The organism is Diplocloster modestus (assembly GCF_019042245.1).
GTDB classification, from domain to species: domain Bacteria; phylum Bacillota; class Clostridia; order Lachnospirales; family Lachnospiraceae; genus Diplocloster; species Diplocloster modestus.
In genome coordinates this window covers 57,672-115,342 of record NZ_JAHQCX010000010.1, presented here as the reverse complement: position 1 = coordinate 115,342, position 57,671 = coordinate 57,672, and the positions used below count along the sequence as shown (strand labels likewise).

At 49.3% G+C, this 57,671-nt stretch carries 45 protein-coding genes, 1 tRNA gene and 1 riboswitch (2 of these 47 cut by a window edge); of the genes, 42 read left to right on the top strand and 4 right to left on the bottom strand.

Going from position 1 to position 57,671, the window contains the following annotated elements:
* A protein-coding gene (locus KTH90_RS15035; RefSeq protein WP_158354055.1) for a MerR family transcriptional regulator crosses the window boundary here: on the bottom strand, nt 1–793 show its 5' portion. 92 nt of this gene lie to the left of the window's left edge; the window shows 793 of its 885 coding nt (coding positions 1–793); it begins with the start codon at nt 791–793; the stop codon falls past the left edge of the window.
* A gap of 230 nt (nt 794–1,023) precedes the next feature.
* On the opposite strand from KTH90_RS15035, the gene KTH90_RS15030 reads away from it, so the two are divergent.
* The 12 genes from KTH90_RS15030 to KTH90_RS14975 all read left to right on the top strand — a co-directional run bounded on the left by KTH90_RS15030 (nt 1,024) and on the right by KTH90_RS14975 (nt 14,553).
* A tRNA-Asn gene (locus KTH90_RS15030) sits at nt 1,024–1,095 on the top strand.
* A gap of 85 nt (nt 1,096–1,180) precedes the next feature.
* Nucleotides 1,181–3,412, top strand: a complete 2,232-nt coding sequence (locus KTH90_RS15025; RefSeq protein ID WP_238727007.1) for an EAL domain-containing protein — start codon at nt 1,181–1,183, stop codon at nt 3,410–3,412.
* Nucleotides 3,413–3,703: 291 nt separating this feature from the next.
* Nucleotides 3,704–4,519, top strand: coding sequence for an ABC transporter ATP-binding protein (locus KTH90_RS15020; RefSeq protein ID WP_158354053.1), 816 nt, complete (start codon nt 3,704–3,706; stop codon nt 4,517–4,519).
* The gene (locus KTH90_RS15015; RefSeq protein WP_158354052.1) at nt 4,516–5,232 is read left to right on the top strand and encodes an ABC transporter permease; all 717 of its coding nucleotides are present in this window, start codon (nt 4,516–4,518) and stop codon (nt 5,230–5,232) included. The genes KTH90_RS15020 and KTH90_RS15015 overlap by 4 nt, the downstream gene beginning before the upstream one ends.
* Nucleotides 5,233–5,638: 406 nt before the next feature.
* Complete coding sequence (locus tag KTH90_RS15010) at nt 5,639–6,106, top strand: helix-turn-helix domain-containing protein (protein WP_158354051.1); 468 nt, start codon at nt 5,639–5,641, stop codon at nt 6,104–6,106.
* Nucleotides 6,103–6,678: a hypothetical protein gene (locus KTH90_RS15005; protein ID WP_238727006.1), complete on the top strand. Its 576-nt coding sequence runs from the start codon at nt 6,103–6,105 to the stop codon at nt 6,676–6,678. Before KTH90_RS15010 ends, KTH90_RS15005 begins: the two co-directional genes overlap by 4 nt.
* A gap of 20 nt (nt 6,679–6,698) precedes the next feature.
* The gene (locus KTH90_RS15000) at nt 6,699–7,424 is read left to right on the top strand and encodes a LytR/AlgR family response regulator transcription factor (RefSeq protein WP_238727005.1); all 726 of its coding nucleotides are present in this window, start codon (nt 6,699–6,701) and stop codon (nt 7,422–7,424) included.
* On the top strand, nt 7,421–8,716 hold the full coding sequence (locus KTH90_RS25125) for a GHKL domain-containing protein (RefSeq protein WP_238727004.1): 1,296 nt from the start codon (nt 7,421–7,423) through the stop codon (nt 8,714–8,716). Before KTH90_RS15000 ends, KTH90_RS25125 begins: the two co-directional genes overlap by 4 nt.
* Nucleotides 8,717–8,811: 95 nt before the next feature.
* Nucleotides 8,812–8,955, top strand: coding sequence for a hypothetical protein (locus KTH90_RS14990; RefSeq protein ID WP_238727003.1), 144 nt, complete (start codon nt 8,812–8,814; stop codon nt 8,953–8,955).
* A gap of 103 nt (nt 8,956–9,058) precedes the next feature.
* On the top strand, nt 9,059–12,229 hold the full coding sequence (locus KTH90_RS14985; RefSeq protein WP_158354047.1) for a type 2 lanthipeptide synthetase LanM family protein: 3,171 nt from the start codon (nt 9,059–9,061) through the stop codon (nt 12,227–12,229).
* Between the two features lie 96 nt (nt 12,230–12,325).
* Nucleotides 12,326–12,409, top strand: a riboswitch (ZMP/ZTP riboswitch).
* 124 nt (nt 12,410–12,533) lie between these two features.
* Nucleotides 12,534–13,247 (top strand): IMP cyclohydrolase, encoded by a 714-nt coding sequence (locus tag KTH90_RS14980; protein ID WP_158354046.1) that lies wholly within the window; start codon nt 12,534–12,536, stop codon nt 13,245–13,247.
* Between the two features lie 127 nt (nt 13,248–13,374).
* Nucleotides 13,375–14,553, top strand: coding sequence for a phosphoribosylaminoimidazolecarboxamide formyltransferase (locus KTH90_RS14975; protein ID WP_158354045.1), 1,179 nt, complete (start codon nt 13,375–13,377; stop codon nt 14,551–14,553).
* Nucleotides 14,554–14,655: 102 nt separating this feature from the next.
* Here KTH90_RS14975 and KTH90_RS14970 read toward each other — a convergent pair whose 3' ends face one another.
* Nucleotides 14,656–15,360 carry a DUF6320 domain-containing protein gene (locus tag KTH90_RS14970; protein ID WP_158354044.1) on the bottom strand — a complete coding sequence of 235 codons (705 nt, stop codon included), beginning with the start codon at nt 15,358–15,360 and terminating at the stop codon, nt 14,656–14,658.
* A 3-nt stretch (nt 15,361–15,363) separates the two neighbouring features.
* Nucleotides 15,364–16,659, bottom strand: coding sequence for a condensation domain-containing protein (locus KTH90_RS14965; RefSeq protein ID WP_158354043.1), 1,296 nt, complete (start codon nt 16,657–16,659; stop codon nt 15,364–15,366).
* Between the two features lie 314 nt (nt 16,660–16,973).
* Between KTH90_RS14965 and KTH90_RS14960 the strand changes: the two genes are divergently transcribed.
* The 29 genes from KTH90_RS14960 to KTH90_RS14820 all read left to right on the top strand — a co-directional run bounded on the left by KTH90_RS14960 (nt 16,974) and on the right by KTH90_RS14820 (nt 54,309).
* Nucleotides 16,974–17,870 carry an alpha/beta hydrolase gene (locus KTH90_RS14960; protein WP_158354042.1) on the top strand — a complete coding sequence of 299 codons (897 nt, stop codon included), beginning with the start codon at nt 16,974–16,976 and terminating at the stop codon, nt 17,868–17,870.
* Between the two features lie 47 nt (nt 17,871–17,917).
* Nucleotides 17,918–19,720 carry an adenine deaminase gene (gene ade / locus KTH90_RS14955; RefSeq protein ID WP_158354041.1) on the top strand — a complete coding sequence of 601 codons (1,803 nt, stop codon included), beginning with the start codon at nt 17,918–17,920 and terminating at the stop codon, nt 19,718–19,720.
* Between the two features lie 1,005 nt (nt 19,721–20,725).
* Nucleotides 20,726–21,733, top strand: coding sequence for a deoxyguanosinetriphosphate triphosphohydrolase (locus tag KTH90_RS14950; protein ID WP_158354040.1), 1,008 nt, complete (start codon nt 20,726–20,728; stop codon nt 21,731–21,733).
* On the top strand, nt 21,734–23,509 hold the full coding sequence (dnaG, locus tag KTH90_RS14945; RefSeq protein WP_158354039.1) for a DNA primase: 1,776 nt from the start codon (nt 21,734–21,736) through the stop codon (nt 23,507–23,509).
* Nucleotides 23,510–23,548: 39 nt separating this feature from the next.
* Entirely contained in the window at nt 23,549–24,646 is a 1,098-nt protein-coding gene (gene rpoD, locus KTH90_RS14940; RefSeq protein ID WP_158354038.1) for an RNA polymerase sigma factor RpoD, read from the top strand.
* 10 nt (nt 24,647–24,656) lie between these two features.
* Complete coding sequence (locus KTH90_RS14935) at nt 24,657–25,352, top strand: tRNA (adenine(22)-N(1))-methyltransferase (protein ID WP_158354037.1); 696 nt, start codon at nt 24,657–24,659, stop codon at nt 25,350–25,352.
* Between the two features lie 25 nt (nt 25,353–25,377).
* Nucleotides 25,378–26,172, top strand: a complete 795-nt coding sequence (locus KTH90_RS14930) for a Nif3-like dinuclear metal center hexameric protein (protein WP_158354036.1) — start codon at nt 25,378–25,380, stop codon at nt 26,170–26,172.
* A 42-nt stretch (nt 26,173–26,214) separates the two neighbouring features.
* Complete coding sequence (locus tag KTH90_RS14925; protein ID WP_158354035.1) at nt 26,215–27,882, top strand: nucleoside kinase; 1,668 nt, start codon at nt 26,215–26,217, stop codon at nt 27,880–27,882.
* Nucleotides 27,883–27,958: 76 nt separating this feature from the next.
* Complete coding sequence (gene nrdR, locus KTH90_RS14920; protein WP_158354034.1) at nt 27,959–28,408, top strand: transcriptional regulator NrdR; 450 nt, start codon at nt 27,959–27,961, stop codon at nt 28,406–28,408.
* A gap of 63 nt (nt 28,409–28,471) precedes the next feature.
* Nucleotides 28,472–32,068: a C1 family peptidase gene (locus KTH90_RS14915; protein WP_158354033.1), complete on the top strand. Its 3,597-nt coding sequence runs from the start codon at nt 28,472–28,474 to the stop codon at nt 32,066–32,068.
* 235 nt (nt 32,069–32,303) lie between these two features.
* Nucleotides 32,304–33,356: a substrate-binding domain-containing protein gene (locus KTH90_RS14910; protein WP_158354032.1), complete on the top strand. Its 1,053-nt coding sequence runs from the start codon at nt 32,304–32,306 to the stop codon at nt 33,354–33,356.
* Between the two features lie 128 nt (nt 33,357–33,484).
* On the top strand, nt 33,485–34,846 hold the full coding sequence (locus KTH90_RS14905) for a sugar ABC transporter substrate-binding protein (RefSeq protein WP_238727002.1): 1,362 nt from the start codon (nt 33,485–33,487) through the stop codon (nt 34,844–34,846).
* Nucleotides 34,847–35,041: 195 nt separating this feature from the next.
* The gene (locus tag KTH90_RS14900; protein ID WP_158354031.1) at nt 35,042–35,920 is read left to right on the top strand and encodes a carbohydrate ABC transporter permease; all 879 of its coding nucleotides are present in this window, start codon (nt 35,042–35,044) and stop codon (nt 35,918–35,920) included.
* Entirely contained in the window at nt 35,920–36,747 is an 828-nt protein-coding gene (locus KTH90_RS14895) for a carbohydrate ABC transporter permease (RefSeq protein ID WP_238727001.1), read from the top strand. The genes KTH90_RS14900 and KTH90_RS14895 overlap by 1 nt, the downstream gene beginning before the upstream one ends.
* 13 nt (nt 36,748–36,760) lie before the next feature.
* On the top strand, nt 36,761–37,831 hold the full coding sequence (locus KTH90_RS14890) for a zinc-dependent alcohol dehydrogenase (RefSeq protein ID WP_158354030.1): 1,071 nt from the start codon (nt 36,761–36,763) through the stop codon (nt 37,829–37,831).
* A gap of 54 nt (nt 37,832–37,885) precedes the next feature.
* Nucleotides 37,886–39,166 carry a nickel-dependent lactate racemase family protein gene (locus KTH90_RS14885; RefSeq protein ID WP_158354029.1) on the top strand — a complete coding sequence of 427 codons (1,281 nt, stop codon included), beginning with the start codon at nt 37,886–37,888 and terminating at the stop codon, nt 39,164–39,166.
* Between the two features lie 55 nt (nt 39,167–39,221).
* Nucleotides 39,222–40,292: a zinc-dependent alcohol dehydrogenase gene (locus KTH90_RS14880; protein ID WP_158354028.1), complete on the top strand. Its 1,071-nt coding sequence runs from the start codon at nt 39,222–39,224 to the stop codon at nt 40,290–40,292.
* A gap of 147 nt (nt 40,293–40,439) precedes the next feature.
* The gene (locus KTH90_RS14875) at nt 40,440–41,480 is read left to right on the top strand and encodes a zinc-dependent alcohol dehydrogenase (protein ID WP_158354027.1); all 1,041 of its coding nucleotides are present in this window, start codon (nt 40,440–40,442) and stop codon (nt 41,478–41,480) included.
* A 17-nt stretch (nt 41,481–41,497) separates the two neighbouring features.
* Nucleotides 41,498–42,535 carry a zinc-dependent alcohol dehydrogenase gene (locus KTH90_RS14870; protein ID WP_238727000.1) on the top strand — a complete coding sequence of 346 codons (1,038 nt, stop codon included), beginning with the start codon at nt 41,498–41,500 and terminating at the stop codon, nt 42,533–42,535.
* Nucleotides 42,536–42,554: 19 nt separating this feature from the next.
* Nucleotides 42,555–43,628 carry a PfkB family carbohydrate kinase gene (locus KTH90_RS14865; RefSeq protein WP_158354025.1) on the top strand — a complete coding sequence of 358 codons (1,074 nt, stop codon included), beginning with the start codon at nt 42,555–42,557 and terminating at the stop codon, nt 43,626–43,628.
* Between the two features lie 11 nt (nt 43,629–43,639).
* Nucleotides 43,640–45,088 carry a decarboxylating NADP(+)-dependent phosphogluconate dehydrogenase gene (gene gnd, locus KTH90_RS14860; protein WP_158354024.1) on the top strand — a complete coding sequence of 483 codons (1,449 nt, stop codon included), beginning with the start codon at nt 43,640–43,642 and terminating at the stop codon, nt 45,086–45,088.
* Between the two features lie 549 nt (nt 45,089–45,637).
* Entirely contained in the window at nt 45,638–47,212 is a 1,575-nt protein-coding gene (locus tag KTH90_RS14855; protein ID WP_158354023.1) for an ABC transporter substrate-binding protein, read from the top strand.
* 52 nt (nt 47,213–47,264) lie between these two features.
* Nucleotides 47,265–48,221: an ABC transporter permease gene (locus KTH90_RS14850; protein WP_158354022.1), complete on the top strand. Its 957-nt coding sequence runs from the start codon at nt 47,265–47,267 to the stop codon at nt 48,219–48,221.
* A complete protein-coding gene (locus tag KTH90_RS14845) occupies nt 48,218–49,015 on the top strand; it encodes an ABC transporter permease (RefSeq protein ID WP_158354021.1) in 798 nt (265 codons plus the stop codon). The genes KTH90_RS14850 and KTH90_RS14845 overlap by 4 nt, the downstream gene beginning before the upstream one ends.
* A gap of 4 nt (nt 49,016–49,019) precedes the next feature.
* Nucleotides 49,020–49,829: an ABC transporter ATP-binding protein gene (locus KTH90_RS14840; RefSeq protein ID WP_158354020.1), complete on the top strand. Its 810-nt coding sequence runs from the start codon at nt 49,020–49,022 to the stop codon at nt 49,827–49,829.
* Complete coding sequence (locus KTH90_RS14835) at nt 49,822–50,529, top strand: ABC transporter ATP-binding protein (protein WP_158354019.1); 708 nt, start codon at nt 49,822–49,824, stop codon at nt 50,527–50,529. Before KTH90_RS14840 ends, KTH90_RS14835 begins: the two co-directional genes overlap by 8 nt.
* 339 nt (nt 50,530–50,868) lie before the next feature.
* The gene (gene truA / locus KTH90_RS14830; protein ID WP_158354018.1) at nt 50,869–51,603 is read left to right on the top strand and encodes a tRNA pseudouridine(38-40) synthase TruA; all 735 of its coding nucleotides are present in this window, start codon (nt 50,869–50,871) and stop codon (nt 51,601–51,603) included.
* An 86-nt stretch (nt 51,604–51,689) separates the two neighbouring features.
* Nucleotides 51,690–53,300 (top strand): CvpA family protein, encoded by a 1,611-nt coding sequence (locus KTH90_RS14825; RefSeq protein WP_158354017.1) that lies wholly within the window; start codon nt 51,690–51,692, stop codon nt 53,298–53,300.
* Nucleotides 53,301–53,490: 190 nt separating this feature from the next.
* A complete protein-coding gene (locus tag KTH90_RS14820) occupies nt 53,491–54,309 on the top strand; it encodes an Ig-like domain-containing protein (protein WP_158354016.1) in 819 nt (272 codons plus the stop codon).
* Here the strand turns inward: KTH90_RS14820 and KTH90_RS14815 are convergent, their stop codons facing one another.
* The gene (locus tag KTH90_RS14815) at nt 54,310–55,503 is read right to left on the bottom strand and encodes an AfsR/SARP family transcriptional regulator (protein ID WP_158354015.1); all 1,194 of its coding nucleotides are present in this window, start codon (nt 55,501–55,503) and stop codon (nt 54,310–54,312) included.
* A 229-nt stretch (nt 55,504–55,732) separates the two neighbouring features.
* Here KTH90_RS14815 and KTH90_RS14810 point away from each other — a divergent pair, with 229 nt between their 5' ends.
* A protein-coding gene (locus tag KTH90_RS14810) for a SpaA isopeptide-forming pilin-related protein (protein WP_238726999.1) crosses the window boundary here: on the top strand, nt 55,733–57,671 show its beginning. 10,913 nt of this gene lie beyond the right edge of the window; only the first 1,939 of its 12,852 coding nucleotides appear in the window; it begins with the start codon at nt 55,733–55,735; its stop codon lies beyond the right edge, outside the window.

Genomic DNA, 57,671 nt, shown 5'->3' with positions numbered 1-57,671 from the left:
AGGAATGGCTTAACTGTTTTAAGGCGGGAATAAACACGTCGTAATATCCGGTGGTGCTGTAGAATTCCTTCATCAGCTTCATGAGTTTGTTAGCAGGCGAATTTTTGTACTCGTCACTTTTTTTGTACGCCAGATACTGTTCTAAAAATTCCTTGTTATCGGACAGAAATTCATCCGGGTTTTCGATGGATTTTTTTGTGTTTTCCAGCATACCTGTGATTTGTTCTGTGCTTATGTGACTGGTACCTTCCATTAAGTATTCCTGCAGATCTTGAGGCAGTTCCAGAGAAGGCGTACTATCCAAAAAGGTCAGGATCGTATCAAAAGCGTTCTGCTGACTTTCTGTCTCAATGGGCTCATTTAAAAATGGGGCAAAATGCATACAGATAAATCTGCCATAATAGCCCGGGAAGGCATCCAGGAATTTTTCAGTGATTGTCTTACTGTTCTCTAATGTCTGCAGCCTTGCACTGATATCCGAATAGGGTACGCCTCGGCTTAATTCATCGAGAATTTCTTTTTTTCTGGATTCTCTCTGAAGATTCAATTCTTTGCGGACGGAAATGTCTTGTAAAGTACTGTTTGAATGATCCGCCAGCACAGTTTTAATTTCTTCCGTACTTATGCCAAGTTTTCTGAGAACAGAGATTTTATTTAACTGCTCAATATCATTTTCACTGTAATCCCGGTAGCCGTTATTCAGTACAGCTGGCGCAATCAGCCCCTGCAGTGTATAATATTCGATTGCTTTTTTGGTTAATCCTGTGAGTTTGCTTACCTGTTTTATTAACATATGAATCACCTCTATGCAATCATAAGCTAACCCCTAAGGGGATAGTCAAGTGTTTTTTGTAAAATAATCTATAAAAACCTGCAGGTGATTATAGCTGGTATATGTATGGAAGCCAAGTTGAGAGGGTTGCTGTATGGAAAAAAGTACAGGAAAGAATTTCAAAAAATGGAATAAAAATCTTGACATCACGGTACACTGTTATTATAATTAACATTGTTGTTAGATTATAGTCCTCGATAGCTCAATGGTAGAGCATTCGGCTGTTAACCGAAGGGTTGTTGGTTCGAGCCCAACTCGGGGAGTTTAACTATTCCTGTAAACGTTACTGTTTGCAGGTTTTTTTAGCTTAAGCCGTGCTCAAAAGCGAAGAAAGTGAGAGAAAGCTATATGTTAGAATACAATGCCTTATCCCACCAGTTATTGGAAATGAACAGGGCTCTGAAAGAAAAAGAGGAGCTGATTGCAAAGCTGACCACTTTGGACAATCTGACCGGGCTGCCCAATTGGTCAACCACAAATACATATATGGAAAGGTGTCTGACACAGCGGCTGCATCCGATTGGCCTGCTTTGCATCGATTTTGATAATTTTAAAGTTTTTAACCATACATATGGATATCTTCTGGGAGATCTTCTGCTGGCGCAGTTTGGAAAAAAGGCGGTGGAATGCCTGCAGTTGGACTGCGGAATCATGGGCCGGTTGAACGGGGAGGCGTTTTTGGGGGTGATCCCAAATGCCACGCCGGAAAGTATGCAAAAGTTCAGCGATACCTTATTCGCGATAACGGAAGGGTTAACGGTGAACCTCCCTGACACGCCGAAGGTAGAGGCGGGTCTGACCATCAGTATCGGCGGCGTTTTGTGGAACGGGGAAGGAGAGATGACCTCCTACGCGCTGTTAAGACAGGCCGATCTGATGATGCGCCAGGCTAAAAAGGCAGGCCGTAACCAATATGTGTTTCATCAGATTTTCCAGCTCCCGAATACAGGTCAGAATAGTAAACAGGAGGATCTGTTCTTCTATTTGGCGTCACAGATCCGGGGTGCGTTGGAAAATGGCGAATTCGAACCCTTTTATCAGCCTCTTTACAGTGTGCAGGATAATATTCCGGTGTCGGCGGAGGCACTGGTGCGCTGGCGCCATCCCGTGTACGGAATCCTGGAGCCGGGCCAGTTCCTGCCCCTGTTTGAATCAAGCGGGCTAATTGTCAAGCTGGATCTGTATATGTTTGAATGCAGCTGCAGGAACATCAGGCGCTGGCTGGATGCCGGCTTATCCGTCGTTCCGGTATATTGTAACTTCTCGCGCCTTCATTTCCTGAAAGACGGGTTTGCACGGCGGCTGCACGAGATAACTGAGAAATATCATGTATCATCCAGAAACCTGGGGATCGAGATTACGGAAAATATGCTGGTGGAGGACGCGCAGCCCATCATTGATCAGCTGAGGGAACTGCGGGGGCTTGGTTATTCCGTAGCGATGGATGATTTCGGATCAGGCTATTCATCGTTCGGTATGCTTCAGGAGCTGCCGGTCAACGTCATCAAGCTGGACCGGGTCTTTTTTAACCGGGATCTGCAGGATTTTAGAAATACTTCCATCATCTGCGCGATCGTCTCTATTATCAAGGCTCTGGGAATGGCCATCGTCTGTGAGGGGATTGAGAATGAACAGCAGATCGCTTTTCTGAGGGGGATTGGCTGCGATGTGGTCCAGGGCTTCTACTATGCCCGCCCGATGGAACGGTCCCGGTTCGAAGAACTGCTGCAGGGCGGGTGCGGCGGCAGTTCCGTCGTGGAACGGCGGCATACCGATGCCGTCCGTGCCTTTGTGGAGCAGGTCTTCACAGATTACTTTGTACAACAGGATTTCGATCGGTTTTCAGCCTGTGTGGACACAGAGGTGGAGTGGCATGACCTATTCTGTGAGCAGCCGATGCAGGGCCAGGGTGAGATTTTTCCCCATTTCGAGAGTAATATCAGAGGGAAAAAATTCTCCGTGATTTACAGAAGCATCACGCCACATCACGCGGATAACTTTATCCCGGTCAGCGGAGAGGCGATATTGGTAGATGAGGGTACCCAGCCTCCTTTCTGCAGAAACTTCTATTTCTCGTTCAACTGCATACAAAGCGGTAAAAAATTAACTCTTATGAAATCTAATATGCATCTCATCCGGGCGGACAGTTATGTCAATCTGTTCCGCGCGCAGAGAGAAATCAGGATTAACCAGGACAGGCACCTGGATGAGAGAGCGCAGATGGATCCCTATTATTCCATGCTGCCTCTGGGTGTTGTCCGCTATGAACTGACGGCAGATATGGTCATCACCTATATGAATGATGTTATGTTCGACATCATAGGTTACACCCCGGAGCAGTTCTGGGGGGAAATGGGCGGGAACCTGCGCCAGATCGTCCACCCGGACGATTTGAATCTCATTTACCAAAATAGTTTGAAAATGATCGAGGGCGAAAAGGTGGAGCCCTTTGTCTATCGGTTTACCCGCCATGACGGCAGTATTTCCAGAGTATTATACTACCAGTGCACGGTGGTGGCTGCTGATCATCGGCCTTTGATTCAGAGTATGTACATCTGGATGGACAGGCTGCCGCATTAAAAAGTAAGACTTAGACTCGGAAAATCAGCGTTAGAAGGCGCCGCGATCGTATCCAGATCGCGGCGCTCTTTATCGTCCGCCCGGCGGCCAACGTCATAGGCTGCTTTTGTACCTAATGGATGAATAAACTTTAAGTGCTCTATAAATAAATATACAAATAATCCTTGCATGTTACGTAAGGTCATGAATTATATTATATACAAGGTGATGAAAAAGACAAACAACAGAGTAATACCACAGGGAATTATGACAGTAGGAATTGGGCTATGATCCATTTGAAGGGAGAATAAAATGAGTTATGCCATCCAGGTTGACGGACTAAAGAAAAGTTATGGCGAACATATGGTGCTGAATGGTTTAAATTTTCATGTGGAACAAGGTGAAATTTTCGCCTTGCTGGGCGTGAACGGCGCGGGGAAAACCACAGCCCTTGAAATTATTGAGAACTTACGAAAGTATGACGAAGGCAGGATCGCGGTAAACGGCAGGGTGGGAATACAGCTGCAGTCGGCATCACTCCCGGACCATATCAAACCGATGGAGGCCGTGCGGTTATTTGCGAAATGGAACCGGGCGCAGATCGATCCTTCCATGCTGGCCGCTCTGGGGATCAATGAGCTGGCGAAAAAACAGTACACAGAACTGTCTACAGGACAAAAGCGGCGGCTGCATCTGGCCCTGTCCCTGATCAGCGATCCGGATATCGTATTTCTCGACGAGCCGACGGCCGGGCTGGATGTGGAAGGCAGAGTATCACTTCACGACCAGATACGCAAACTGAAGGCCCAGGGAAAGACCATCGTCCTGGCCAGCCACGATATGGCCGAAGTGGAAAATCTGTGTGACCGTATCGCGATTCTCAATGACGGCGCTATCGTTTTTATGGGCACGGTAATGGAATTAACCGCCAGAGTCGGCAGGCACTATAAGCTTCACATTGAGACGGAACAGGGGGAAGCGTGTTTTGAGGCGGATAATATCGGGGATACAATGCTGACGCTGTTGGAAGAATATAAGCGGAAAGGCGTTGAAGTGTTGGATATTAAGATAGACCGCGGCACCCTGGAACAGCATTTTATCGATATAGCAAGGAGGAACGGCGAATGAATGCGTTTTTATACGGAGTGGGATTACAATGGAGACTGGATATACGGAGCAAATCACTGCTGGTTACCTGTTATGTGGTGCCGCTATTGTTCTTCGCGGTAATGGGCGGTATCTTCACCTCTGTAAACCCGGCGGCCAAAGATACGCTGATCCAGTCTATGACCGTGATGGGAGTGTCCATGGGCGCGCTGATCGGCCTGCCTCCTTCCCTTGTGGAGATATACGGAAGTGATATCAAGAAAGCATATAAGGCCAATGGGGTGCCGTTATATCTTGGCCTGGTTTCGATGTATTTGTCTGCGTTTATCCACCTGATGATCATGAGCGCGATCATATATGTGATCGCCCCCATCGCGTTTGACGCGGCACTTCCGGAAAATCTGCCGTTTTATTTCGGTATGCTTGCTGTTTTTATAGCAGTATCCCTGGGAATAGGCAGTGTTCTGGGTCTGGCGATGAAAAGCCAGGCGAAACTTACGATGATATCACAGCTGATATTCCTGCCGTCCATTATGCTGTCGGGGATTATGTTCCCGGTTGAGATGCTCCCCGGGTTTTTTAGGGCTCTTGGGAAAATCGTGCCGGCGACCTGGGGGTATCTGCTGATGTCGGACAACAGCCTTGTGCTTGGAAATCTGTGGCCTTTGGCTGGGATTCTGGCTGTTACGGTTTTTTTGTGCGGGTTATTGTTAAAGAGACTAAAAGTGGATTAAGAGCTCTGCTATTGTTCTGCGATGATTCAATGGAAGCCATCACGGTGATTATATCGCGGTGGCTTTTCTGATAAAAAACCGATCAAAGTGTTAAAAAATAAACAAATTAATGCGAAAGGGTTTTGACAATATTCGACAAAGTATTGTATAGTGTATGAGAAGAAGGAGCATGCGTGATTTTTGCATTTGAAAAGGAAGGGAGAAATAAAATTTTAAATTGGGCAATTCCAAAATTTGAGCTGGCATAATATGCTCAATTTTTTTTGTGATCAGATCAGGTTGATTCTCAAAAAAATGCATTTGAAGGACAAAATGTGTTAAATAAAGGACATAATTACCAAATCTGACATTATTTGACATATGATGAACGGGAAATAAAAATAGGATTTTAAAGGAAGATATACAAATGAATGGGCATACAAAATATGTAGTTTCTCTGACAGAAGAGGAAAGGAATAAACTATCCGTGCTGTGCACAGACCAGAGCCTTTCCAACCGTTTAACGAAAAGAATTTCCATCTTGCTCACGATAGACGAGCAGAATATTACCAGGTTAAATTATTGTCAGATAGCAGAGAATCTTCATGTAGCGAAAACCACAGTAGTTCGTGTTGCAAAAGATTATGCTCAGGGTGGACTGGAGTATGCGATTTCATCCCATTACAATCCAACATCAGCCAGAATGCCCAAAGTAAACAAGGAAATTGAAAAATATACGATCGCGCTGGCCTGTTCCGCACCGCCTTCCGGGCGTAACAGATGGTCTCTGGAATTGTTGAAGGAAGAAGTCAATAAAAAAGAACTAGGGCCGCCGATCAGCAGAGAGACAGTTCGTCTTTTGCTGAAAAAGGCCAATATTAATATAAGAAAATGAAAAAGTTGATATCGTTGAGTGAAATAGATACTTGCAGGGAAAGTGTTGAAGCTGTTAAACTTACTGCAAATGCATTGGAGTATACGGGTATATCTATAAAGCACACATTGTCAGAAAGTATTTATCAGCTAGACCAATGGTATGAGCAGCGAAAAGACGGCACTTATTTAGAGGCAGCGCTAATTCAGATACGCGCCTATATGGAATTGGGATTTGATTATAAGGACAATAAGAAACTTTTTGATTCCATTTTGGATAAACTCGGAACCTGTCGTGAAATGGTTTTTCCAAAAAAATTTTACAATGCGAAGAAAATAAACTTGAATCCTAACAGCGTTCGGAGTATGATCAGAACATGGTCCTGTTCCCCTTATCACACGATGCCGATCAAAGAGGTTGTGGATGATATAATCGAAAAAGTAAAAGTGCATAAAAACGGGATATACACCTATTGCCGGAACAATCGGCCGGGGGTGGGCGATAACAATGATATGTACTTGCTTGTTATTAATGATCGGGAATGTTATTTCCATGATGTCAAAAAGAATAAATTCTATGAGTTCAATATATAAAGGTTATGGGGTCAGAACAAATGATAAATATGGCTATCGTAGATGACGACAGCAGTTTTTTAGAAGAGTTGAAAGAAATATCGGAAAAATATTTTATATCGCACTTTGTAGAGTATAAATTAAGTACATTTTCCAAAGGTTGTAATTTAGTTTATGAGTTACAAGAGGGAAAGAAGTTTCATATCTATCTGCTGGATATCGAATTATCAGATGGAGAAATGAACGGGTTAGAACTGGCGAAGATCATTCAGGCACAGAAAAATGCGAATTCTTATGTGATATTTATCACCAACCATCTGGAATTTGCGCTGAACGGTTATGAACTGGATATTTTCCGTTATATCCTGAAGGAACAAGCAGCGGAAAAACTTCCGCAGGCCCTGGAAGAGATCGGGAAACGGATGAATATTCAAAGCGGTGAATTCTATACCATCGATAAAGCCGGTTTTCGTGAGAAATTGTTTTACAGCGATATTCTGTATATTTATAAAGAGCAGAAAAACGCCGTGTTTGTTACTGAAAATGGAGCAAGTACGATTAGAAATAGTCTGAGCCGTGTCATGACCGAGTTGAATAATGATGGTTTTGTATACATAAACAAAGGTGTTATCATAAATATTTCCCGGATCCAGAAAATCAATGGAGTGGAGATTATATTGGATAATGGAGAACGGTTGTATGCAAGCAGAACTCATATTCAGGATGTGAAGATGCTGGTTTCGAAATTTTGGAGGAAATATATGTGATTGGCTTTTATATATCTAACTTTATTTATTCTTTTGTTAAAATATTGAGTGGTTATTTGATTCTTAATGATTTATTTATTTCAAAATATGATAAAAAGAAATCATTTAAATATATATTATTATTGGCAACGCCTATTTCAATATTTTCAGGTCTTAATATGCAATGGTATTATTATTCAAATTTTGTATTAATAATAGAGTGTATCTATGTAGCATTGACAGCGTCTGTTTTACTAATAGGGAAAAGGCGTGTTATATTTGTAGTAAATATGTTTTATCAAGTAAGCTACGTTATGATTAATTTATTTATAATGTATCTATATTGTGTAATTACAGGTGATAGAGAAGTTTACAAGTTTATAAATGTTGCAAGTAAACAAAGATATTATTTTATCATAATTGACATTTGTATATTGATTATTATATTTTGTTTAATACATAGATTTTTTAAAGGTAATTTCGTAAAACTTGAAAACTATTACATAGTATTAGCCGGTGCATCTGTTGCTATATATTTTATTTCAGCTTACTATCAAGAAATTTATTTAAATAGTATTACTAACATATTATTTTATCAATGGTTATTATGGTTTTTTGCACTTATAATAATAGTTACTGCATTTCTTTGTTACGTTAAATATCGAATACTAAGTGAAAATGCAAACTTAGCAATGATGCGTAATGATTTGTTAGAAACTAGCTATAATGAAATGCATAGTATTTTTCAAGATAATGCTATTTTGTGTCATGATATTAATAAGCATTTTCTTATATTAACTAAATTATTGGAGAAAGGTGATGCAGAAGAGGCTAGCGATTACTTAAGAAATTTACATATATCAGCAACAAAAACAGCAAATTTTATTTGGACTGATAATGAGTTTATTGATATGGTATTAAATAGTAAATTATTAGAAGCACAAAAGTTAGGTATAGTTATTAAAATTAATTCTGATAAATTTAATTTTTCTGATAATAATTACGACTTGTGCTTAATACTTGGTAATTTATTAGATAATGCTATTGAAGCCAGTTCTTTTGCAGAAATCAAGTGGATACATATAAATATCTTAAAAAACAAGAATATAATTAATATAAATATATCAAATAGTTTAAAAAATAAACCAGTAGAGAAAAATGGAAAATTATGTACAACTAAAGGAGATAATAGAGCACATGGAATCGGTTTATTAAGTGTTCGTCAATTAGTCGAAAAAAATGAAGGTATATTCAATTATAAATATGATAAATACCATTTTGAGGCAAACGTAACTTTATTCAATTTATCTTAATACTTTATTTAAAGAGTGATTTCCTAAAATAGTATATTTAGGTTTATTTATAATTATATTATTATAAAAATAATACTGGAAAGGAGGATACATAAATGAATATTACAAAAGATTATCCGGCAGGAAATATTATTGAAGAGTTAAATTCTCAGAATGCAGTTTTTGAGAATACAGTACAAGCTCCTGATTTCACGTTTACTGTTGGATGCAGCACTGTTATGACAATTATTTGCTGCTAATTCACAAAAGTTATTTAAGCCACTGGATGAATAATCTAAGTGGCTTAAATTCTTTCTATAATAAAATAAACTACTAGATCCATAAATCGGGAGGAGTATCTCTATGAATATAGAAAAGAATGCTTCATATCTGACTCAAAGGAAATACCAACTGCCCAGAAAAAACTTGAAAGATAACAGTGAAAAGATCCATTTTTGGAACAAACTTTTAGGCAAAGACGTACTAGAATTCCTTTACCAAAATAATCCATCCGTTATATCATTTTTACAAGATATCCCGTATGATATAAATAATTCCAGCTACAATATCCACCTTACATTGAACCAGTCAACCACAGAAACGGGAACTAAAGATCCCCAACAACCCTTCCCCGCATTCTACACCCCCTGGATCAGCGCCGCAGAATCGATCCTAAAATCCCGCCACACAGGCCAGCAGAGCAACGTCCTCCAAAACAACTTCGCGGAACTACTCCTGCCAAAGCTCCAAGGAATCAGCCTGCGCTGTCTGATTATGGAAATGCACCAGTGCAGGCAAAACAACAGGCTAAAAGGTAACACCACCGCAGAAGAGTATCAATACTACAACGATAAAATCCTGCCCACCAGAGAGTTTACGGATTATCTTTACACAAAATATCCGGTCATGGTAAGAGAAATGCAGGATACTGTTGAATCCGAGGTCTGTTTCTGGACAGAAGTGCTGGATCATTGGCAGCAGGAGAAGGCGATAATCCGGACGCGCATGCAGAAAGGGCCGGAATTTGAAGAGATCGTAAAGATAGAAGGTAATCTGGCGGATACCCACAACAATGGCAGATGTGTCCTTCAGCTGTCTCTGGGAGATGGCAGCAAACTGTTCTATAAACCCCGGAGTACCGAAAATGAACAGATTTATCAGGACCTCCTTAAGTGGTTGTATACCTCGGCAGGATTGGATACCTATGACTATGAAAGAATTGATATGGGCTCCCATAGCTGGGTAGAGCAAGTCCCATACCGTTCTTGTAAAAACAGGGAGGAGCTGCAGCGGTATTATCAACGAATCGGCATACAGCTCTTCCTGTGTTATCTGTTAAATATAAGGGATCTCCACTGTGAAAACATCATCGCGTGCGGTGAGTATCCGGTGTTTATAGATTTGGAGACCGGGGTAGGAATGCGGGCCGGACAGGAGCAGCTTAACACGGCAAAAGAAAAATGCCAGCTGATCCTGCAGGAATCCGTACTGTATCTGGGGATATTACCTATTATGATATGGAACGCTTCCGGAAATGGGATCAATGTGGGCGCTATCGGCGGCAGGGATAATCAGCAGGTACCCATGAAGACACCGCGCATAGCGGAAGCAGGGACATCTGATATGCACGTGGAATACATTTATCCGAAAACTAAGAGCTATAAAAACCAGGCTATGCTCAATGATCAATATATAGATGCCGGACTGTTTCTGGGCGATATCATGAAAGGATTTACCGAAGCTTATGAAATGGCGCTAAGAGGCAAACAAGAGCTAGCGGAACGGATTACCCCCTATTCCATAGGAAAAAGCCGCTATGTGGTAAGGCAGACCCAGCGTTATACGATGCTGTTACAAAGCTCTTATCATCCGGATGTTATGACGGACGGTGGAAACCGGAATATGCTCTTTTATAATCTGTACCAGGAAGCACAGATGCGAAACGGTCGGATGCGTCCGGTGGTGGAGAACGAGGTGAAATCGCTTCTTAAAGGGGATATCCCCTATTTTTACTATCGTAATTCAGAAAGATCACTGTTTTCTTCTGACGGAAGCGAGTTCAGAGATTTCTTCGAACGGACGGCCATGGAAGGACTGCGTCAGAAAATAAATGATCTGGACAATAGCGATCTGATTAGGCAGGTACAATACATAAAATTTGCGATCCTGTCCCTTGACAATCAGGTGTTCCTAAACTCTTACGGCAAAGAGTTGCTGATCTCCAGAAAGACTTCGATCCTGGATGAGACGATGATCCTGCAGGCTGTCGGACAGATCGGCAGAAGATTCGCCGATACCGTGGTTTTCCATAAGGATCACACCCAGGCGGGCTGGATCAGCCTGATGCCGGATCAAAGAGGCAAGAATGGATGGGAACTGCAGCCTGTGGACCGCTATCTGTACAACGGACTGGCTGGCATCAACCTGTTTATTCACGCCGTGCTGACAGTTATCCCGGAAGAAACCGTGTTGGCGGAAGAACGTAATTTTCCGGAAGCATACTCGAAAACCTATTCAGAACTGAAATCCCTGGCAGAAATATTGGACCAGATGTTCTTTACATACACACAGTCTGCAGAACAGAATGTCAAATCCATAGACACGCCTAATACAGGCGCATTTTTCGGAGAAGGCTCTGTTGCCTATATGTATCAGGTCCTGTATCGGATTACAGGGCAGGAGTCCTATTTACAGTATGCAAAACGCCATTGTGATCTGCTGCCGCAGTTCTTCGGGCAGGATAAGAGTTTTGATCTGCTTTCTGGAAATGCAGGGGCGGTTCTGGTATTGGCCAATATGTTCCGGCTGACGAAAGAGGACAAGTACTTGGCGGATGCGGTGAAAGCAGCGGAACTGCTGCTGGCGCAGGCGGTGCCGACGGAGGAGGGAATGGGCTGGTGTTCCGCGAATTTAAAGCAGCCCATCGGTGGTATGGCCCATGGAAACAGCGGTTTCCTCACAGCTTTTGCCCGCCTGTTCCGGTATACAGGACAGGTAAACTATCTGGATGCGGTTGGAAAAATTCTGTGTTATGAAAACAGCCTGTACGACGAAGCGGCAAATAACTGGAAAGATTTAAGGGAAGAAGCAGTTCTAACAGAAGAGTTGGATGCGAAAGTGACGGAATCCGTAGCCTGGTGCCACGGCGCCGCGGGAGTATTGCTCGGCAGAGCCAACGCGGCAGAGTATATTCCGGATGGTGAAATTCAGGATATATTGCAGAAAGACATCGCGCGAGGGGTAGAAAAGCTTAAGCAGACGCCCAGGCGCAGAGGATATTGCCTGTGTCATGGTAATTCCGGGAATATCAGTATTTTGATGGACTATGCCCGGAAGAGCGGGGATCAGGATATCATGATGGGATGCGCTTATTATGTGAATGATCTGGCAGCCGGAATCCATAATGGAAGCCTGGAGCTGATGCTGCAGGAAGACCAGAATGTGGGATTCATGACCGGGCTGGCTGGAATCGGATACTTTATGCTGCGGATGCTTCAGCCGGAGCTGCCTGACATCATGGCGGTGGAGATTTGATTATTAGTAACTATGATAGCACAGACATATGGAAGGCACATATGGAAGGTATATGGAAAAATGGCTTGCTATTTTTTGTCGGATCCTGTATAGTAAAAATGTACGTGCGACTGGCGGATCAGTGGAGTTAACCACAGGGAGCACGTTACCGAAGAAGAGCCGACCGCCTGGGTACTGTACGAAGTAACCAGGCGGTTTTTTGCGTTCCCATATACGAAAACAAGGTGGACATGAAACAGCAGAACGCCGGACTCTGGTGAACCGAAGCCTATTCATCTACATTTCTAATTGGAGGAAAAGTCAAATGAACAAGTTATCACTGGAAGAAGAATTAGCAAACAACGCGTATCCCGGCAGAGGGATCGTGATTGGCAAAAGTGCCGACGGCACGAAAGCGGTGACTGCCTACTTCATCATGGGCAGAAGTGTCAACAGCCGCAACCGCGTTTTTGTGGAAGAAGCGCAGGGCATCCGCACGGAGGCCTTTGACCCTTCCAAATTATCGGACCCCAGCCTGATTATATATGCGCCGGTCCGCGTATTGGGCAACAAGACCATTGTCACCAACGGCGACCAGACCGATACCATATACGAAGGAATGGACAGACAGATGACCTTCGAGCAATCCCTAAGAACCCGTGAGTTCGAGCCGGATTCCCCCAACTACACCCCCAGAATATCCGGTATCCTGCACGTGGAGAAAGGCAGCTACAATTACGCACTCTCCATCCTGAAAAGCAGCAACGGAAATCCGGATTCCTGCCAACGCTATACCTTTGCTTATGAAAATCCAGCAGCAGGAGAGGGACATTTCATTCACACCTACATGCATGACGGCGATCCGCTGCCCAGCTTCGAGGGTGAGCCGAAGCGAATCACCATCGATGGTGATATCGACAGCTTTACCGATAAAATCTGGAACAGCCTTAACGGGGACAACAAGGTTTCCCTCTTTGTCCGTTACATAGACATCCAAAGCGGCAGCTACGAGACCAGAATCGTAAACAAGAACCGCTGATCAAAAGGGGACATGTCCATTTCAGTTTGGGACATGTCCAAAATGGCAAAAAGACGAAATGGACATGTCCCAAACTGAAATGGACATGTCCCCAAATGGGAATGAAAAAAGAAACGGAGAGAAGAGTATGAACGAAATACAATTAAAATACGGATGTAACCCGAACCAGAAGCCGTCCCGCATCTACATGGAGGACGGAAGCGAACTTCCGGTAACCGTCTTAAACGGCAAACCCGGCTACATCAACTTCCTGGACGCCATGAACGGCTGGCAGCTGGTAAAAGAATTAAAAGAAGCCACCGGCCTTCCGGCGGCGGCTTCCTTCAAACACGTATCACCGGCCGGAGCAGCAGTCGGCCTTCCTCTGACGGACACCCTGGCAAAGATTTATTGGGTAGATGATCTGGGAGAGCTTTCCGCGCTGGCCTGCGCTTATGCCCGGGCGAGGGGGGCGGACAGAATGTCCTCCTTTGGTGACTTTATTTCACTTTCCGATATCTGTGACGCGGATACCGCGAGATTAATCAAAAGAGAAGTATCCGACGGAGTGATCGCCCCCGGATATACCGATGAAGCACTGGAAATCCTGAAACAGAAGAAAAAGGGCGGCTATAATATTATTCAGATCGCCCCCTCCTACATACCCGCTCCGATCGAGCATAAGGAAGTATATGGAGTAACCTTCGAGCAGGGCCGCAATGAATTAAAGGCAGATGACGAACTGCTATCCAATGTGGTAACGGTAAATAAAAACATCCCGGAATCCGCCATGATCGATATGAAAATCGCGCTGATCACTCTGAAATATACCCAGTCCAATTCCGTATGTTACGTTAAGAACGGGCAGGCGGTCGGTATCGGTGCAGGCCAGCAGTCCAGAATCCACTGTACGCGTCTGGCCGGTTCCAAGGCAGATAACTGGTTCCTCCGCCAGTCCCCCCAGGTGCTGAGCCTTCAGTTCATCGATAAACTGGGCCGGGCCGACAGGGACAATGCCATCGATGTCTATATAAGCGACGAGTGCATGGACGTATTGGCGGATGGCGCATGGGAAAAGATCTTTAAAGTGAAGCCGGCAGAATTCACCAGGGAAGAAAAAAGAGAATGGCTAAATCAGCTCCAGAACGTAACCCTTGGTTCCGACGCCTTCTTCCCATTCTCCGATAATATCGAACGTGCGCACAAGAGCGGTGTAAAATACATCGTTCAGCCCGGCGGTTCCGTAAGAGATGACGCAGTGATCGAATGCTGTGACAAATACGGTATGGCAATGGCATTCACCGGAATCCGTTTGTTCCATCATTGATTTTTCATAATAAAAACAGGAGCGGTCCGACACAAAGGGCTGCTCCTTTCTTCCTTTCATACCGAATAATTTTCAGATGACCCCCAAAATCCCCAGAACAACTCAAATATGCATCCTCCGTCGTACCTCCTCCCGGAGTCTGCTCCGCCGGATTATCGTGATAAGCGCCACATCCATGATGATACAGCAGGTCATTACCACAGCCGACCAGGACAAAGACAGCCCTTCCCCCTCAAAATTCCGGATCAGCAGCTCAATGCAGACGGCCAGTACGCCGATTTCCCCTATAATAACAGCTGCCGTGGACAGGATAGAAGTGTGCAGGTGCCGGATACAAAATGCAAATATGACGATCAAAGCGGTAGTGACCAGAATGATTGGGACGGCGATGGAAAAATACCAGCCGTTGCCCGGATGCATATACGAGATGATTCCAAAGTACATGGCGATACTCAGCCCGTCCAGCAGCAGGCTGATATATGGATGAACTGTCCGGGAAAAGAATAGGGGAAGAAAAAACACCCATAATACGATACAGCCCCCGATCACATAGAGGGACCACATACTGGTGGTAAAAAAGAAAAGATTCAAAAGGCCGCAGACCACAGCTGTGGTGGCCAGAATTACCGTCATCAGAATGGTAACATCACTTCGCCTTACCGGGCCGGCAACGCCCTTAACGGAAGGAAAAGGTTTTGGGGAAGCCAGGTCCACAGCACTGTTCGGATTGACTACCCTGGTATTGCACAGCGGACAGACTTCACAGGTTTTATGAAGCTCCACGCCGCAATTTACACAATAGGACATTGATCATCCCTCCACTTTCCGATTGCTCTCTATTTTAACAGGAATACCGTCCTGCACCAGCTTTCTGAAGAACAGGCGTTCCACATCTGCTTCCACGATACTGCTGGCAAAGCTGATGCTTAAAATATTTCCATAACTCATAATGGCGCAGTTGGTTCTTGCCGAGAATGGTTGTCCCATCAGCACATCAAACCGCTCGATATACTCCCGCATCTCCTCCGGCGTATCCACGACACCCAGATTAGTAAGGCCGGCTGTGGACTGACGGTCCTGTACACGTATATAGAACTGCTTCACGATCAGGTCTTTTAAAAACAGCGGAATAATCCGGATCAACAGATTTTGTTGTGTCGAAGCATTGGTTGTGATATCCGCATTCAAAAATTTATCGTTGATATAATAGCGCATATAATGATGTACCTGGGTCAGAACCTCTTCAAAACTATAATCCCCCATCCGCGGATCCACGGACGGATAAACCATTGAAATAAAATTGCGGAGCGTTCCCGATGGGAAAAAACGGCGCAGGTTGACCGGCATGGCCAGCTTAATCGGTTTTTCCACAAATACATGGGATGTTTTCTGCTTTTCCAGAAGCGCGAAGATCAGGACGGCATTCAGATATTCCGTCACGGATACCCGGTAATTCCTGGAGACCTGGAGAATACGGTCTACCGGCAGGATTCCGTTTATGATATTCAGCGTATAAAACGGTTCTTTTGTCCCGCGAATCAGATACGCCCGCTCCTGGCTTCGGGGAGGCTTGACTTTGGAAGAGGCATAGCGCAGATAAGCGTCCTCCATCTCCTCCGGATCCGGATCTTCCTCGATATCAAGCACCCCGCTGCCATTGGGAATATGATATCCTTTCAGTCTCAGATACACCGCGGTGATCGTTCGCAGCAGGTAGAGCGCCCCGTTGCCATCGGACAGGGAATGGAACATTTCCAGTGAGATCTTCCGGTGATAATAATAAATCCGGATCAGATACCGGTTGTTAGCCTTGAAAGTCATGGGCATACACGGATTGACGATATCCGGTTGCACAAAAGGCCCGGGCCTGTTATTAGGCTCCAGATAACGCCAGAACACACCCTTGCGGAGGGCCGCTTTAAAGGCCGGAAACCGCGGGAGAGTAAGGTCCACCGCTCTTTGCAGCAGATCAGGATCTACTTCCTCTTTCAACAGCACGCTGATGCGATAGACACTGGAAAAGTTTTTCCTCTGCAGCGTGGGGTAGACATTGGCGGAGAGATCCAGTTTATACCATGTTTTTCGGTTTTTGTTTATTTTTTCCATAATATAATTATAAAAGCACTTTCCCAATTGCGCAATGAAAACATAGCAGAACCGTCTTATAAATATAGCGGAACAGTCAGAGAATTCATTGGACGATGCATGTATGGTATGATAAAATAATATATCCCGATTGAATCGTACCATACACTAAGTACTCATAGCTATAAAAAATAGTAGCGCTCGAAAAAACCTCGCTGACTATTTTTCATGCATCGCACGTAAGCGGCTAAAGAACAGCCGCTAAGTGCTCATAGCTATAAAAAAAGTAATAATTTCCGGGCAAAGTTCGAGTGAGCAGCTTAGCAGGAGGAACCATGGAGAAGACGACAAAGAGAAACCAAAATTTAATGAAAGCGATTAGACGGATGCATACCCTGGTTGAGAGTGACGATATAGAAAAACAGCGGGCATCCCAGGAAAATCTCAGCGGCCTTTTTACAAAAAGCAAGGAAATGAAATATGAAACCTTTGAAATCGACCATATTCCCGCCGAGTGGGTCAGTGTCGACCGGCGCCATATTAAGAAATATGTAATTCTATACTGTCATGGCGGCGGCTACAACACCGGAAGCTTCCGATATGCCCGCAGCATCACGAACAAACTGGCCTGCACCACGTCCATGGATGTCTTAAGCTTTGATTACCGGCTGGCGCCGGAATCCCCGTTTCCATGCGCTCTGCAGGACGCCATAAAAGCCTGGGACTATCTGATGCACTTCGGATATGGAGCCCGGGACGTCATCGTCGCCGGGGACTCAGCCGGAGGAAACCTGGCGCTGACCCTGGTGCTGAAATTAAAGGAACAGGGCCGTATCCTGCCGAGGGGCCTGATCCTGTTCTCCCCATGGACGGATCTGACCAAAAGCGGAAAATCCCATCAAAGTAAGGTGGAGATCGACCCCATACTCTCCGAAGAATATCTGGACAAGGCGATCCTTGATTACGCCGTGGACCAGGAGCTGACGAATCCGTTTATCTCTCCGTTATTCGCGGACTTCGAAGGCTTTCCTCCCACCTATATCCAGGTGGGAAACAATGAGATCCTGCTGTCCGATTCCGTGAATCTGCAAAGGCAGATGCAGAAATATCATGTACAGGTAAGGCTGGATCTCTATAAAGGCATGTGGCATGTTTTCCAGATGGCGCCCTTTAAGGCCGCCTACGATGCCATTGACCAGATGTCGGAATTCATTTTCGATATCTGCAGATAAAGACGGGAAAATAATAACAAATATCAACAAAGGAAAGGAGTCACACTATGCAGAATCATTTTTGTAAAACTCCCCTCTGGGAGGCTGGCCAGACCCTGGCGGCAGTGGCGGGAGGAAGCCTTCCGGCCGAGATTGTCATCATCAACGCGAAACTGGTAAATGTATGCACTGCAGAAATTCAGGAAAATATCAGCGTCGCCATCGCAAAAGGCCGCATTGCCTTAGTGGGGGATGCGGAGCATTGTATCGGGCCCCAGACGGAGGTGATTGACGCCGAAGGCCAGTACATAGCCCCTGGATTTTTGGACGGCCATATTCATATCGAATCCTCGATGCTGAGTGTCGGAGAATACGCGCGCGCGGTCGTTCCCCATGGGACTACGGGCATCTATCCGGACCCTCACGAGATCTGTAATGTCTTGGGGCTGCCGGGTGTTGAATGCATGATCGAAGATTCCAAGCGCACGCCGCTGAAAACCATGTTTGTAACACCGTCCTGCGTACCGGCGGTTCCCGGCTTTGAGGACACCGGCAGCTTCGTAGGTCCCTCAGATGTAGCTAAGACGATGGAGTGGGATCACATCGTAGGATTGGGAGAAATGATGAACTTCCCGGGTATCCTCTCCGGAACCGATCACGCCCACGGCATCGTGGGGGAAACCCTCAAAGCAGGAAAAACAGTGACCGGACACTACTCCATGCCGGAAACCGGTCCGGGACTGAACGCCTACATAGCCAGCGGAATCCGTTGCTGCCACGAGTCCACCCGTGCCGAAGATGCCCTGGCTAAGATGCGGCTGGGCATGTACGCCCAATTAAGAGAGGGAAGCGCCTGGCACGATCTCCACGAAGTGTCCAAAGCCATCACACAGCACAAAGTGGACACCCGCTTTGTCTGCCTGATCTCCGACGACACACATCCCCATACCCTGACCTCACAGGGACATCTGGACTACCTGCTGCGCCGTGCCCTGGAAGAAGGCATTGACCCCATCACCGCGATACAGATGGTGACGATCAATACAGCCCAGTGCTACCAGATGGATCATGAGCTGGGCAGCATCACTCCTGGAAAATGTGCCGATATCGTATTCTTAAAAGACCTGGAGCACATGGAAGTAACCCGTGTGTTAATCGACGGCAGCGTGGCAGCACAAAACGGCCAGATGTGCGTGCCGATCCCGCCCTACACCTATCCCGACTGGGCACAGCATTCCATGCATGTCCGGGACGAAATCACCCCGGAAAGCTTCCGGATTCAGGCTGACACAGATCAGGACAGCGTCACCGTCCGCGTGATCGAAGTCATCCCGGCCAGAGTAGGAGATTACGAGCGCCATGTAAAACTGCCGGTGACAGATGGAAAGCTGGAAAGTGATACCACACAGGATATCCTGAAGACCTTCGTATTCGAACGCCACCACGAGACCGGTAAATTCGGAGCCGGGTTCGTCAAAGGCTTTGGCATCCAATGCGGAGCCATGGCCAGCACGGTAGCCCACGATGCCCATAACCTGTTAGTGGTCGGCACCAACGACGAAGACATGGCCCTGGCCGCCAACACACTGATCCGGTGCGGAGGAGGCATGACCGCCGTACAGAACGGAAAAGTCCTGGGCTGCACCCCGCTTCCGATCGCCGGGCTGATGAACGACAAACCGGTGGAAGAGGTGGCAGCGCTTGTAGCCGAACTGGAAGAAGCCTGGAAAACAATCGGCTGCCAGATGCCTTCCCCCTTTATGACGATGGCGTTAATCCCGCTTGCCTGCCTGCCGGAACTGAGGCTGACGAACAGGGGATTAGTGGACTGTACGACGTTCCAGTTTGCTCCGCTGATTGTGAAAGAATAGGGGGGCCGGGGGCCGGGGGAGAGAGAAGGCGCGGAACCTGCGCGGGCGGGGCGGCAAACAGCGGGGAGCCAAATCGCTTCGGCCGGACCTAAGAACGGATAACTCCGAAGAGGACGAAACCTCTGATTCGCAGGAGCCGGGGCAAACTCGCCATAAAACGGCTCAAACAGTGCCCCGGCTCCTGCGAGGTTTCGTCCTCTTCTGCGTAACCCGTTCTAAGGTCCGGCCTCAAGCGATTTGGCTCCCCGCTGTTTGCCGCCCCGTCCGCGCAGGCTCCGCACCTCCTCTCTCCCCCTGCTTTGGTAAGGGCCGGCTGCCATGTTCAGTGGGATGAGCTTGTAGATGGATTTTTTCCTTGCATAGAATTTGTTTGATAAATTATAGCAATCATTGAGTTTGTCTGATTTTCTGACAAGGATAAAGGAATCTAAATAAGTTAGTTATCTGGACTTTTTTCCGGATGTAAAATTAGAGGTTTTTTAGGAACTGTATCGGCGGATGGAAGATAGAACGCCGTCTGAAACAGCCTAAACAGTATCTTTTACCCAGAAGAATCCAGCCTAATTCTGGACCGTCGCCGTTATTCTCTGTCAATCACCAAACAGGAGCGTGCCGGGGCGGGGACTGGATGGGGGCGGGGGACTTTCGTTACGGGCGTCAGATCGCTTGAGGCCAGGTCTTAGAACGGGTTGCGCAGATGCTGGGAGAACCTCGCAGGGCCTGGAACACTGTCCGAGCCGTTATTTGGCGAGTTTGTTCCAGACCCTGCCAATAAGAGGTTCTCCCAACATCGGAGCTACCCGTTCTTAGGCCTGGCCGAAGCGATCTGACGCCCGTAACGAAAGCCCCCCGCCCCCATCCAGTCCCCGTCCCGGCACGCTCCGTCCCTTTCCAAAATTAAATCCAAAATTTTTACAAACAAAAAAAGGATTTTGAAGATTTTTGCAGAATATATCTATTAGGGAATAGTTTATCGGTGCGGAAATCCAAAGGATGGTGTTACGCTTGACGATACGTGAGAAAATGGAACAATGGGAAACGGAGTTTTTGAGCCCCTATGCCTCTTTGAGCAGGAATTCCAAAGGGCGGGACAGGGAAGAACCTCCCTGTGACATAAGGCCCGTATATCAGCGGGACCGGGACCGGATTCTGCATTGCAAATCATTTCGGAGGCTGAAGCATAAAACCCAGGTCTTTCTGACTCCCCAGGGAGATCACTACCGGACGCGCCTGACCCATACGCTGGAGGTGTCGCAGATCGCCAGAACCATCGCCAAGGCGCTGCGCCTGAATGAGGATCTGACGGAAGCGGTGGCGCTGGGACATGATCTGGGGCATACGCCCTTCGGCCATGTGGGGGAATCGGTGCTGGACCGGCTGTGCAGCAGCGGCTTTACCCATTTTGAACAGAGCGTGAGGATCGTGGAAGTGCTGGAGAAGCAGGGAGTTGGCCTGAATCTGACTGTGGAGGTCAGGGACGGGATATTGAACCACCGCACGGCCGGCAGTCCCCATACGCTGGAAGGAAAAGTAGTGAGACTCTCGGATAAGATCGCCTATATTAATCATGATATTGACGATGCCATCCGGGGCGGGATACTTACCGAGGAGGATATTCCCCTGGAATATCGGAAGACCCTGGGATTTACGACCAGGGAGCGTCTGAATACGCTGATTCACGATATGATTATAAACAGCGAAGATATCCCGGATATCCGCATGTCGCCCGAAGTGGAAAAGGCGATGAAGGAGCTTCGCCAGTTTATGTTTACCCACGTGTATACAAACCCGCGGGCCAAAGGAGAAGAAAAGAAGGCCGTCAATATGTTAGAGGGCCTGTTTATGTATTATATGGAACACCCGGATTTGCTGCCGGAGCAGTTCACGAAGATGTTGAGCGCACAGTGCGGGCTGGATCGGGTGGTGTGTGACTATATTGCTGGGATGACAGATCAGTTCGCGATCGCGAAGTTTACCGAATTTTATATTCCCAGTTCCTGGCAGGTGTATTAGATGTATTTTTCAGATGAATTGATCGAAGAGGTGCGGATGAAAAATGATATCGTGGATGTCATTTCCGGATATGTGAAATTGCAGCGAAGAGGCAGCACCTATTTCGGGCTGTGTCCTTTTCACAACGAGAAGTCACCTTCCTTTTCCGTGACCCCGTCCAAACAGATGTATTACTGTTTTGGCTGTGGAGCGGGAGGAAATGTATTTACTTTTTTAATGGAATATGAAAATTATACGTTCCCGGAAGCGCTGCGGGTGCTGGCGCAGCGGGCAGGAGTGGATCTGCCTCAGGAGGAATACTCCCCCGAGGCGAAGAAACAGAATGATTTGAGGACCGCCCTCCTGGAGATCAACAAAGAGGCAGCCAGGTATTATTATTACCAGCTGTCCCAAAAAGGCGGACAGGCCGCTCACGACTATCTGACCGGGCGGGCGCTTACGGAGGAGACCATCCGCAGATTCGGCCTGGGATATTCCACCATGTACCGGGATGATCTGTACCGCTATCTGAAAAAGAAGGGGTACAGCGACGGACAGCTGAAAGAATCCGGACTGGTGACCTACGATGAGAAGCAGGGGCCCCACGATAAGTTCTGGAACCGGGTCATGTTTCCGATCATGGATGTCAACCATCGGGTCATCGGTTTCGGCGGCCGGGTTATGGGGGACGCGAAGCCCAAGTACCTGAATTCGCCGGAGACCAGAATTTTTGATAAGAGCCGGAATCTCTACGGACTGGATATCGCCAAGTCCAGCAGAAAGCCAAGTCTGCTGATCTGCGAGGGATATATGGATGTGATCGCCATGCACCAGGCGGGGTTTACCAATGCGGTGGCTTCCCTGGGAACCGCGCTGACCACACAGCATGCCAGCCTTTTGAAGCGCTATACGCAGCAAGTGCTGCTGGTCTATGACAGTGACGGCGCGGGAGTCAAAGCTGCCATGCGGGCGATCCCGATGTTAAAGGAAGCGGGACTGACAGCTAAGGTCCTGAATTTGAGGCCCTACAAAGACCCGGATGAATTTATGAAGAATCTGGGGCCGGAAGCTTTTCAGGAGCGGATAGACCAGGCGCAGAACAGCTTTATGTTCGAGCTTTCTGTCATGGAGAATGAGTATGATATGGACAGCCCGGAGGGAAAGACCGCATTTTACCGGGCGGCAGCTGAGAAGCTGCTGGAATTTTCAGAAGAAATCGAAAGAAATAACTATATAGAAGCGGTGGCAAAAAAATATCCTGTCGGCTACGAGAACCTGCGCAGGCTGGTGAACCAGATGGGATTAAGCAAATCGGCGGTAAAGCCCAGGGAACGCCCCAGGCAGACGGCGGATAGAGCGAAGGGTAAGGAAAGCGGCATGTCCACCTCGGAGAAACTGCTTCTGACCTGGCTGATCGAGGATCCCGGGCTGTTTGGGACGGTGAAAGACTACGTCGGCGCAGAGGATTTCACCTATTCCCTGCACCGGACGGTGGCGCAGCTTTTGTTTGCCCAGTTTGAGAGCGGGGAACTAAAGCCCGCCCAGATCATCAACCGGTTTGAAGATCCCGAGGAACAGCGGGAAGTGGCCGCCCTGTTTAATGCCACGCTAAAAGATGTGGAGACAAAAGAAGAAAAAGAAAAAGCGCTGAAAGAAACCCTGTGCCGGATTAAGCGTAACAGCATCGAAAACCGTTCCGATCACATGGATCTGACGGATATCGCGGGTCTTCAGAGGATCATTGAGGATAAGCGGATGCTGGAACGCATGGAGAAACTGCATATTTCCTGGGATTAAGGATAAAATACTAACAAGCTATGGAAGGATGGAACTAAAATGGAAGAAAATATGGCGAAGTTCTCAGAACGCCTGCAGGAACTGCTGGCGATTGCCAAAAAGAAAAAGAATGTGCTGGAATATCAGGAGATCAATGATTTTTTCCGGGATTTGGAACTGGATGCGGATCAGTTCGATAAGATCCTGGATTTCCTGGAGGCCAACAACATTGATGTACTGCGCATCACAGAGGACGATGACGATATCATTCTGGATGAAGAGGACGAGGTGGAAGTAGAAGACATCGACCTGACCGTTCCCGACGGCGTCAGCATTGAGGACCCGGTGCGTATGTATTTAAAAGAGATCGGTAAGGTTCCCCTTTTAAGCGCGGAAGAAGAGATTGAACTGGCGAAGAAGATGGAGATTGGGGATGAGGACGCGAAGAAGCGCCTGGCCGAAGCCAACTTACGTCTGGTGGTCAGTATAGCGAAGCGCTATGTGGGCCGCGGGATGCTGTTCCTGGACCTGATCCAGGAAGGAAACTTAGGTCTGATTAAGGCTGTGGAAAAATTCGATTACCGGAAAGGGTACAAGTTCAGCACCTACGCGACCTGGTGGATCCGCCAGGCCATCACAAGAGCCATCGCGGACCAGGCCAGAACCATTCGTATCCCGGTGCATATGGTAGAGACGATCAACAAACTGATCCGGGTCTCCAGACAGCTTTTGCAGGAACTGGGACGGGAACCTACCCCGGAAGAGATCGCCGAAGAGATGAACATGCCGGTGGAGCGTGTGCGTGAGATCTTAAAGATTTCCCAGGAACCGGTATCCCTGGAAACACCCATCGGAGAGGAAGAGGACAGCCATCTGGGCGATTTTATCCAGGATGATAATGTACCGGTACCGGCGGATGCCGCGGCGTTTACGCTGCTGAAAGAGCAGCTGGTAGAGGTGCTGGGAACCCTTACGGAGAGAGAGCAGAAGGTGTTAAGGCTTCGTTTCGGTCTGGACGACGGACGGGCCAGAACGTTAGAGGAAGTGGGCAAGGAGTTCAATGTGACCAGGGAGCGTATCCGGCAGATCGAAGCCAAAGCGCTCAGGAAACTGCGTCATCCCAGCCGCAGCCGTAAGCTGAAAGATTATCTGGACTAGGAGCGGACTCATGCAGTTGTCAAAACGATTATCGGCGGTTGCCGCTCTGGTAACGCCCGGAACCGTACTGGCGGATGTCGGTACGGATCATGGATACATCCCCATCGAACTGGTGGAGCGGGGAGTGATTCCACGGGCGATTGCGCTGGACGTGAACGCCGGGCCGCTTCGACGGGCAGACGAGCATATCCGGATGCATCAGCTTACGGATTACATAAAAACCCGTTTGTCAGATGGATTAAAAGAGATAAAAGAGGGGGAGGCGGATGCGTGTGTCATCGCAGGCATGGGCGGCCCCCTTACGATACGTATACTCACCCAGAGCCGAACAGTGGCCCAGGCCATGGGGGAATGGATTCTGCAGCCCCAGTCGGAGATCGAAGCGGTGCGCAGATTTGTGTACAGCGAGGGATTTCACATTGTGCAGGAAGATATGGTTCTGGAGGATGGCAAATATTATCCCATGATGAAAGCAGTCAGAGGAAATATAGACCAGGCGGACGGCATATACTGTACGGCAGGGTTTCAATACGGCCCCTGCCTGCTGCGCGACAGGCATCCGGTCCTGCACGCTTATCTTCTGAAAGAACAAAAGATGTATGAGGAGCTGAGCCTGAAGCTTAAGCGGCAGGGAATAGAGAGACGGCTTCAGGAAGTGGAGCAGGAGCTCTCTTTGGTGCGGGAAGCACTGGCTGTATTTGGATAGAAATATGAGGTAAGAGGAAAACCCTATGAAATGTAAAGAAATCTGTGAACGGATTGAAGCCAGATATCCGGTTGCGTATGCCTGTGAATGGGATAACCCTGGGCTTCTGGTCGGAAGTTACGAGAAAGAGGCGGATAGGATCTATCTCGGCCTGGACGCCACGGAGTCTGTTATAGACGCGGCAGTGGCTGCAAAGGCAGATCTGCTGATCACCCATCATCCCATGATATTTTCCCCCATACGAAAGGTGAATACGGAGGATTTTATCGGACGGCGGATTATCCGCATGATCCAGGCGGACCTGTCTTATTACGCGATGCACACGAATTATGATGTATGCGGTATGGCAGAGCTTGCCGCGGCATATCTGAAGCTGACCGGGTGCAGGGTCCTGGAACCGGTATTCTGTGAGATCAACCGCGCGTCCAGGGAGAGCCAGGGCTTTGGCCGGATCGGCACTCTTCCGCGGAAAATGACGGTGCGGGAATGCTGCGCATATGTTAAAGAAGTGTTCAGACTGCCCAATGTCAGAGTATTCGGGGACCTCAACCGGGAAGTGGCCTGTGCGGCCGTGGCTCCGGGATCCGGAAAGAGTATGATCAAGGCTGCGTTAAATGAGCAGGTTGAGGTATTGATTACCGGAGATATTGATCATCACGAGGGGATCGACGCGGTTTCCCAGGGAATGACAGTGATCGATGCCGGGCATTACGGGATTGAACATATTTTCATAGAGGACATGGAACGGTTCCTGCGGGAACAGATGCCGGCAGTTGAGATCGTAAAAGCGCCGGTCTGCCAGCCGTTTCAAGTGGTTTAGGCTTAGTGCTGAATATAGGAAAGGATCTGGAAGGTGAGACTTATGGAACAGGAACTGATTAAAATTACCATAAACGGAGAAGAAAGGGAATATCCCCAGCAAACTTCATTTCTGGATATTGCCAGGGAATATCAGCCTCAATTCGAGGATGACATTCTGCTTGTTATGGCGGATAACCGGTTGAGGGAACTGCACAAGCAGCTGAAAGAGCCCTGTGAACTGTCATTTATTACGGCCAGGGATTCCAGCGGTATGAAGACTTACCAGAGAAGCGTACTGCTGCTGATGATCAAAGCGGTGTATGATGTCTGCGGCCATGATCAGGTGCGCAATGTCCGGGTGAATTTTTCTCTGGGGGCGGGGCTTTACTGTACCCTGGAGTCCGATACCAGGCTGACACAGGAATTGCTGGACCGGGTGAAAGCGCGGATGCAAGAACTGGTGGAGCGCAAGATTCCCATCATGAAACGCTCGGTCAATACGGATGACGCGATCCGCCTGTTTGGCATGCATGGGATGTATGACAAGGAACGGCTGTTCCGGTACCGTATGGTTTCCAAGGTGAATATCTATAGTATCAATGAATTCGAGGACTATTATTACGGATATATGGTAAATGATACCGGCTATCTGAAATATTTCGATCTGTATCAGTATGATGAGGGCTTCGTCCTTCAGCTTCCGACCAGGCATGCGCCGAAGCAGGTGCCGTCCGCCACTCCTCACGGGAAGCTTTTCCATGTACTCAAAGAGTCGGAAAAATGGGGAGAGATGTTAAAGATCGGAACGGTAGGAAGTTTAAACGACCGGATCACCAAAGGGGAAATCAATGATCTGATTCTCGTGCAGGAAGCCCTGCAGGAGCACAAGATGTCCGAGATCGGGAAAGAGATCTGTGCCCGGCCGGAGAAGAAGTTCGTGATGATCGCCGGTCCGTCCTCCTCCGGGAAAACGACCTTTGCCCATCGGCTGTCCATACAGCTGACTGCCCAGGGCCTGACTCCGCATCCGATTTCCATCGACGACTATTTCCTGAACCGTGATAAGACACCACTGGATTCGGATGGCAAACCGAACTATGAATGCCTGGAAGCGCTGGATGTCCGCCAGTTTAACCAGGACATGAACGATCTGCTGGAAGGCAGGCAGATAGAGCTTCCGGCTTTTAATTTTAAGACCGGGAAGCGGGAATACCGCGGCCGGACGCTGCAGCTTGGCGCAGAGGATGTTCTGGTCATCGAGGGAATCCACGGCTTGAATGATTTGCTGTCGCCTACACTTCCAAGAGACAGCAAATACAAAATCTATATCAGTGCGCTAACCCAGTTAAACATCGATGAACACAACCGGATACCCAGCACGGATGGCCGTCTGATCCGCCGTTTGGTCAGAGATTACAGGACCAGAGGAACCTCTGCGGATGCCACCATCAATATGTGGGCCTCAGTACGAAGAGGGGAAGAAGAGAATATTTTTCCTTATCAGGAGGAAGCGGATGTCATGTTTAACTCGGCTCTCATCTATGAGCTTGCCGTATTAAAACAATATGCCCAGCCGATCCTGTTCGGGATACCCAGGGAAAACGAAGAATATGTGGAAGCAAAACGCCTGCTTAAGTTCCTGGACTATTTTATCGGAGTGGGGACGGAACATATACCGAAGAATTCGATCTTAAGAGAATTTGTCGGCGGCAGCTGTTTTTATGTATAAAAGCCTGCAGGAGATCGGAAGCTCCGGCCAGGAGAGTCCTGCGGTTAAGTGATAGTATACTTGAGGAGGAGAGCGAATGAAGTGTCCATTTTGTAATCAGGAGAATACAAGGGTGATCGATTCAAGACCCGCAGACGACAACAGTGCAATCCGCAGAAGAAGGCAGTGTGACGAATGCGGGAAGAGATTTACCACTTATGAAAAGGTGGAGACGATTCCGCTGATCGTAATCAAGAAAGATAACAACAGGGAGCAGTATGACCGGAAAAAGATTGAAGCCGGCGTACTGCGGGCCTGCCACAAACGGCCGATATCCGCCAAGCAGATCAGCGATCTGGTGGATGAGGTGGAAAACGATATCTTCAACCAGGAAGTCAGAGAGATCGACAGCAGCCTGATTGGTGAGATCGTGATGGACAAGTTAAAAGACCTGGATACCGTGGCCTATGTCAGATTTGCATCCGTTTACCGTGAATTCAAAGATGTGAACACTTTTATGGACGAGATTAAGAAAATTCTAAACTGAGAATGGCAGCGCAGCGAACGCGGTTCTTAATTTAGAATTGGACAGTAAGAGGTGAAGGTGAACATGGGGATAAGACAAAACTATAAAAAAATAGGCACATTGGGTTTGACGTTTTTATTGGCAATAACAATGGCGCGGCCGGCTTTGGGGGAGCCGTCCGTCCAGTATAAGATCAGCAGTGAACCGGTGATACAGGGCAGACTTACGGCCATGGAGAGCGGTTCTATCCGTATGCAGCTGACAGATGAGAGTATCCTAAGTCCGATGCCTCAGCTGCAGGAGACAAAGGAGGCAGTGCAGATCCCGGCCGTATTTGATTTGAGAGATGATCAGGGGCAAAGTGACGTGACATCGGTAAAGGATCAAAAGGACGCCTCCACCGGCTGGACATTTGCTGCGGTCGCCTCCCTGGAATCCAACCTGATGAAAAAGGCGGATGCGGCCTCTGAAGTGGATCTGTCGGAGCGGCATCTGGCATGGTCCGCCTATCATGGGGAAAACGATGCGGAAGATAAGAGCGCCTATGCGGGCGGTGATACTTTTACGATTCCGGCGGATGCCGCAGATGCTTTTACGGCTGGAGGCAGCAGGCAGCAGGCGGCGGTAACGCTGGCACGCTGGTATGGAGCGGCCGCGGAGAAAGACGCTCCCTATGAAGAACCGCTGGCTGCGGTGTCAGACCCCACGGTTTCCCGCATTCATATGGCTAACGCCTATTACCTGCCGGAGACGGCAGTGTGGTCCGGAACGTCCTACTCCTGTGATATGGCTGCGGCTGCGGAAATTAAGAAGAGTATTATGAAAAACGGTGCCGTAGCGGCCTCCTATTATGAGGATCAAAAGGCGAGGGCGGATTCCGGATATTATAATTTACAGACCTGTTCCTATTTCTACCCGGGCGATGAGCAGGCAAATCAGGGGATTACCATCGTCGGCTGGGATGACAGCTATAAACAGACAAATTTTACCGGAAAAAGTCTTCCGGAAGGGCCTGGAGCCTGGATTGTCAAAAACAGCCGCGGCCAGGAATCGGATCAGAACGGGTATTTTTATCTGTCTTATTATGACAGAAGCCTGTGTGATTATACGCTGTTCGAGGCAGTCCCTGAAAATGCTTCCAGCCCCAAAGAAGAAGTGTATCAGAATATTTATCAATACGACGGTGTCGGAACAGGTGAGCTGATGTTAACCGATGCGGCGGAACTGAAATTCGCCAATCAGTTTACTGCCCGCGGTAATGAGATGATCAAAGCGGTAGGTCTATATACGCTGGAGGCGGATACGATGGTGGATGTCTCCGTTTATCGGACGGCGTTAGATGGAGTACCGGAAAGCGGACAGGAGGTATATCATCAGTCTATGATGATTCCCTATGCCGGTTTCCATACAATTCCGATGGAGAACGGCGGATTCACCGTGAAAGCAGGAGAGAGTTTTACTGTAGTCGCGTCTGCGGAAAGCGGCGGTAAATATCAGTATCTTCAGGAAGCTGCTGTGGATGGATCGAATCTGGTGCGGCTGGATTATCAGGAAGGGCAGAGCTATTACTGGTCGGCAGAGAATGATAAGTGGCAGGACGCGGTACGGCAGACGACGGTGGAGGATGTTCCGGTGCAGCTGGGAAACGCCTGCATCAAGGTGTACAGTGATACGGTACCGGACTTGGGAATCTTAAGGCTTAACATAACTGAGAAAGACGCGGAGGGAAAACGGCTGTCCGGGCAGTCAGTCAGTGACCCGGATCTGTCAGACACGAACAAGGTGGAACTTAGTTCCTATACTTCCTCTATCGCGCTTACGATGGAATGCCGTACGGGTAACCCAAAGAAGATCGTGATCCTGTCAGCGGACGGGACACAGTACCAGTCCGGCCAGGACATTCCCAGGAAAGCATTTGAGCGGGGACTGTTGATTCATCTGGACTATGCAGACGGGTCTAAGAGTATGGAGTATCAGCTGGAATTTTCCATATCGGATACCGTGCTGACCACCCCGGAGCAGGTGAAAGTGACCGATGATCTGGGGGCCGTTCCGCAGGATATGGTTTTAACCTCTGCAGTACTTAGTGAGGGGAGCATATATGAAGCGGCTTATAAGGCATTGGAGCCCGAGGTACAGGGCGGTCCCTTTGTTCTCTATCAGCTCAGTGCGCAGCGGAACGCAGAAAAGTATATTCCAGGTGTTGCGGTAAAACTCGAATTTCCATATTATGATACGACAGATGAAAAAAATATCCGGCTGTATTCCATATCTACTGCAGACGGTACATCCGCGGCCGTGGATTTGACAGGTGTAAAAGACGGACACTTAACGATAGAGACGGATATGTTAAACGGGCTGTATGCGGTAGCAGTCCGTACGAACATACCTACCGTTCCGAAGATGCCCAAGACAGTCTTTGATCCGGAGCAGAGGCTTTCGGATATTCCGCTGCCGGCGGTGAAAGGCGGGGCGTGGAGCTGGGTCAATGAAAATACAGTGCCCAGTGTTTCCCAATCCTCCTATGCGGCGCAGTTTACGCCCGCTCCCGGAAGCAGATATGAAGCCTGCACGATGCAGATACCTCTGAAGGTGCAAAAAGCGGCGCCCACGATAGCCAGTGCGGGCGGTTCCACGCTGGTGTACGGCCAGAAGCTGGGCGAGTCGGATCTGACCGCATCCGCGGTATGTAAGGGAAAGCATGTCCCGGGCAGCTTCCAGTGGAAAGATCCCATGACACTTCCAAGTGTAAACAACGAGGGTTACGGGATTGTCTTTGTTCCGGAAGACAGGGTGAATTATGAGGAAGCATATTCCACAGCCCCTGTCGGAGTTCTGAAAAAGCAGATTGAGATCACGGTGGCAGATCAGATCCGTTCTTTTGGAAAAGAGAATCAAACGTTTGAATTCAATGTCTATGAAAATGCACTGGTTGGTGACGATACCAAAGCTGATATATATGTGACCTATCAGTGCGCGGCCGATCAGGAGACCGTGGCAGGTACCTATCCGATTATGGCGGAGGCAAGTGCTGAAAATTATAACGTCTCGGTAAAACCCGGTGTGCTGAAAATAACCAGAAACATGGTAAAGCCTCTGGGGGATGGCGAAGTCCGGGTCTGCATTGTCGGAAATTTTAAGGTGCAGGATACGAGACTTCTCTGCACAGATTTACCAATGGAGAGTGACGAATACCAGATGTTCAAGGAGAGAGCCGAGGACGGTATGGATCTGGTAAGCTGCCAGGAGGTTATGCTGGATACGGAAGAATATCTGGGGAAATTAATGATCACTTTCCGGGTTGATCCGAAATACGAGGGACGAAAAGCTTATGTTCTTCATTATGCGGATCAAAAAATGGAAGCGTACGAGACTGTGGTAACAAACGCACGGGTGTCAGCAGAGGTGGTTTCCCTTTCGCCGTTTGCTGTTCTGGTATCGGATGAGTCTGTAGTACAGGCTGCAGCGGACGCAGGGGCAGGTACGGATGTGACGGATGGCAGAAAGCAGGGCAGCATGGAAGAATCTAAAGATTCTGTAGTAACTGTGAAACCGGTTGAGATGAATAAGAAGCTTCCGGTCTGGGTCTTTGTTGGAATACCTGCGGCTGTTCTGGTTATCCTCCTGATTGTAGTAAGTATCGTACTGCTAAAAAGAAACCGCAGAAAGAAAAATTCATAGAAACGATGATAGAGAAAGCCGGAAATTCACTGACTTACAGGAAACACGATCTGTATGGTCAGTGGTTTCTGGCTTTGCTAAGGGAAAATCGAACATAAAAGTGTTAAAAAATAAACGATACTTGACAGAATATACAATTGTGGATATACTCTTAGTTAGAAAGTACATATAAGTTATTTGCGGATCGTTACGAGACACGAGACTCGTAAATAATGGATGCAAGGTGGAATTAACCATGACGTTAAAAGAGCTTGCATTGGAGATCGGGTGCTCCCGGGCTACACTGGACCGAGTGATTAACAACCGGGAAGGCGTAGGCGAGGAGAGAAGAAAAGAGATACTGAAGCAGATCGAGGAACGCGGGTACAGACCGAATGTAGTGGGGAAGATGCTGGCGATTCAGCACAGGACTGTGATTGGAGTTATTTTATGTGCAGATATTACTCCGGTTGAGAATCCTTTATTTCATGAGATCTACGCGGGAATGCTGAGGGCCGTTGGGATATTGGAGAAAACAGGCGTTTCCTTTATGTTCCGACATATTAAGAGTGGGAAGGCATCTGAGCAGATCGCGGTGATCAACGAGCTGGTTGAGGAACACCGGGTGTCCGGCATCGCCATCTCCCTGGAAGAAAAATCAGAGGATCTGTTTGAGACGATCCGCGTTCATATGAATAATGGAATAAAATTCATTTCTTATTTTAATATAAACGGTGCTCAGAATACAGAGTTTCAATTCCCATACGAAATCGGTATTAATCAGAAAAGAGAAGGTAACGTGGCTGCCGGTCTGATGGGAAAATTCTTAAGAGGAAAAGGAAAGGTAGCATTGCTCAGCGGCCTGGAGAAGAATATGGTCCACCAGATCAGAATCGACTCGGCGAAAGAGCATCTGGAAAAAGCATATCCCGGTATTCAGGTGGTGGAAGTGGGACGTAATACTTATCCGGAAGACATCGCGATGGCCAAAGTGGAGCGGCTGCTGGAGGAGTATCCGGATCTGGACGGTATTATCGTGAGCTGTGGTTCCGCTGGGTATATCGTGGAGATGGTACAGAAGCTGCAGAAGAAAGATCAGCTTTCTATTATTGCATTTGATTTTACCAGACAGATGGAAAAGGATCTGCGGCTGGGTTATTTTGATGCGCTGATCGGCGTGAATTTGGAACGGCTGGGTTACACGACTATTTACGCGATTTACGATTATGTTTTCCAGAATGAGATAACGGACGATACATTATACGTGGCTTTACAAATAAAATTAAAAGAGACGGTCACGCCTTTGTAACAGGGATTGGTGACACTTCAGGGGTGTTTTTTTTGGGACTTACGAGGCACGTACCTCGTAATATTTTCGATATCATTTACGAGGCACGTGACTCGTATAAGATAAATAAAAAAAAGAGAGGGTATGTTATGAGAAAGCATGTAGCAATGGTATTGGGTTTGATTCTTTTGGCATCCACGTTGTACGGCTGTGGTCAAAAAACGGAGGAATCCGCGCCGGCTTCCGATACCGGTAAAGCCGAGGCCCCCGCACAGACAGAGGAAAAGGGGACGGATGACAGCGCAGGAGCGGTGGATAAGCCCTATGAGGGAACCGAGATCAGAGTAATCTTTGCCAACCACAACTGGACAGATGCAGTGACTGCGCATTTGGACGAATTTACCGAGAAAACCGGAATTGTCGTCAAAGCTGAGAACTACGCGGAAGATCAGTTAAGTGAAAAACTGGCGATCGAATTGACCTCCGGATCTTCGGGACTGGATGTCATGATGACAAGGCCCTTACAGGAAATTAAAATGTTTATCCAGAATGGCTGGGTTTATGACTTAAGCGCGCTGAAAGACGACCCGGAGGTAGATGCGGCTGATTTCATCCCGTCCGCGCTTGCGTCCTATGAGGATACATCCGGTGCCTGTTACGGATTACCGCTGGTAACCGAGCGGCAGATTCTGTACTACCGGACAGATTTATTCGAAAAAGCAGGACTTGAGGTCCCGAAGACGATGGATGAGCTGATGGCTGCTGCTGAGAAGTTAAACGATCCCGACAACGAAGTCTATGGAATCGTGTCCCGTGGCCTGACAGCGGCGGCTGTCACCCAGTTTTCCGGTTATCTGTACGGCTGCGGCGGCAACTGGGTGGACAAAGACGGCAATGCCGCGTTAAATACGCCGGAAGCGGTGAAGGCCTTTACATTCTATGGCGATATGCTGAGGAAATACGGCCCTCCCGGAGTCCTGAACATGCACTGGCAGCAGGCAGCAGCCCTGTATTCCCAGGGCAACGCGGCGATGTACACGGATGCAGATTCCCTGTATAATTCCGCATGCGGTCCGGACAGCACGGTATCGGATGTGACTGGATACGCGGTGATGCCTACGGGCGCTGTCTACAATATCTGTTCCTGGGGAATGTCGATTGCGGCAAACACGAAGAATCCGGAGGCATCCATGGAATTCGTGAAGTGGGCTACCAGCAAAGAAGTATCTACCCTGACTCAGAGTGCCGGTAATTCCGGAGCCCGTACATCCGTGTGGGATGATCCGGAGGCCAATAAGAACTTCCCGCCGGAACTGGTTAAAGTGATCCTGGCGTCCGGTGATATCGGTGTGGAGACTGACAGGCCGCAGGTGATCTCTGTAGGACGCGCAAGGGACGCCATCGGGGAAGTGATCGTAACGGCCATCAATGGTGGAGATGTACAGGCAGCCGCGGATAAGGCAAATGCCACATTCCAGTCCATCATTGACGAAGATTTTGGAACCAAGTAAATCCCCGTGGGAAGGCAATGAGAAGGTAATGAGGTGAAAAACAGGGCTGTTGTTAGAAAGCGAGATTTTTAATGCGGCAGGAGCACATTCCTGGTGTATTAAAAGGATGTTTTAACAACAGCCCTTAGTGTTCAAAAAAGTTCCTTCTTTAAACAAACAGGCATCTTTCGATGGAGAAGGGAGACATAGTAAGAAATGTCAAGATGGATTGATAAACATTTAAAAGTTATTTTCATGGCTCCGGTCATCATCTTCGTACTGGTTATGATAGTAGCGCCGATGTTATATACCATTGGCCTTAGTTTTTGCGACTGGAGTATGTCCAACATCAAACCGCCGGAATTCGTGGGCGTCGCCAACTACATAGATTTGTTCCACGATGACCGGTTCTGGGGAGCGGTGCTGCGCACCTTTTTATTTGTAATCGGCGCGATTGTGGTTGAAACACTGTTGGGAATCGGGATCGCGGTGCTGATCAACCGGAAGTTTTTTGCCACTAATGTCATCAAGACCGTCTTTATTCTGCCGGTGGTAGCCACTCCGGTGGCGGTGGGGATGGTGTGGAAACTGATCCTGGAGCCTACGATTGGATATGCGAATGTACTGGTCAGTGCGTTTGGCCTGCCGAAACAGCAGTTTTTGGCGTCCGCCTCCCAGGTTCTGCCGTCCCTCATTATGATTGACGTATGGGAATGGACGCCTATGGTTATGCTGATGGTCCTGGCCGGCTTAATGACCATACCGGGAGAAATGTATGAGTCGGCCAAAGTAGACGGGGCATCCCCGGTACAGCGGTTCTTCCACATCACGATTCCGCTGGCCAGTCCGGCTATCTTATCGGCTATCCTGCTGCGGCTGATTGATGTCATTAAGACCTTTGATATTATTTACGCCACCACACAGGGCGGACCGGGCTACGCGTCGGAGACCATCAATATTCTGGCCACGGTGACCAGTTTCCAGTACTTCCAGTTTGGAGACGCCTCAGCGATCACGGTCATGTTCTTCATGGTGGTTATTCTGATCGCCTGTATCTTCATGTTCATTAAAAAGAAGGTGGAGGTGGATTATTAGTGAATAAAAAAATTACACGGTTTGTCTCGGCATTTGGAAAGTACATCCTCATATATGGTCTGGCGTTTATTTCATTTTTTCCTATGCTTTGGATGGTTCTGGCGTCATTGCAGCAGCAAAAGGATATTCTGAATGCCAGCAAAGGATTATTCTCCTTTTTGCCGACCCTGATGAACTATTCCAATGTGATTTATCAATATGACTTTGTAAAACCGATGATCAACAGTTTTATCATCGCGTTGTTATCCACTATTTTCGCATTGGTTTTGTCGCTGCCGGCAGCCTATGCGATCGCCAGATACAAGCTGCGGAAAATGAGCCTGATCATATTGGTCGTGCGTATGATACCCGGTATTTCGTTTTTGGTTCCGTGGTTTACGATTTTCGCGAAGCTGCAGCTGACGGATTCCTATACGGCGCTGATTCTGACCCATATGCTGGTCGCGCTGCCGCTCATCGTCTGGATTATGACGCCGTTTTTTGAATCGATTCCCATGGAACTGGAGATGGCGGCCTGGGTGGACGGTTCCTCCAAGTTCCGGACCTTTTTCGGGATCGTGCTGCCCTTGTGCAGGGCCGGCATTCTGACGGCATCTTTGCTGGCATTCATCTTTTCCTGGAATAACTTTATGTTTGCCCTTGTGCTAAGCGGCAGGAAGACGATCACGCTGCCGGTGGCGATCTTCAGCTTCGTGTCCTATGCTGCGGTGGACTGGGGCGGACTGATGGCGGCGTCTGTACTGATCACGCTTCCCATCTGTATTATTTCCATCTTTTTACAGAAATACATTATAGGCGGCCTGACGGCAGGAGCCGTGAAGGGCTGAGAAGGAGAGCGCAATGAAAGTAGCTGTGTTGAAAGAACCTGAAGTCATTCAATTGGAAGACATTAAAAAACCGGAGGCGGATAACGACTACCTGATCGTGGAGGTCAAGGCCTGCGGTATCTGCGGCAGCGATGTCCGCTATTATAAAGGAGAAAATCCCTGGGCCTTACATACTCTGGGCAAGAACCTGCCGAATCCGCCGAATATCATATTAGGCCACGAGTGGGGCGGGATCGTACACGAGGTGAAGAATCCGGAATTCAAGCATCTGCTGGGAAAACGGGTGGCGGTTCTCGCCTATAACACCTGCGGTGTCTGTGAATACTGCAGAAACGGGAACTATAACCTGTGCAAAAAGACGATGCATATCGGCCATGGGGCCGGCTGGGGTACCATGAATTATTATCCGGGCGGAATGGCTGAGTATTGCCAGATCTGGAATACCCATGTATGCGAAATCCCGGATTCCATGTCCTTTGAGGAGGCCACCCTGTTAGACCCCATATCCGTGGGCATCCATGCGATCACCAAATCGGATATCAGGCCAGGGGAGGATGTGGTGGTGCTGGGAACAGGAGCCGTGGGCTTAAGTATCGTACAGGCGGTGAAGGCGTTCGGGGCAGATAAGGTTATCTGTACGGATGTCTATGAGGGGGCGCTTGAGATCGCCAGGGATGTGGGCGTGACCAGGGCTGTGAATATCCAGCAGGAATCCCTGGAAGATGCCATGAGAGAGGTCGGGATGAACGGCGCAAACGTTGTATTTGACACGGTGGGGACTGCTGAAACCCAGAAGCAGGCGCTGCACATCCTGAGAGAGAGCGGCACCCTTGTGAATCTGGTGGCGAATATGACGCAGGCCTCCTATGAGCTGATGGATCTGGCCGGCGAGAAAAGGATAATCACTTCGGCCAACAATCACAGTTCGGATTTCCTGCTGGGAATCAAACTCATCGAGAATGGGACGATCCAGGCTGAGAAAATGATCACCCATGTGCTGCCTCTTGACGAAGTGCAGACCGGGTTTGACATTATGCTGAATAAAGAGCAGCAAAAAGTTATGAAAGTGGTATTGGTGCCTTAAAAGCGGAAGATGCGGAAAAAGGCGTAATACATTTCATTTGCGAGGTGGCAATATATGAAAGAATACAGGATGAACACAGGAACACATGAGATATCGTTCCAGCTGGATGAGAGGCAGGTAATATACTATGCGGCTTTGGCGGATCTTCCGAAAAAGCAGGAGGAAGCGAGTCTGATCGAAGAAGCGCTGGATCATCCCTACGGGGCCGAAAGACTGGAGGACGCGGTACCAAAGGACGGGAAAGTAGTGATTATCGTGGATGACGCTTCCAGACCAACGCCCTGTGCCAGAATTCTTCCCCATCTGCTGGCCCGGATCGAACAAAAGACAAAGGATATCTGTATCATGACAGCGCCGGGAACACACAGGCCCATGAGTGAAAAAGAGCTGGACGAGAAGATCGGCAGAGAGATTCTGGACCGGTATCCTCTGCTGAATGTGGACTATACCAAAGAAGAAGACTACGAATATGTCCTCACTACCGAATTAGGGACTCCGGTGGATTTACATAAAGAGGTGCTGAGAGCGGACTTCGTGCTGGCGGTCGGCAATATCGTTCCCCATGTGGTGGTAGGCTGGAGCGGCGGCGCGAAGACGATCCAGCCTGGTGTCAGCGCCAGGAGAACCACGGACTATACCCACTGGATCGGGGCGGTCAGGGCAAACACGATGGATATCGTGGGAACACTGGATAATATCTGCCGGAAGGAAATCGACTATATCGGTTCCCAGGTCAATTTATCTTATATTGTAAATACCGTGCTGAATGAGAAAAAGGAAATCCAGGGCCTGTTCTGCGGCCATTTTATCGAAGCGCACCGGGCGGGAGTGGAGCTGGCCAAACAGCTGCTGTGCCCGGTCATCGATCATCAGGCGGATATCGTGATCGCAAATGCGGCCCCCTGCTGCTTTGATTTCTGGCAGGCATTCAAACCCTATGCTTTCGCGCAGTTCGGAGTGAAGGAGGGCGGCACCATCATCTTTCTCTTTGAGGCATCGGAGGGGTTATGCGGAAACGCACCGTTCCATCTTCCGGCACTGAAAAAATATATGCCCATGACCCTGGATGAAATTTTGAAAGAAGCCGAAGAGGGAAAGATCGAAGACGAGGTGGGAGCGACCAATGCCATCAATCATCACAAGGTGATCGGCCACGCGGAAATCATCTGTGTATCCGACGGTTTGGCGGATGAGGACTATGAACTACTGCAGTTCAAAAAAGCGTCCTCGGTGGAAGAGGCGGTGGAGATGGCAAAGGCCCGTTTGGGAAAGGATGCCGAGATCGGCATTATCCCGTTCTGCGGAGAAACGCTGGTCAAGGTGAAGGGTGAATAAGCCCATGAATGGAGGAAAAGATGGGAAATAACAGGCGGTTAGAGGAGGAAAACACGTGAAAGCAGTAGTACTGAAAACAGACAATCAGATTCATTATATGGACGCGCCGAAACCTGCATTACGCTCCGGCGAAGTCCTGGTACGGGTAAAAGCCTGCGGAATCTGCGGAAGTGATATCAGATATCTGGAAGGCGAGAACCCGTGGTCCCAGCAGACCTTAGGCTATGTCACCCAGAACCCCGACAATATGATCTTAGGACATGAATTTGCTGGAGAAGTCGTGGAGGTAAAAGACAAAAAAGATGAGTACCTGCTGGGAAAAAAAGTAGGGGTTATCGTTTACAACACCTGCAAAAGCTGTGAGTTCTGCCGCACCGGCCGGATGAACCTCTGCAAGAATACGAAGCATATCGGGCACGGGGCAGGATGGGGAGAAATGGAATTCTATCCCGGCGGTATGGCGGAATACTGCCAGGTGTGGAGCGACCATGTATATCCGTTCGAGAACGCCACCTTTGAAGAAGTCTCCACCCTGGATTTTGTGGCCGTCGGCCTGGCCGCGGTTTCGAAGATTAAGAAAGTGTTCGCGGAGGATGCCGTGATCATCGGAACCGGTCCTGTGGGCCTGTCCATCATCCAGCTGTTGAAGCTAAAAGGTGCCAGAAGGGTATATTGTGTGGATATCCTGGACTATGCCTTCGAGGCGGCCAGAGAAGTGGGAGCGGACGGCGTGTTTAATTCCGCGGAGGTAGACGTGGTGCCTGAGATCCTGAGCGGAACAGACGGTCTGGGAGCTGCCATGGTGTTCGACACAGTGGGGACGGAAGAAACCCAGAAGATGGCGTTAGCAGTCTGCAAGGGGGAAGGAACGGTCGTGAATCTGGTCTGCAACACAACAAAGGTGCAGTACCAGTTAAAAGATTTCAGCAGTGAGAGAAGTATCGTATCAGTAGCGAACGCAAGCGACGACCTGTTTTATGACTGCCTGAAGATGCTGGAAGCTGGGAGATTAAACGTAAAACCTCTGATCACGGATATTCTGCCGCTTGAGAAGGCCCAGGAAGGCTTCGAGCGGCTGATGAACCGGGAAGAGACGGGAGCGATCAAAGTGATCCTCAAGCCATGAGGTCGGTGCCGGAGCCTCTGGGTATGAGGTCAATGCCGATTCTTAAGTCATAAGGCCAATGATAATAATTGTAGGAGAAGTAAGTAAAACAAGAACAGTTGAGACGGAAATTTTAATACCGCAGGAACTGCGGTACTGGAGGAAGAAATGAAAGCGGTTGTAAAATATGAGGAAAAACCAAGAGCAACCAGATTAATGGATATCGAGAAGCCGGTGTGCGGGGAGGATCAGGTTCTGTTAAAAGTGATGGCAGCCGGGGTCTGCGGAAGTGATGTGGATATATGGAATCAGAACATCGGTTTTAAGATCAAGCCCCCGGTGGTACAAGGGCATGAGTTTTGCGGCGTAATCGTGGAAACCGGGGAACGGGTAAAGCATTTCCAGGTAAACGACCGGGTCGTCTGTGAGACGGCGGCACAGATCTGCGGCGAATGTGTCTACTGCAGAACCGGTAATTATAACCAATGTCCGGACAGATGCGGTTATGGCGCGCTGATCGACGGCGCCTTCTCGGAATACGTGGCGGTGCCGGAGAGAATCCTGCACCACATGCCGGATACCCTTTCATTCGAGCGGGCCTCCCTCACGGAACCCTGCTGCGTCGCATACAACGCTATGATCGTGAAGACACAGATACTACCGGGCAAGCCGGCTGTCATCATAGGACCGGGAACGATCGGACTCTTATGTATTATCATGGCGAAACTGGCCGGCGCGTATCCGGTCATCGCTGTAGGCAGAAGTTCCTCCGCGAACCGGATGGAGATCGCCGGACAGCTGGGAGCGGATATTCTGATCTATTCGGACAGAGAAGAGCCGCGGGATACGATCCATAAACTGACAGGCGGGATCGGTGTTCCGGTCGTCTGCGACTGCGCGGGCAACACTTCCACCTTTAAGCTGTCCATGGACATCGTGGCACCCAACGGACAGATCACAAAGGTTGGCTGGGGACCGGCGCCCATCGATGTCTCGATCGATCCGATCGTGCAGAAGGGGGCCTGTATCCAGGGCTCATTCAGCCACACCTGGGATACCTGGGAGACTGTGATCCGCCTGACCTGCGCGGGCCGGATTAACCTGGAACCATTTTCCAGATTCGTCTTCGGTATCGATGAATGGGAAAAGGCTTTCGAAGCCATGGACAGCCGTCAGGCGGTAAAATCGGTCATTCTGCCGAATGCCTAGAGAAGGGGAGAAAGATTATGAAGGCGTTAGTATATTACGGTCCGTCGGATATGAAGCTCACGGAATATGAGAAGCCGGTTCCGAAAAAAGGAGAAGTACTATTAAAATCAAAAGCAGTGGGAATCTGCGGTTCCGATGTCCACGGATATCTGGGACTGACCGGACGGAGAATACCGCCGATGATCATGGGCCACGAGGTGGTGGCCCTGGTGGAAGAAACCACGCTGGAGAACAGCCGCTACCAAAAAGGTGATCTGGTATTTGTCGATCCGATCATCACCTGTAAGACCTGCGAAAACTGTCAGGAAGGCTATTACAGCATCTGCCTGAACAAGAGCAACATCGGAGTTCTGGAAGTGGACGGAGCGTTCTGCGAATACTTTACCATGGTGGAAGAGAACCTGATCCCCATGCCGGATGGAGTAAAGGCAGAGGTTGGCGTCCTGGCGGAACCTTTTTCTGTAGCTTTGCACGCGGTAAAGCAGCTTACCATGCCGGCCGGAAAGGTGAAAACCATAGCGGTCATCGGGGCCGGCGTGATCGGTATGTGTACGGCCGCTGTGGCAAAAGACATCTATCGGGATGCAAAGATCGTTATTATGGATGTTTCAAAAAAACGTCTGGACCGCTGCGATAAGATTCTGGACGGTTTGATCGAAACGGAAGACCTGACGGCAAAGAGCTATGAAGATATCCGGGAAGCATATACAGGCAGCGGATTTGATATCGTACTGGAAGCGGTAGGGGTCGGCCCTACAGTAAACGGAAGCCTCACACTGGTAAAAAGCAAGGGAGAAGTAATTCTGATCGGAAACAACCAGAGGGATATCAGCCTGTACTACCAGCAGATCGTGACAAGAGAGCTGCGGGTTTACGGGACTTACGGATTTACGCACCGGGATCTGGAAGAATCCATTCTGAAATTCAAAGACCGCCCCTACGCTGCTTCCATGGTGGATAAAATCGTTTCCCTGGAGGAAGCAGTCTCATATTTTGATGAGCTGGCCAGTCCGGACAACGACTATCTGAAAATTATCGTGGATCCGACGCTGTAATGCAGGAGGGTAAATCAATATGGAGCTTAAATCAAATGGTAAATACGACCTGGTCGTGGTAAGCAGCATGGGTGTCAGAATCACGCCTGCAGACCGTCAGCCCGTCAGTATGAGCCGTCTGTATGAGATGCAGGCGACCAGTGCCGAGAGCAATGTGGGAAACATCAGCGCGTCCCTTGGAAAGCGGGTCAAGGTACTGACCAAATTCGTAAAGGACAGCGCGATCGCGGAGTTCATTAAGGCAGAACTTCGCAGAAGGAACCTGGAGTATGAGGGCCTTGAGATTCCCCAGGGCGGGCCTTTCGGCTGCCGGCACCAGTTCAACATCGCGGACAGCGGATACGGAAGAAGGAGGCCGGTGGTTCAGAACGACCGCGCGGGAGAGGTGGCCTGCACCCTTTCCGCACAGGATTTTGATCTGGAGCGGATCTTTCACGAGGAAGGATGCCGGATCCTGCATTTCTCCGGGCTGATCGCGTCCCTATCCAAAGAAAGCGGCCGGTGCTGTCTGGAAATAGCCAGAATGGCCAAAAAATATGGAACGGTCATCTCCTTTGACATGAACTACCGGGCCAGTTTCTGGAAAGGACGCGAAGAAGAACTGCGTCCGGTATTCCAGGAACTGGCGGGTCTGTCCGACATCCTGATTGGAAATGAAGAAGATTTCCAGCTGGCATTAGGGATACAAGGACCGGAAGCCGGAGGTCTGGATGTTTCAGGGAAGATCGACGGATTCAAAGAGATGATCGGGCGGATCAGGGAGAACTATCCCGGTGCATCCGTCTTTGCCACCACTCTGCGCACCGTCATCGATGCGAATTCCCATCAGTGGGGAGCGATCCTGTACGCAAAGGATCAGTGGTTTGTGGAAGAACAGCGGGAAATCGCCGTGTACGACCGGATCGGGGGCGGTGACGGCTTCGTGGGAGGCATGCTTTACGCGATACTGTCCGGATATCCGCCGGCAGAGTGGATCCGATACGGCTGGGCATGCGGCGCGTTAGTTGCGACCCTGGCCACCGATTACGGCCAGCCGGTGAGCGAAGAAGAGATCCGAAGCATCTATGAGGGCAACGCGAGGGTAAAAAGATAGGAGGAAGCGTAATGGGAACATCCGATATCGGTCTGATCGGTCTGGCCGTCATGGGGGAAAATCTGGTGGTCAATATGGAAAACCACGGATTTACGGTAAGTGTTTATAACCGGACCACCCAGAAGGTTACAGATTTTACAGAGGGGAGGGCGAAAGGGAAAAAAATCATCCCCGCCTATTCCCTGGAAGAGTTCATAAGCCAGCTGAAACTCCCGAGAAAAGTCATGTTAATGGTAAAAGCGGGAGCGCCGGTCGACAGCTTCATTGATACATTAATCCCCCTGCTGGAGCCCGGCGACATTATTATCGACGGCGGCAACTCCCATTTTCCGGATACCATCCGAAGAACCGTCTACGTGGAAAGCAAAGGCCTTCTCTATATCGGATGCGGGGTCTCAGGCGGTGAAGAAGGGGCCTTACACGGCCCCTCCATGATGCCGGGCGGCTCATTGAAAGCGTGGGAGAGTGTAAAACCCATCTTTCAGGCCATCGCTGCTAAAGTAGACGGCGTCCCCTGCTGCGAGTGGATCGGGGACAACGGAGCCGGACATTTCGTGAAAATGGTCCATAACGGAATCGAATACGGAGACATGCAGCTCATCTGTGAAGCCTACCAGATCATGAGGGATTATCTGAACATGAGCGCCGATGAGATGCACGAAGTATTCGCCAGATGGCAGACAGAAGAGCTGGGCAGCTATCTGATCGAAATCACAACAGACATCCTCAAAGTAAAAGATACGGACGGCGCTCCCATTCTTGACAAAATCCTGGATACCGCGGGCCAGAAAGGAACGGGCAAGTGGACCGGCATCGCCGCGCTGGATGAAGGGGTCCCCCTGACTCTGATCGCGGAAGCTGTGTTCAGCCGCTGCCTCTCCGCCGCCAAAGAAGAGCGGGTCCACGCCTCCCGTATCCTCACAGGCCCCGCCGTCGTATTTGAAGACGACCGGGAAGCCTTTCTGGAGGACTTAAAAGCGGCTCTCTACGCCTCAAAAATTGTATCCTACGCCCAGGGCTATTCTCTCATGAAATCAGCGGCCCAAACCTACGGCTGGAATTTAAATTACGGTGAAATCGCTATGATCTGGCGGGGAGGCTGCATCATCCGAAGTATCTTCCTGGAAAATATCAAAGAAGCCTACGACCGGAACCCGGACCTGGAAAACCTGATGTTAGACGGCTACTTCAGAGAAGTTATGACGAACAGCCAGCAGGGCTTTAGATACATCTGCGCCTCCGCCCTTTTAAACGGAATTCCGGCTCCGGCCATGACCAGCGCCCTGTCCTACTACGACGGTTACCGCTGTGCCCGGCTTCCAGCTAATCTTCTTCAGGCCCAGAGGGACTACTTCGGTGCCCACACCTACGAGCGCACCGACCTTCCCCGGGGTGAATTCTTTCACACCAACTGGACCGGAGAAGGCGGGACAACTATATCTGGAACCTATAATGCTTGAATGTTCTTTTGGGGTCTGGGAATCGGATGAACGGGAGAAGGGGCCTCCCTCTATCATTAATCCAACATACTTTGCTGCAAACCGCCTGTTTTTTTCGCCAGGCGGGCAAAGCGGGACATGGAGGGCGGGGCTTTGGCATTTGCAGGCACCAACGCGGGGGGACGGATGTTCGGAACCGGCTGGGCATAGGGCGGCTGTGTAGCTGCTTAGTAAAATCCAACTGCCGGATTCAGGATGCCCGGCGGACTTCACGTCCGACGGGCAAGGGCCTCTGAGCCGAGAACACATCATGTGTTCTTGGCGAATAGGTTCGGTTCCTGAATCCGGCAGTTGGATTTTACTTAGCAGCTACCAGCGCAAGCCCTCCGCCCAGCCGGTTCCGAACATCCGTCCCCCCGCGTTGGTGCCTGCAAATGCCAAAGCCCCGCCCTCCATGTCCCGCTTTGTCCCCCTCAATCAAAAAAAACTTGCCAACCCGCCATAAAGAGGTTACAATAAAACCGACAATTGCATAATGGGAGAATCTTAAAAGGAAAGAGGATTCATTTTATGAACAGGAAAAGCTTACTCAGGCACCTTACCGTGCTTGGCGTACTGACCCTCACTATTGCACTGGGCGGATGCTCAGGTGATAAGACCGAGAAAGGAAGCGAAGCGGTTCCCGGCAAAGAATCCAGCCAAGTTTCTTCCGGTGAGCCTTCTATGGGAGGCTCCATCGTAGTAGGAATTCCTCAGGATCTGGAGGATAGTCTTGACCCTCACAAAATGGTAGCGGCAGGAACGAAAGAAGTCCTATTTAACATTTATGAAGGCTTAGTAAAGCCTGATTCAGATGGTAATTTAATCGAAGCTGTCGCCAGCCATTATGATATTTCAGAGGATGGAAAGACCTATACCTTCACGCTGAGGGATGGGGTGAAGTTCCACAATGGGAACCCGGTGAAAGTGGATGATGTGATATATTCAATCGAACGCTGCGCCGATGCCACGGGAGGAGAACCGCTGGTACCGGCGTATTCTAATATTGAGAGCATCCAGGCTGACGGGAATAATGTGGTGATCACGTTAAAAGAACCCAATACGGAGTTTTTGGCCTATATGACTACTGCGATCATACCGAAGGACTATGATGAGCTGGATACACAGCCTATGGGTACCGGACCGTTCCGGTACGTTTCCAGATCCCCGCAGGAAAATATCGTGATCGAAAAGTTCACGGATTACTGGGGAGAACCGGCGTATCTGGATAAGGTCGAGTTCAAGATCGTGGCGGATGCCGACACCATTGTCATGAGCTTAAAGGGCGGTTCTATCGACATGTATGCGAGACTTACGTCCTCACAGGCGGCGGAACTTAAGGATGACTTTAATATCGAAGAGGGAACCATGAACCTGGTGCAGGCGCTGTATCTGAACCATGCGGCGGCCCCCTTTGACAACAAGCTGGTCCGTCAGGCCATGTGCTACGCGGTGAACCCCCAGGAGGTCATGATGATGATCGCCGACGGCAAGGGAACAGAAATCGGCAGTAGTATGTTCCCGGCATTTGGGAAATACTATGTGGATGATCTCAAGGATATGTATACGCAGGATGTGAATAAGGCTAAGGAGCTGCTTACCGAGGCAGGGTATCCGGATGGATTTGATATGACCATCACGGTGCCGTCTAACTATCAGCCCCATATCGACACGGCGCAGGTGTTGGTCGAGCAGTTAAAGCAGGTGGGCATCAACGCTACGATCCAGATGATCGAATGGGACAGCTGGCTGTCAGATGTCTATGCCGACCACAATTACCAGAGTACGGTCGTCGGTGTGGATGCGTCGGCGCTGACGGCAAGGGCATTACTGGAGCGTTTTACTACCGGTAATTCCGGTAACTTTATCAATTACAGCAGCCCGGAATACGACAGCTTGTTCCAGCAGGCGGCCTCCACAGCGGACGACGCAAAACAGGTGGAGATCTATAAACAGATGGAAACCCTGCTGGCCGAGGATGCGGCCAATGTATATATCCAGGATCTGGCTGATCTGGTGGCGTTAAATAAAAAGTACGGCGGCTATACGTTCTATCCGCTGTATGTACAGGATATGAGTAAAATATATCTGATCAAGCAGAATTAAAACAGATAATTAAGAACAGACAGGATTATACAGACGCCGGGGAGGTGTGGAAATGAAATTTTATATAAAAAAAGTAATCACTCTCATGATCACATTGCTAATTGTCTCATTTCTGACCTTCCTGGCCTTTGACCTGATATCCGGTGATCCTGCAACATCAAAACTTTCGACCCAGGCAACACCGGAAAAAGTGGAAGCACTGCGGGAAGAGATGGGGCTTAACGATCCCCTGCCCATCCGCTATGCCCGCTGGATCGCTGGATTCGCTTCCGGGGATCTGGGTGAATCCTACAGCTATCATCTGCCGGTGGGGCAGATGCTGTTGGAAAAATTACCGGTCACCCTGACTATGATGGGAATATCCTTTGTCATGATCCTGCTGCTTGGAATCCCGCTGGGGATTTTGTGTGCCAGACATGAAAATGGGATCGTGGATCACATCCTGAGCGTACTGAATCAGATCGCCATGTCGATACCGCCTTTTTTTCTGGGCATTTTGCTCACTTTTTTGTTTGGGCTGGTATTGAAACTGTTCACTCCGGGAGGTTATGTTTCGTACCAGGACAGTACCGCCGGATTCCTGGGGTATCTGATTCTGCCTTCCTTTGCCATCGCCCTGCCGAAGAGCGCTATGACGGTGAAACTGCTTCGAAGCTCGGTGCTGGGCCAGCTCAGACAGGACTATGTGAAGACGGCTCACAGCCGGGGAAATTCGCAGAATGGCGTGTTGTACCGGCATGTACTGCGCAACGCCTGCATTCCCGTTCTGACTTTCCTGGGTATGGCCCTGGCCGACATGCTGGCGTCCAGTATCATCATCGAGCAGGTATTCGGTATCCCAGGCCTTGGCCGGATGCTGGTCAGTTCCATATCGGGCCGGGATTATCCGGTGGTGCAGGCCATCATTACATTTCTGGCTGCTTTTGTGGTGATTGTTAATTTTCTGGTGGATATGGGATACCGGTGGCTGGATCCCAGAGTAAGGTTGGGCGGGAGCGGGAACGAATGAAAAAAGACGGACGGAACCTGAACTTCATACTGGGCTGTGTGATATGTGCCGTTATGATAATCCTGATTATCGCCGGCTTCTTTTATACGCCCTATGGGCCGGATACCATGAACGGGCCGGATAAATTTGCTGCGCCTTCCTTTCGCCATCTGATGGGAGCAGATCAGTTCGGACGGGATATATTCAGCAGAGTTTTAAAAGGATTGGGCACGACAGGCTGGATCTCTTTGGTAACCGTAGTCATAGGCGGCCTGACCGGGACACTGGTGGGGGCCCTGACCGGGTATTACGGAGGTATCCTGGATGAAATATTGATGAGAATAAACGACATTGTGACGGCATTTCCAAGCTTCCTGCTGGCGCTTGTTTTCATCAGTGTTTTAGGACCGGGAAGAGGGAATCTGATCATGGCGCTGTCCATTGCCTTTATCCCCAGCTTTGCCCGGGTGGTGAGAGGGGAATTCATCCTCTACCGGGAGCGGGATTATGTGAAAAGCGCGAAGCTGTGGGGAGCGTCAGGAGTCCGTATCATGTTCGTCCATATCTTACCCAATGCGCTGCCGGTCATCTTATCCAGCGCTGCCATCGGCTTTAACAATGCGGTGCTGGCGGAAGCCAGCTTAAGTTATCTGGGAATCGGCGTACAGCCCCCGGACGCCAGCCTGGGACGCATGATATCAGAAGCTTCGACCTATCTGTTCTCAGCACCCTGGTGCGCGGTATTTCCCGGCGTAATGATAATCCTGCTGATCCTGGGTTTCGGGATGATCAGCGATGGATTGAAGCGGAGGTAATCATATGCTGGAAGTGAAGAATCTTTCTATAGAATTTCTGGACCGGTCGGCACCAGAACGGGTGCTAAATCATTTCAACCTGCGTATGGAGCCGGGAGAGATCGTGGGGCTGGTGGGAGAATCCGGTTCCGGCAAGACTATGACGGCCCAGGCCATCGCAGGCCTGCTTCCCGGCCATGCCGTGATAAAAAGCGGGGAGATCCGCCTGAACGGTCAGGATCTGCTCCGCTGTACCAGCAGGGAACTGCGTACTCTCCAGGGAAACGAGATTGCCATGGTATTCCAGGAACCCATGACATCCCTGAATCCGGTCATGAAGATCGGCAGGCAGGTGGAAGAAAGCCTGCGGCTTCACACGGATCTGTCGGCAGCCGAACGAAAGGAGCGGGCTGTAAAGGCTATGCTGGACGCCGAACTGCCCAATCCGGAGGAGCTGTATCATAAATATCCCCATCAGCTGTCCGGAGGCATGAGACAGCGGGTAATGATCGCTTCCGCTATTATCTGCCATCCCAAACTGTTGATCGCGGACGAGCCAACCACGGCGCTTGACGTGACCATCCAGGCGCAGATCGTCCGTCTCCTCCAAAAAATAAACCGCAAATACGAGACGGCCATCCTGTTCATATCCCATGATCTGGGGCTGGTGCGCAAGCTGTGCAGCCGGGTCATCGTGTTATGTGACGGCGATATGATAGAAGAAGGAAGTATGGAAGAGATCTTCCGGAATCCAAAACAGGACTATACCAGACAACTGATCGCATCGGTTCCGTCCAGGACTGGAATCCCTTTAAGGAGGCAGCTGCATGATTGACAGAAAAAAGGTTTTGGAAATCCGGGGAGTCAACGCCTATTATGAAAAACAAGTACTATATGATATAAATTTCTGTATCTATGAAAATGAGATCATGGGATTAGTCGGCGAGAGCGGCTGCGGGAAATCCACCCTGTCCAGAGCAATCCTGGGACTGGGGGAGCGCACAGAGGGAGAAATTATCCACCACACCAGCCGCCCCCAAATGATCTTCCAGGACCCTTACGCCTCTTTAAATCCGGTAAAAAAAGTTGGCTGGATACTGGAAGAGCCATTAAGACTCAAAGGCGGCAGCTCCAAAGCAGGACGGCGGGAAGCCGTCCTGGACATGCTGAAAAAAGTGGGCCTGGAGGAAAAGATAGCCGCCAGGCTGCCTCGGGAACTAAGCGGCGGGCAGCGGCAGCGCGTCAGCATTGCAGCTGCCCTGATCGGAGGTTCCAGATTCATCATCGCAGACGAACCGGTCTCCGCGCTGGACGTCACGGTTCAGGCCCAGATCATGGAACTCCTCCTCAAGCTGGCAGATGAATTCAAACTGTCCTACCTCTTCATCTCCCACGACCTAAACGTCATCTACCAGATGTGCGACCGTCTGATCGTCATGAAAGAAGGCCGAATCGTAGAAGAGGGCACCGTAGACCAGGTATTTACCCACCCACAAAACCCATATACAAGACAACTGTTAGAGCTCGAAAAGTAAAACCTTACTAATCAAGCCTGATACAAAAGCAGGAGGGGTCTGGGGGATGGGATTCCCGGGCGGGGGCCAATGGAACGGGAGCCAAATCGCTTGAGGCCAGGCCTTAGAACGGGCTGCGCAGATGGAGGGAGAACCTCGCAGGGCCTGGGACACTGTCCGAGCCGTTTTTGGGCGAGTTTGTCCCAGACCCTGCCAATAAGAGGTTCTCCCTCCATCGGAGCGCCCGTTCTTAGGTCTGGCCGAAGCGATTTGGCTCCCGTTCCATTGGCCCCCGCCCGGGAATCCCATCCCCCAGACCCCTCCGGACCTAAGCAAACAAAGAAAAAGGAGCAGTAAAAAATGAATTACAAAATGATATTGGAATATGACGGGACTTCCTATAATGGGTGGCAGAAACAGGGGAATACCGAACGTACGATACAGGGGAAGCTGGAAGAACTGCTGAAGAAAATGACTGGGGAGGACACGGAGGTAGCAGGCTCCGGGCGCACCGACGCCGGCGTGCACGCGCTGGGGCAGGTGGCGAATTTCCGGCTGAAGGAATACCGGGAGCCGGGGGAACTCCTGGAAGAGATGAACCGGTACCTTCCGCAGGATATCCGCGTGCTTGAGCTTAAGACGGCTTCGGAAAGGTTCCACAGCAGATGGAACGCGCTTCGGAAGACGTATGTATATCGGATCGACCGGGGGGCCAAGCCTTCTGTCTTTTACCGGAAATACCGGCTGGCTTACAGCGGGCCGCTTCATGTGGAGCGCATGAGAGAGGCGGCGGACTGTCTTTTGGGTACCCATGATTTTAAGAGCTTTTGCGCAAATAAACGGATGAAAAAGTCCACGGTGCGCTGTATTCATGATATCCGGATCGAAGAGCAGGAGGAGGTAATGTCTGTCTATATTACCGGGAATGGATTCTTGCATCATATGGTCCGCATTATTGTGGGAACTCTGCTGGAGGTTGGGAACGCACAGAGATCCGCAGCGTCCGTGCGGGACGTGCTGGAAAAATGTGACCGGGCGGCCGCCGGACAGACTGCTCCTCCTCACGGCCTGTTCCTGCTTGAGGTAGAATATTAAATCTTTATAAACTCATTGTTTTGTACGAATAAAACTGCTATGATGTATACTGTTAAAACTTTGACGGGAACAAAGGAGGAGCTACTATGAAAAAGCCAACAAAAGTGATTCTGGCAGTGCTGGCACTTTTGATTATCGGTTTTATTTACTATTATGTGTCATTGCCTGCGATTAATATCCATGCCGGAGGATTCTGGACCTTCCTGATCGTGCTGCTGGCAGTTTTGGTCGGATTTTACATTTTATCCAGACTGAAAAAGGGAGAAAATATTAAAGACGTAAAGAAAAGCAAGATATTCAAAGTCGGAATCGGAGCGATTCTGCTGGTGGTAGTTGTGTATCTGGTGGGGAGCCTTTTGTCCTCCCCGATTGTCAACGCCAAGAAGTATCAGAAGCTGCTGACGGTGAAGGACGGGGAATTTACCGAGGATATCGATCAGGTATCCTTTGACCAGATTCCTCTGCTGGACCGGGATTCCGCCACACTGCTGGGGAACCGGAAGATGGGAAGCCTGGTGGAGATGGTCTCTCAGTTTGAGGTGAGCCCCCTGTATACACAGATTAATTACAAAGGACGGCCGGTTCGGGTCTCCCCGCTTCAGTACGCAAGTCCCATCAAATGGCTGACGAACCAGAAAGAGGGAATACCGGCCTACATGATGATTGATATGGCCAATCAGGATACGGAATGTGTGAAGCTTAAGCAGGGGATCAAGTACAGCCCTTCCGAATACTTTAACCGGAATATCTACCGGCATCTGCGCTTTAACTATCCGACTTATATTTTCGATGAGATCAGTTTTGAGCTGGACGAAGAGGGGACCCCTTACTGGGTATGTCCGGTGAAAAAATACAGCATCGGCCTATTCGGCGGACAGGTGATCGGCAGAGTTGTGCTCTGTAATGCGATAACGGGTGAAACCATGGATTATCCCATCGAGGACGTGCCGTCCTGGATCGATCGGGCTTACTCGGCGGATCTTCTGGTACAGCTGTTCGATTACTACGGAACGTTGAAGCATGGTTATTTCAACAGTATTCTGGGACAAAAGGACTGCCTGCAGACGACCAACGGATATAATTTTATTGCCCAGGATGATGATGTGTGGGTCTACACAGGTGTGACCAGTGTGACTGCGGATCAGTCCAACGTCGGTTTTGTTCTGATGAACCAGAGAACGATGGAAACAAAGTTTTACAAGATAGAGGGCGCGGTGGAGGTCTCCGCTATGTCATCTGCCGAAGGACAGGTGCAGAACCTGGGATACCGGGCTACATTCCCGCTTCTTTTGAATATAGCCAATGAACCCACCTATTTCATCGCATTGAAGGACGATGCCGGTCTGGTCAAAAAATACGCCATGGTAAATGTCCAGAAATACCAGCTGGTAGCCATAGGCGATACGGTCCAGCAATGTGAGAAGCAGTATATCGCGCTTCTGAATACAAGCGGTATCTCCGCGGACGCGACAGCTGCGGCTACCCAGAGTAAGACAGGTGTTATAGCAAAGATTGCCCAGGGGGTTATCGAGGGAAATTCCCATTACTATCTGATGTTAGAAGGTTCCGACGAGATCTTTGACATATCCGTGGTGGAGTTTTTAGATATTATCCGCTATAATGTCGGCGACCGTATTACGATAGAATACACGCCAGGCGCTAGCGCGAATGTCGTACTTGGTATTAGCAAAGAGTAACAGGCAGGGTTTGACCTTTCCTAAAGCTGGGAGCGGGTAGATGCGAGGGACAGACTCCGGAGACGGAGGCTGTCCTTTCCTCTGTCCGTTCTTTTTATAAACTGATAGACAAATGAAAACAAAAAATTATATAATATAATAAAATTAGTATGACATTTTTAGTTTGCAGGTTCGCAGACGGGAGGGTACGATGAAAATACATAGAAGTAAAGCGATACTTTTTGGGATATGTACATGGCTGCTGGTAGTCCTGCCGTGCAAAAGTGTTTTGGCGGATGAAGGACAGCCGCCCTGCATTGCCAGCACGAATCCGGGATCCGGCGATGTGATCGGAGCGCAGGACACGGTTACCGTGGTATTTTCGGAGCCGGTTTTTGGCGATGCTTCCGTAACATTTTCTCCGGCTCACGGAGGAGAGCATGTGGATACACAGCTGTCGGGAGATGGAAAATCTATGAGCATGTCGCTGTCGGGATTTCAGGAAGGCGAGAGCTATGGATTTACGATACAGGGCCTGGCGGACGCCTACGGACACCCTCTGGATTCCGGATTAATCGGGTTTACGGTGCGGCAGACGTCGAATGATAACACAGATGGAGATGTGACTTATGTCTATGAGACGGTGGTCGAGACGGCGGAACCAAACGTGATATACGGAGGATCTACGGTAACAAAGGGGACGCAAAATGCGGCAGGTACACACCAGGAATCGGCTTCCGGTACAGGAGAGCAGGCGGCAGTGACGCCCAGTCCCACCACAGCTCCCCCCGCGAGTACGGAACCTGCGGTGACGCCCGACACGTCCGGTGACGAAAAAGATGGGAATCCACAGCTTCTGAAACCGGAAGAGAAAACCTCTGACGATGTAAAAGCTGCCGGTTCCCAACAGAATCAACTGGTCTGGATCATCGTATGTGCGGTTGGCGGTGCCGCTGTACTGGCAGAGATTATTTATCTGGCCGTTCATTACATAAGAAAGAAAAAACGCCAAAAAGAGGAACAGCTATAATTACTGGATCAGCTTGCTTTCGATCTCCATCTCCACATTGGGATGTTTGTGCTGCTGATAATAGCGGTCACAAATGCGGTTGATGGCGATCCGGCTGCCATTTTCGTTGACAACGGTCAGAATCAGAGAAAACTGCGCGGGGCTGGATTGGGTAAATACGTCATTGCTGCGCAGGTTTTTGGCCAGAATCTGGTGAAGGGTTTCCATGTCCGCCTTGATATCGGTGGTGACGATATCGGGATAGTTGCGGTCGGTAAGGGTAAATAAGGTCAGGTAACGCTTACTCTGTGAGCGCCTGACGGACCGTAGGTTAATCTGGTAAATGTTTTTGAAGATGTCAAAATTGCAGTAGAAGGTACCGTTGTCATCTTTCTTCGTCCGGAGATTTTCTTCCAGTTTGGCGATATTCAGCTGATGGTTCGGCAGGCGCTTTACGATTTCTCTGTAGATATCGTGCATGGAACTGCTTAAGTCAACCCCGTATTTCTGAGAGAAGAGATCCGAGACGGAATAATAATAATCCAGGGCCTGGGATACGGCATCGCTGTTTAAGTAGGCATTTATTTTCTCTTTGTGGAGATCCTCGTTTAACTGGTCTCCTATACTGGAGGCATTGCACAGGGCGATGACATCCTCATACCGGCCAATGGAATTCAGATACCGGCACATATCCACGGTACAGCAGGTGTATAGGTTTTTATAATAGACACTTCGAAAAACCACCCATTCCTCCGAGGACTGTGCGCTCAGGAAATCTCCCACATAAAGATCATGCATTTTCTCAAAGTATGCAAACTGTGCCCCGGGATCGGATTCTTTTTTTGCCAGATTCGCATACTGTTCAAACTGATAAATATCAATCTCACAGGGAACATCGGGGTTCCACAGATAAGCGTTGTTTGTAAAAAGAATGCATTCCGGCCTGAGGGTTTCCGCGGGATAGAAATCAGCCAGCACCTGTCTGGCCCGATAGACCAGATTGCGGAGCGCCCCGGCAGGATTTTGACAATCTTCACTTTCGCTCCATAGAATATCCGTGAGCTTATCTTTGGATACAGGAATTTCTTTATTGGCCAGCAGATAGGTGATCAGACGGGTCACCTGAAGGCTGCGGTTGTTCGTAGGTGTGAATTTGTAATAGTCATTGGAAATGGTAAAAGTACCGAACATTTTGATATGTAGTGTTAGGTCCATGTGGTTTTCCTCCCTGCTTTTGTAAACTGCATGTTCAATTTCTATTATATTTTATTATAACAGAGAAATAAATCATTATTTTAATTTTTTTTACAATAATCCTGCAATATATCAGAAATAATGTGACAACCGTGTGACTGTGCCATGGTATCATTATTTATTTAGAGAGGATTTGCAGCGGAGCGTCCGCTTTATTAATAAGTCAGACTGATGACGGGAGGTTGAGATTATGAGATATAAACATGACAAGAAAGGATACGGAATCAGCTATTGGAAGCGGATTATGGCTCTTGTACTGGTGGCGGTTCTCTGGGTGACGGCGAGCAATTACACGCTGGCGGTGGAACTGGAGACAGAAGAAACCCAGACAAATACGCAGAAGAGCGCAGGTGATGCGAATGCCAGTACAGATCCGGATACCGGTGCAGAAACACCCAACCCCACAGCGGAGCCAATGGTGACACCCGGTGCTGTGCCGGAGGGGAGCCCTGGGGCGGAGGCTTTTGGGGAGCCGGGAGCAGAGCCCACGCCGGAGCCGGTGTCAGAGCCCACGCCGGAACCTTCTGTAACTCCCGAAGGAGATTCTTCCGGCGGGAACGATCAGAATGCGCTTCCCACGCAGGAACCGGCGGACGCTCCGGAATCGGCAGTGTCGGCAGTGGATCCGTCTGCAGATCCCCAGAACCAGACAGATGCGGGTCCGGAAGCGCAGACGTTTGATACGGTTCCGGAAGTCACCTTTGAGTTCTCAGCCGCAATCAGCGAGACAGAAGTCACCGCGGGAGATACGGTAAACTATACTGTTTCCTATAATGTTCCGGGCGGCGGCAAATATACCAGCTCCACCATCAAGGTAACGCTGCCGGAGGGGATCAATCCTGTGGCCTGGAGCGGAGATGATGTGAGCAGCCAGCGTACGATCCGGAACGCGGACGGCACCACCACCTGGTTTTTCCAGTTAAAGCAGGGCCTGGTAACCGGTACCGGACGGACGATCGCCATGACGTTAAAGACGGATAACTTTGATTTCGCCGATGGCTCCCAGCTCGAGATACCGGCTAATTTCAGCAGTTATTTTACGCAGGATAACACCTCCGAGTCTATCCGGCTGGACCGGGATGCGAGCCCGAATGCGGATGGGACGGATCTGGTCATACGTGCGGACGACGGCTGGGATGTGCAGAAGACCCGGGGAGATGTGATCACAGTTGAAGAAAGCGATAAGGAATATTATGATGTCACCTATGAACTGACCGTATATAACCAGAGCAGTACGGCTTCGGAAAATGCGCAGGGGCTGCGGGAAAGCGAATGGAACCGGTTCGGCCGCCTGGCTATGCAGTCTTATTCACTGACGGATATACTGCCGTCTTCCGGACTGCCCTCCGGCGGAGGCGCTGTGTCCGTCCGTTCTGTGACAGCCAGATCCACTGTGAACACTACGCCGCAGAATCTGACTCCGGGTACGGACTATACGATCCAGAAGAATCCGGATAATACGATCAAAACGCTGGAGATCAGTTACATAGATAAGCTGACGCAGGAACAGGCCGCCGAGTATCCCAATGTCCGGGAGAATACGCCGGTTAAAACCATCTATACAATCGTTGTACGCTATCCAAAGTCCCCTTATCTGACGCCGTCCAATGAGCCGGAGGCGGTGATTTACGATCTGGTCAATACGGCCCGTCTGAATTACCAGCTTCTGGGACAGAACCCGGCGCAAAAGGAGAGCCAGGCGTCTTTAAAACTGGGGGAAAAAGAACCGGAGGGCGGCAGCACCTCGATTACGGTGGAAAAATATGTCGGTATGGAGGGCCGGTCCTGGCTTCTGGACGCATCGGCCCAAAAGACCTATGGTGCGGCCCGGTTTGCGCTGTACAAAGATAAGGACTGCACGATTCTGGCAAATAATATCAGCGGAACCGCAGCGGCAGGCGCTGAAACTCCGGTAAATGAAAATGGAAGGGTAACTTTTTCGAAACTGAAGCCCGGCGTGTATTATCTGAAGGAAACAGCCGCGCCAGCCGGATTTTCGCTCCTGGCGAAAGGTACGGGGCTGAAAGTGGAAGCAGCTCTTGACGGTACCTTAAAAATTGACCAGACAGAAAATGCGGTGGTGGAAGGAAATATTCTGAAAGTAACGGATATGGCGGAAACGGTGGGAG

Bases quoted from the DNA above. Each gene is read 5' to 3' on its own strand.
- KTH90_RS15000 (WP_238727005.1), top strand. From the start codon at position 6,699: ATGATAAATATGGCTATCGTAGATGACGACAGCAGTTTTTTAGAAGAG.
- KTH90_RS14930 (WP_158354036.1), top strand. From the start codon at position 25,378: ATGAAATGTAAAGAAATCTGTGAACGGATTGAAGCCAGATATCCGGTT.
- KTH90_RS14845 (WP_158354021.1), top strand. From the start codon at position 48,218: ATGAAAAAAGACGGACGGAACCTGAACTTCATACTGGGCTGTGTGATA.
- KTH90_RS15005 (WP_238727006.1), top strand. From the start codon at position 6,103: ATGAAAAAGTTGATATCGTTGAGTGAAATAGATACTTGCAGGGAAAGT.
- KTH90_RS15015 (WP_158354052.1), top strand. From the start codon at position 4,516: ATGAATGCGTTTTTATACGGAGTGGGATTACAATGGAGACTGGATATA.
- KTH90_RS14835 (WP_158354019.1), top strand. From the start codon at position 49,822: ATGATTGACAGAAAAAAGGTTTTGGAAATCCGGGGAGTCAACGCCTAT.
- KTH90_RS14890 (WP_158354030.1), top strand. From the start codon at position 36,761: ATGAAAGTAGCTGTGTTGAAAGAACCTGAAGTCATTCAATTGGAAGAC.
- KTH90_RS14935 (WP_158354037.1), top strand. From the start codon at position 24,657: ATGCAGTTGTCAAAACGATTATCGGCGGTTGCCGCTCTGGTAACGCCC.
- KTH90_RS14965 (WP_158354043.1), bottom strand. From the start codon at position 16,659: ATGGAAAAAATAAACAAAAACCGAAAAACATGGTATAAACTGGATCTC.
- KTH90_RS14925 (WP_158354035.1), top strand. From the start codon at position 26,215: ATGGAACAGGAACTGATTAAAATTACCATAAACGGAGAAGAAAGGGAA.
- KTH90_RS14865 (WP_158354025.1), top strand. From the start codon at position 42,555: ATGGAGCTTAAATCAAATGGTAAATACGACCTGGTCGTGGTAAGCAGC.
- KTH90_RS15010 (WP_158354051.1), top strand. From the start codon at position 5,639: ATGAATGGGCATACAAAATATGTAGTTTCTCTGACAGAAGAGGAAAGG.
- rpoD (WP_158354038.1), top strand. From the start codon at position 23,549: ATGGAAGAAAATATGGCGAAGTTCTCAGAACGCCTGCAGGAACTGCTG.
- KTH90_RS14815 (WP_158354015.1), bottom strand. From the start codon at position 55,503: ATGGACCTAACACTACATATCAAAATGTTCGGTACTTTTACCATTTCC.
- KTH90_RS14875 (WP_158354027.1), top strand. From the start codon at position 40,440: ATGAAAGCGGTTGTAAAATATGAGGAAAAACCAAGAGCAACCAGATTA.
- KTH90_RS14885 (WP_158354029.1), top strand. From the start codon at position 37,886: ATGAAAGAATACAGGATGAACACAGGAACACATGAGATATCGTTCCAG.
- KTH90_RS14960 (WP_158354042.1), top strand. From the start codon at position 16,974: ATGGAGAAGACGACAAAGAGAAACCAAAATTTAATGAAAGCGATTAGA.
- KTH90_RS14850 (WP_158354022.1), top strand. From the start codon at position 47,265: ATGAAATTTTATATAAAAAAAGTAATCACTCTCATGATCACATTGCTA.
- ade (WP_158354041.1), top strand. From the start codon at position 17,918: ATGCAGAATCATTTTTGTAAAACTCCCCTCTGGGAGGCTGGCCAGACC.
- dnaG (WP_158354039.1), top strand. From the start codon at position 21,734: ATGTATTTTTCAGATGAATTGATCGAAGAGGTGCGGATGAAAAATGAT.
- KTH90_RS14975 (WP_158354045.1), top strand. From the start codon at position 13,375: ATGAACGAAATACAATTAAAATACGGATGTAACCCGAACCAGAAGCCG.
- KTH90_RS14990 (WP_238727003.1), top strand. From the start codon at position 8,812: ATGAATATTACAAAAGATTATCCGGCAGGAAATATTATTGAAGAGTTA.
- KTH90_RS14915 (WP_158354033.1), top strand. From the start codon at position 28,472: ATGGGGATAAGACAAAACTATAAAAAAATAGGCACATTGGGTTTGACG.
- nrdR (WP_158354034.1), top strand. From the start codon at position 27,959: ATGAAGTGTCCATTTTGTAATCAGGAGAATACAAGGGTGATCGATTCA.
- KTH90_RS14910 (WP_158354032.1), top strand. From the start codon at position 32,304: ATGACGTTAAAAGAGCTTGCATTGGAGATCGGGTGCTCCCGGGCTACA.
- KTH90_RS15025 (WP_238727007.1), top strand. From the start codon at position 1,181: ATGTTAGAATACAATGCCTTATCCCACCAGTTATTGGAAATGAACAGG.
- KTH90_RS14820 (WP_158354016.1), top strand. From the start codon at position 53,491: ATGAAAATACATAGAAGTAAAGCGATACTTTTTGGGATATGTACATGG.
- KTH90_RS14985 (WP_158354047.1), top strand. From the start codon at position 9,059: ATGAATATAGAAAAGAATGCTTCATATCTGACTCAAAGGAAATACCAA.
- KTH90_RS14980 (WP_158354046.1), top strand. From the start codon at position 12,534: ATGAACAAGTTATCACTGGAAGAAGAATTAGCAAACAACGCGTATCCC.
- KTH90_RS14825 (WP_158354017.1), top strand. From the start codon at position 51,690: ATGAAAAAGCCAACAAAAGTGATTCTGGCAGTGCTGGCACTTTTGATT.
- KTH90_RS14870 (WP_238727000.1), top strand. From the start codon at position 41,498: ATGAAGGCGTTAGTATATTACGGTCCGTCGGATATGAAGCTCACGGAA.
- KTH90_RS14855 (WP_158354023.1), top strand. From the start codon at position 45,638: ATGAACAGGAAAAGCTTACTCAGGCACCTTACCGTGCTTGGCGTACTG.
- KTH90_RS14905 (WP_238727002.1), top strand. From the start codon at position 33,485: ATGAGAAAGCATGTAGCAATGGTATTGGGTTTGATTCTTTTGGCATCC.
- KTH90_RS14840 (WP_158354020.1), top strand. From the start codon at position 49,020: ATGCTGGAAGTGAAGAATCTTTCTATAGAATTTCTGGACCGGTCGGCA.
- KTH90_RS14970 (WP_158354044.1), bottom strand. From the start codon at position 15,360: ATGTCCTATTGTGTAAATTGCGGCGTGGAGCTTCATAAAACCTGTGAA.
- KTH90_RS14900 (WP_158354031.1), top strand. From the start codon at position 35,042: ATGTCAAGATGGATTGATAAACATTTAAAAGTTATTTTCATGGCTCCG.
- KTH90_RS15020 (WP_158354053.1), top strand. From the start codon at position 3,704: ATGAGTTATGCCATCCAGGTTGACGGACTAAAGAAAAGTTATGGCGAA.
- gnd (WP_158354024.1), top strand. From the start codon at position 43,640: ATGGGAACATCCGATATCGGTCTGATCGGTCTGGCCGTCATGGGGGAA.
- truA (WP_158354018.1), top strand. From the start codon at position 50,869: ATGAATTACAAAATGATATTGGAATATGACGGGACTTCCTATAATGGG.